This window comes from Aquabacterium commune (genome assembly GCF_004362855.1).
GTDB lineage: Bacteria > Pseudomonadota > Gammaproteobacteria > Burkholderiales > Burkholderiaceae_C > Aquabacterium > Aquabacterium commune.
Window position 1 is genome coordinate 178415 of sequence record NZ_SNXW01000001.1, and the last position, 56649, is coordinate 235063.

Consider the following 56649-nt stretch of genomic DNA (forward strand, 5'->3'; position numbering starts at 1 on the left):
CGCCTGCTTCAGGGCGTGTTCGGCCTCTGGCGGCATGTAGTTCTCATCGTGCTTGGCCAGCACCTCGTCGGCCACGAAACGGCGATCGGCATCCAGGCGGCCTTGCGCAACCACGCCTTTGCCTTCCTGGAACAGGTCGGGCAGCAGGCCTTTGTACTGGACGGTCACGCGCTGGGCCATGTCGGTGACCACGAAGCTGTGCGTCAAACCATCGGACTGGCGCTTCAGGCTGCCCGCCTCGACCATGCCACCGATGCGAAAGCGCTTGGCGGCGGGCGCCTCACCCTGCGTGACCTGGGTGGGCGTGAAGAAAAACACCAGGTTCTGCTGAAAGGCCGACAGCACGAACCAGGCGCTCACGCCCAGGCTGAGCAAACCCAGCAGGACGAGGCCCAGGCGTTGGTGGCGGGGCTTCATGTGGGTATCTCCTGTGAGGGATGTGAGAGGTGTGAGAGATGTGAAGTGCGCGCCAGGCGCACCTCGGCCAGCGCGGCCCGCGTTTGCCGGGCGATGGCCCACCACTCCAGCGCGAGGGCGAGCAGCACGATGCCAAAGGAGCCCCACACGTACAGGCCGTAGCCCCCCATGGCAAGGAAGTTCTGCCAGCTGTGCCAGTTCATGCGCGTGCTCCTTGCCTTGCGTCCGAGACGTTGGCCAGATCGGCCACCCAGTCGGCGTGCTGTTCGCGCACCAACACGATGGCGCGCAGGCGCTGCAGCACAGCCGCCACGGCATAGGCCCACAACCCCACGGTGCACAACAACATGCCGGTCAACATCGACGAGGCCATGGTCGGTGCCGACTGCAGGCTGACCGATGCGCCCTGGTGCAGCGTGTTCCACCACTTCACCGAGAAATAGATGATGGGCACGTTGACCACGCCCACCACGGCCAGCAGCGCCCCCGCCTGGTCACCACGGCGCGGATCATCGATGGCCGATTGCAAGGCCATCACGCCGATGTACAGGAACAGCAAAATCAGCTCCGACGTCAGGCGGGCGTCCCACACCCACCAGGCGCCCCAGGTGGGCTTGCCCCACAGCGCGCCGGTCCACAGGGCCAGGAACGTGAACAAGGCGCCGGTGGGTGCCAGTGCACGGGCCAGCATGGCCGAGGCCCGCGTGTTGAGCACCCAGCCCAGCGCCGCCCAAAAGGCCATGGCCACGTAGATGACCATGGACAGCCAGGCCGCAGGCACGTGCACGAAGATGATGCGGTACGCCTCACCCTGCTGGTGGTCGGTCGGCGCCACGAAGAAGCCCACGTACAGCCCGGCCAAGGTGGTCAGCAAGGCCACCGCCAGCGCCCAGGGCACGATGCGCCCGGCCAGCGCATGGGCTTGGCGTGGTGATGCCAGCGACAGCCAGCGCTGCTGCCAGTTGGGCCTGTGGCTGCCAGCGTGCGGCTGCCGCGGTGAAGGAGAGGAAGGAGGGTAGGCCACGTTCATGGATCTCAAGGAAGGACGGCAGAGGCGGTGCGTTTCAATCGGCCGACAGGCGCAAGGCCATCGCCGCAGCCCAAGGCGCCAAGGCCAGGCTCGCGGCCAGCACGCCAGCCAGCAAGTGCAGGTGGGCCGAGGCGCCCTGCCCGCTGGCCTGCGCGCTCACGGCACCAGCCCCGAAGATCAGCACCGGGATGTAGAGCGGCAGCACCAGCAAGGCCACCAGCACACCGCCTCCGCGCAAGCCCAGCGTCAGCGCAGCGCCAATGGCACCGAGCAGGCTGAGCACCGGTGTGCCGAGCAGCAAGCTGGCAGCCAGCACGCCGATGGCATCCCAGGGCAGGTCGAACTGCAGCGCCAGCACAGGCGCCAGCAGCACCAGCGGCAGGCCGGCGCTCAGCCAGTGCGCCGTCACCTTGCCCAGCACGATGACGCTGAGCGGTTCGGGCGACAGCAGCATCTGCTCCAGCGTGCCGTCGGCGTGGTCGAGGGCAAACAAGCGCCCCAGCGACAGCAAGGTGGCCAGCAAGGCCGCCACCCACAGGATGCCGGGGGCCACCGTGCGCAAGGTCTCTCGCTCCGGGCCCACGCCCAAGGGGAACAGGCTGCTCACCATCAGGAAGAAGCCCAGCGAGGCGGCCACGTCCGACCGGCGCCGAAACGCCAGCAACAGGTCCCTTTGCAGCACGGTCCACCACACACGCCCCATCACGCCACCAACCCCGCGGGGTCTGCCTGCTCGGCGGCACCCAGGTGCCAGGTCTGCGCCTGGCGGGCGGGCACGCTCTGGTCCTGGTGCGTCGTGTAAATCAACATCGCGCCTTGCGCCAGGCGCTGCGCCAGCAAGGCCGTGAGCTGAGCCACAGAGGCGGTGTCCAGGGCATTGAAGGGTTCGTCCAGCACCAGCAGGCCGGGCGCACCGAGGTCCACGGGCAAGGCCAGTCGGGCCAGCACCGCGCGCCGCTTCTGGCCTTGCGACAAGGTGCGTGCCGGTGCCGCGGCGGTGCGCGGCCCCAGGCCCAGTGCCTGCAAGGCCTGCGCGGCTTGCGCATCGCTGCAAGGGCGCCCCGCCAGGGCCTGCGCCACGCGCAGGTTCTCCAGCGCACTGAGGTCGTCTTTGAGGCCCAGGGCATGGCCGATGTAGAGCAACTCGGACCGCAAAGCCGTGCCATCGCGGCGCACCGGCCGACCGCGCCATAGCAACTCGCCGGCCAGGGGCTCGATCAGGCCACAGAGCGTGCGCAACAGGGTGGACTTGCCGCTGCCGTTGCGCCCCGTCACGCGCAGGGATTCGCCTTCGCCCAGAGAGACACTCAGGTCACCGAACAAAGGGTGAGCACGAGCGTGGGGCCCTCGCCCTCCGACGAGGCCGATGGCCTGCAAAGTCATGTTTTCCTAACCGGGGTGTGGGTCTTTCAACAGCTGTGTGCACTGTATCGAGCAGCCCCTCTGGCACCAAGGAAGGATTCGGTAGATGCATATGCGTGCAGGCCGTCAACGCTGTTTCGGGTCACTGCACGCACAGGGTCAGGGCCTCACTTGGCCGCGAAGCAGTAGAAGTAGCCGGCGCCGCCGGTGCTCACCAGCTTGGGCTGGCTGCAGCCACGGCTGACGTGGGCCGAGTTCCACGACAGGGCCGTGTGCACGCCGCCGGTGCGGTCGAAGTGACCGACCTGCACGCCACCGTCTTCCGCGCTGCTCGTGTAGTTCTTGCAGGTGCGGTCGGTGAGCTCGTTGACGAAGGCGCGGCCATCGGGCTGCGAGCCGGTCAGGATGTCGTGCTCGTTGGGCGTGTCGCCCGCGCGCTTGACCGACTGGCCTTGCTCGGTCAGGGCGGTGGTCCAGTTCACGGCGTTGCCGATGCGGGACTCCTCCAGGTCATCACCGTGCAGGTGGCCCACGTTGCGGGCGATCAGGGCGCCCTTGACGTTGAACCACGGGCCGGTGCCGATGCGGTCGCGCGCGTGGATGGCGGGCTTGCCGTCCCAGGACTGGGTGCTCAGGTAAGCGCGCCAGGTCTTGTTGCCAGCGCCCACGGCCGCGGCCAGCTTCTGGCAGTGCGCATCGGCACCGGCCAGGCCGCCCAGGTCGGCACCCTTGCCCGAACCCACGCTGGTCACGAAGAAGCTGAAGGGGCCGACCTCGCGGTTGGCCGGCAGCGGGGCCGTGGCCGGTGCGGTGGCCTGGGCCAGGGCAGCGCCCGACAGGGCCAGCAGCGCCAGGCCGCTCAGGAGTTTGCGGTGTGCTTGCATCGCCTCAGTCCTTCTTGCGGTAGTCGTCATGGCAGGCCTTGCACGTGCCTTGCAGCTTGCCCAGCTGGGCCTTGACCGCGGCCACATCGCCCACGGCGGCGACCTTGGCCAGCTCGTTGGCTTCCTTGTTGAAGGCAGCGGCCACTTCCCCGGCTTTCTTGTCGGTGAACAGCTCGGGCTTGACGGTGGTTTCGTGCCAGCCCTTGCCGGTTTCGGTGCCCGGCGCAAAGAGCGCGCCCAGACCGGAGTTGGCCAGCGCGGCGATGGTGTTGGACGCCTTGATGACGTCTTCCTTGTTGTAGGTGCCGTCCACGTTGGCTTTGACGCGGCCGGTGTTCCAGGCCAGGACCTGGTAGGCCGACTGGCGCCACTTGATGAGTTGCTCGGGCTTGGGCGCCTGTTGTGCCACGGCGGTGCCGGCAGCGGCCACGGTGGCCACGGCCAGCGCAACGGCCAGCAGGGGTTTCAAACGCAGGTTCATGGTGTTTCCTTGGGGCTGGGGGTGGAGAGGGGATTCAGGTGCGCAGGTGCGCGTTGAAGAAGGCCACGGTGCGTTGCCAGGCCAGCGAAGCGGCAGCCGCGTCGTAGCGGGGCGTGGTGTCGTTGTGGAAGCCGTGCTGGGTGCCCGGGTAGGTGTGGGCCTCGTAGCGCACCTTGGCGGCCTTGAGGGCCGCCTCATAGGCTGGCCAGCCGGCGTTGATGCGCTCGTCGTTGGCGGCGTACTGCAGCAACAGCGGTGCGCGGATGCGGGCGGCGTCTTCCGCCGAGGGCTGTCCCCCGTAGAAGGGCACGGCCGCGCCCAGCTTGGGCAGTTGCGTGGCCAGGAAGTTCGACACGCTGCCGCCGTAGCAAAAGCCCACCGCACCCAACTGGCCATTGCCCTGCGGCAGGGCCTGGAGGTAGGCCGCGGCGGCCAGGAAGTCCTGGCGCGTCTTGGCCTGGTCCAGCTTGGGGAAGAGCTCGCGGGCCTTGTCTTCGTCGCCCGGGTAGCCGCCCAGGGGGAACAAGGCGTCGGGCGCGAACGCGATGAAGTTCTCCAGCGCCAGGCGCCGGGCCACGTCCTCGATGTGCGGGTTCAGCCCGCGGTTCTCGTGCACCACCAGCACCGTGGGCAGCTTGGCTTTGGCCTCGCTGGCGCCCACAGGCTGGACCAGGTAGCCGCGCACCGTGCCGTACCCCTGCGGCGAGGGGATCTCGACATGGCGCGCCAGCAGGCGGCTGTCGTCGCCCTTGACCTGCTGGGCGTGGGCGAAGTTGGGACTGAGCTCGGCCAGCAAGGCTTCGGCGGCCACGATGCCCGCCGTGTACTTCGCGGCCGACTGCAGGAAGCCACGCCGCTCCAGCAGGCCGTGGACGTACTGGTCGAACAGGCGCATGACTTCGGGCGGGTAGTCCGCGGCGGTCTTGCGCTTGGCTTGGGACGGCACCTTGCTGCTGGTGTTGCTGCCGGTGCGGGTGTGGCCACTGGACGGTGTGCTCATGTCGCTGTCTCCTCGGGATGGGCTCGGGATGGCTCAGGACTTCCGCGCTGCTGCCTTGGCACGCAGGTTCTGCACGATGTCCAGGGCCTGCTGCACGTTGGCATCGGGCGACACCCCACCGACGGTGGCGGCGATGCGGCCATCCGGCGTGACGATGAAGGTGGTGCGGTCGGTGCGGGCGTGGTCGATCTCGACGCCGCGCGTGTCCTTGCGGCCTGCAGGGATCTCGGTGACGCTCAGGTCAAATGCGCGCGCCACCTGGCCATCGGCGTCGGAGGCCACGGGGATCTTGCCGGCGCAGTACTGCGGGTCGGCCGAGAAATCGTTGAGGCGGGTGATGCTGTCCAGCGAGACGCCCACGATGGTGGCGCCCGCCGCCGCGAATTTCTCGACGTTGCTCGCAAACAGATGCGCCTGGATGTTGCAGCCGGCCGTGAAGGCAGAGGGGTAGAAGTACACCACCACCGGGCCTTTCTTGAGCGCGTCTTTGAGCGCGTAGTTGAAGGCCTTGCCCGCCTGGGAGGCCTGCAGCTTGAAGTCAGGGGCGGCGTCGCCTTCTTTGAGGGCGGCCTGCGCAGGCACGGCGCTCAGCAGGGCCGCAGCGGCCAGGCCAGCGGCAACGGTGTTCAGGAATCGGTTTGTCATCTGGGTGCTTTCAATGTGGGCATCACTGGCTGGCCAGGTGCGTGGCCAGGGCTTCGATTTCGGCGTCGGTCAAAGGTGCCAGGGCCTTGTTCATGACGCCATCGGGGCTGTTCTTGCGGTCGCCAGAGCGCCAGTCGCGCAACTGCTTGTCCAGGTAGCGCCATTCCTGGCCGGCAATGCGCGGGGCCAGTGCGGCCCCCTTGGCCTGATGGCTGTGGCAGCTGGCACAGGCCGGCACGCCGCGCGTGGCATCGCCTTGCTCATACAGACGCTGACCGATGGCCGAGGCGGCAGCCGCTTTCGGGTCGGGTTCGCCCTTCATCACCGGCAAGCTGGCGAAATAGGCCGAGATGTCGCGCACGTCCTCGTCGCTCACGCTGCGCGCCATGATGGCCATCTGGTCGTGCTTGCGCGCGCCGGATCGGAAGTCCTGCATCTGCTTGACGAGGTAAGCCGCGTCCTGGCCTGCCAGCTTGGCGAACTTGCCCTCGGGGCCGTTGGCATGGCCTGCGCCCTGTCCGTCGATGCCATGGCACTCCTGACAGCGCTCGCTGTCGATCTTCTCGCGCCCCAGCAGGGGGTTGCCTTGCTGAGGAGGGGTCGGGGGGGCACTCACTTTCGGCACCGCAGCAGCCTTTGCCGCCCACGCCGCCATGGGCCACACAGCGCCCCACACCGGCACGAACAACAGCACAGACAACACGGCACCCATCGTTTGGTTCACAACTTGGTTCGGCAAAACACACCCTCAGGACTTCTTGTAGAAGGTGTGGCAGGTGCGGCAGGTGCGCGACAAGGTCGTGGCCGAGTCAGACGCCGTGCCGAAATCCTTGGTCGCCACCGACTTGACGATGGCTTCGGACAACTCACGGCTCTTGCGCGACAGGTCCACGGCATCGGGCGCATCGCCCTTGGCCACGAAATGCGCCTCCACCTTGCCGAACAGCGCCTGCAACTCCTTGGCGTCCGAGGTGCTGCCGGGGGCGTTCTGCGTGGCGATGTTCGAGGCCAGGCTCTTGTTGGTGTCCTCGATGGTCTGCATCAGGTCCATGTCCAGCTCGGTGTCGGCGGCGCGAACGCCTCCGAACACCGCAGCCAGCAGGGCCAGCGCGACCCAGGTCTTGCGGGCTCCTTTCAGCATCAGGCCAGGATCTCCTTGATGACCTTGCCGTACACCACGGTCGGGCGCTCGGAACGGCCGTTGTGGATGAAGGTCGTCTTGAGGTGGTCCAGGCCCATCAGGTGCAGCACGGTGGCGTGCAAGTCGTAGGTGTCCACGGCTTTGTCCTTGTCGGCCACCTGCAGGCCCACCTCGTCGGTTTCACCGTAAGTGAAGCCGGCCTTGAGGCCACCACCGGCCATCCACTGCGTGTAGCCCCAGGGGTTGTGGTCGCGGCCGGTGCCGCTTTCGCCCCAGGAGGTGCGGCCGAACTCGGAGGTCCACACCACCAGCGTGCTGTCCAGCAGGCCGCGCTCCTTCAGGTCGTGCAGCAGGCCGGCGATGGGCTTGTCCACCATGCGGGCCATGACGGCGTGGTTGGCGTCCAGCTCGCTGTGGGCGTCCCAGCTCTGGCGGTCGATGTCCACGCCCTCGGGGAAGCCCGACACCACCTGCACGAAGCGCACGCCGCGCTCCACCAGGCGGCGGGCGCGCAGCAGCACCTCGCCATAGCTCTGGCTGGTCTTGTCGTTCAGGCCGTACAGCTCCTTCGTGGCGGCGCTTTCCTTGCCGATGTCCACCGCAGCGGGTGCGGCGGCCTGCATGCGGTCGGCCAGTTCATAGGACTGCAGGCGGGCCTTCAGCTCGGTGTCGTGCGGGTAGTGTTCGGCACCGATCAGGTTCAGGCGCTTGAGCAAATCCAGCGAGGTGCGCTGCTGCACGGCGTTGCGCAACTCGGGGCGCTCCAGGTAGAGGATGGGAGAGTCGCCGGGGCGGAAGGCCGTGCCCTGGTAGACGGCCGGCAGGAAGCCTGCGCTCCAGTTGACCGAACCGGCCGAAGGCTCGCGGTCGCCGTTGTAGAGCACCACGTAGGACGGCAGGTCGGGGTTGGCCGAGCCCAGGGCGTAGTTGATCCAGGCGCCCAGCGAGGGACGGCCCGGGTTCAGGTCACCCGTGTTGAGCTTGAGGATGGAAATGTCGTGGGTGGCGCCCACGGTGGTGCTGGACTTGATGAAGGTCAGCTTGTCGGCCTGGGTGGCCAGGTTGGGCAGCAGGTTGGAGAACCACGCACCGCTTTCGCCATGCTGCTTCCAGGTGCGTTCGTTGGACGCGTACAGCTTGCCCACGCCGCCCTGCGTGCTGGTCTTGATGCCCTTGAGGAAGGAGGCAGGCACCGGCTGGCCGGCCAGCTTCTGCAGGTCGGGCTTGTGGTCGTACAGGTCCAGCGTGGAAGGCGCGCCGTTCTGGTGCAACCAGATCACCGACTTGATCTTGGCGGGAAACTGCGGCGCCTTGGTCGCCAGCGGGTCCAGCAGCTCGGCCGCGGTGGCGGCACTGACGTGGCCGATGCCGGGGATGAAACCGCCCAGGGCGGCGCCACCCAGGCCCAGGCCGGCTTGGCGCAAAAAGGCGCGACGTTGATCGTTGCTCATGTGTGTTCCTTGTCTTCGTTCAATCGATGTGTTGAAAAAATCGGGCTCAGAACCGGTAGGCGAAGCTGTTCGAATTGGCCACCGTGTGCACCAGGTCCACGAAGGCGGCGGAGCGCACCGGGTCGTAGTTCTTGGTGTCCTTCAGGCCCTGGGGCACGGCCACTTCGAACTTGCCGGTGGCGACCTTCTGGCGGATGGCGATCTGCTGCTCGGCGAGGAACTGCTTGAGGGCAGCACGCTCGGTCTTGCTCGGGTCACGGGCGAACAGGATTTCGTACACGCGGCTGAGCTGGGCGTCTTCGCTCGGGCCGGCCTCGTTGATCACGCGGCCTGCCAGCGCCTGGCTCCAGTCAAAGACGACCTCGCTGTTGAAGAGCGTCAGGGCCTGCAGCGGCGTGGTCGTCACGTCCCGCTTGTGGTGCGGGTTGTTCGGGTTGGCCGGGTCGAAGTTCTGCGTGATGGGGTACGGGAAGCTGCGGCGCGTGAACACGTAGATGCTGCGGCGGTGCCAGTCTTCCTTGTTCTCCGACACCGTCCAGGCGCGGTTGCCATTGAAGTCTTGCGACTTCCCCACATCACCGACCTTCAGCACCGGCGGGAACACCGAGGGGCCACCGACCTTGTCCACCAGCAGGCCCGATGCGTAGAGCAGCGAGTCACGGATGACTTCGGCTTCCAGGCGCTTGCGGGGGTAAACCGCCAGCAGCTTGTTCTCCGGGTCGGCCTTGACCACCTCAGCGCGCTCATCGGAAGCCTGGCGGTAGGTCGCCGACAGCAGGATCTCGCGGTGCAACTTCTTGACGCTCCAGCCGTTCGCCACGAAGCGCGAAGCCAGGTGGTCCAGCAACTCGGGGTTCGTGGGCTTCTGGCCAGCCCGACCGAAGTCGGCCACGGTCGGCACGATGCCCTTGTCGAAGTACTGGGCCCACACGCGGTTGGCGTACACGCGGGCGGTCAGTGGGTTGCTGTCGCTGCTCAGCCACTGGGCCAGCGCGCTGCGGCGACCCGAAGACTTGTCCGTCGGCGTGATGGCGACCTCACCCTTGCCCCCCCACAGCGCCGGGATGCCCGGGTTCACCGCTTCCAGCGGACGCTCATGGATGCCACCGAAGCGCACATGGGTGGCCGGCACCTCCTTGTTCGTCAGCTCGAAAGCCGTGGTCAGCCAGGTGCTGCCTTTGGCGGGCTTGAGCTTGTCGAACTTCTTGAGCTCGGCCTGCAGGGCCTGGTACTGCTTCCACTTCTCGACGTTGTCGGGATTGTGGTCGGTGCGGTCCTTCTCCTCGGCGGTGTTGCGCAGGTACTGGACGATTTCGTTGTCGGACGCCACGGCCTGCTTGCGCCAGTTCACCCACTTGTCAAGCGCGGTCCACTCGCCTTCGGGCTTGAAGATGGCGGCGCGGCTGTCGTCAAGGTAGCGCTCGTTGTAGTACTTGCGACCGGCCTCGCGCACGGTGTCCAGGATGGCTTTCTGCTTGGCGCGGATGTCCTTGGTGGCGTCCTGGTAGGCGGCCTGGGCCTTGAGGAACTCCTTGTCGTATTCGGTCTCGGTGCCTTGGGCCAACGGCGTCTTCTCGTTGAAGGCGGTGTTGGCGAAGAAGGCCTGCAGCTGGAAGTACTCCTTCTGGCTGACGCGGTCCGACTTGTGGTTGTGGCAACGGGCGCAACCGATGGTGCTGGACAGGAAGGTCTCACCGACCAGGTCGGTCATGTCGGTTTCGATCTGGTACTTGCGCTGCACCAGGTCGCGTGAGTTGAAGTTGTCGGGGTAGCCGGCCAGGAAGCCAGTGGCGACGCGCGCCTCCTGGCTGTCAGGCCACAGTTCGTCACCCGCAACCTGCTCCTGGATGAAGCGCGAGAAGGGCTTGTCCTGGTTGAAGGCGTTGATGACGTAGTCGCGGTAACGCCAGTTGTTCGGGCGCGTGTTGTCGTTCTGGAAGCCGGTGCTGTCGGCGTAGCGGGCCAGGTCCAGCCAGCGGCGGGCCTGACGCTCGCCGAAGTGGTGCGACGCCAGCAGGCGGTCCACCAGGTTCTCGTAGGCCTTGGGCGACTTGTCGTTGACGAAGGCCTTGATCTCCTCCGGCGTGGGCAGCAGGCCCCAGGCGTCCAGGGTGGCGCGACGGATGAAGGTGGCGCGATCGGCTTCAGCCGACGGCTTCAGCCCAGCGGCTTCCTGTTGGGCCAACACGAAGGCGTCGACGGGCGAGCGCACCCACTTGCCGTTCTTGACCTGGGGAACCACCGGCGCCTTGACTGCCTGGTAGGGGCTCCAGCGCGCAGACGTGGCAGATGTGGATTTGGTCGAAGGCTCGGCCTGCTGGGTTTCGGCGGCATGCAGAGAAACAGCCACGAGACCGGCAGCGGCAGAAACAAGCCACTTCTTATTCATTTTCAAGCCCTCCAGATGCGATACGCGAAAAAATCATTTGCTTGCTTTCTTGGGATATATCCAATAACCAAAACCCGGCCCGACACTTCATGGCAACAGCACGCCAACTGCCTGGATGCATCGGATGCAGGGTCAGGCAAACGCAAATGTTGTGCCAAATCACCCATGGATTTCACACGAAAGCTGTATAGACGTAAGTTATTGATTTAAATACTTATTTTCAAAAGTCATGTGCACATGAGATCCCCTCATGGCGTCATCAGAAGGCACCTGACAGTCGGGAAAGTTGAATCCCCAACACATGAGATGCTGAAAAATCACCGCCACGCTTTGCATAAATCAACACAAGCCTCTCAAAACCCCTGAATTCACCCGCAAACCGGCTGGCACAAACCCTGCAATAGATTGGATTCTCAAAAAATTCCAGACAGCCATCGACACAGGAGTTATCAAGGTGCCTTTCCAGAAAAAAACACAGGTGGCCATCGCGGCGCTGATCGCGCTGAGCAGCGTCACCGCCCAAGCCCAGTCCAGCAACAACGAGGTGCAATCCCTCAAGAACACGGTCGAAGAGCTTCGCCGCCAAGTTGAAGAGTTGCGCGGCCTGGTCAAGCAGGGCCCTGCCAGCACGGCTGCACCTGCCGCACCGGCCGAAGGTGAGAGCCAGGAGAGCATCGATGCACGCACATCGGCCTCCAAGGCCGACATCCAAGGCTTGCGCACCGACCTGGAGAACTACAAGTACGACCAGTCACGACTGCAGGAACGCAACATCCCCAGCGTGCTGCGCAACACCCGCATTGGCGGCAGCGTCACCCTGGGCTATGACAAGCGCAGCCCAGCCTTCCAGGTCGGCGACAGCCAGACCACGGCAGCCACCGCTGGCGCACCCGGTGAGCCCCGCAAGAACGGCTTCAGAGCGCCCAGCGTGGCGTTGAACTTCGCGGGCAACCTCTACCGCGACTATGCCGAAGGCAAGAACCTGACTTACAGAGTCGCCCTGAGCGTGGCCTCGACCGGAACCAACGCCACCAACAACTCACAGGTCAACCTGACAGATGCCTGGGCCCGCTACAGCTTCCAGCCGGCCACCGGCAACTTGGAAGACCCGATTGGCACCATCACCCTCGGCCAGCAGGCCGTTCCCTTCGGCTTGGACGCGCCCGCGCTCGACCCCGAAGTCCGTGCCGTGATCAACAACGCCTTGTTTGTCAGCGGCCTGGGCCTGGCCGACCGCCAGGTCGGCCTGCTGGTGCAAGGCGACTACGACCCCTACGTCGACTTCACCAACAACTACCGCGCGCCGCTGCTGCAGTACTCGCTGGGCTTCTTCAACGGCAACGGCCCCAACAAGAACGACAACAACTCCAACCGCGACTGGATTGCCCGCGTGGCCTACACCTTGCCGGTGGACTACACGAGTTGGCTGCGCCAACTGCAGTTCGGTGTGTCGTACTACAAGCGCAACCCGACGATCGCCACCAGTGCCAGCCCCACGGCTTTGGCCACATCGCTGACAGGCCGCAGCGGCGAGCAAAGCATCCGCGGCTTTGACATCAACTGGACCCACCTGCCCTTCTCAATCGCCTACGAATGGGCCTACGGCAAAACCGAGATCGGCCCGGGCGTCGCGGCAACGGCCACGACACCCGCTGGGCTCACCCTGGCTCAATCGCGCCTGATCAACCCTGACGACTTCAAGCGCGGCGTCGGTCAGTACATCAACCTGGGCTACACCTTTGGTGAGCAGTTCCTGGCCAGCTCGCGCAACCAGGGCAAGTTCGACGACTTCTGGCCCACCTCTTTCCAGGCCTTCGTTCGCGCCGACACCTTCGACCCCAACCGCGCCGACAAGTCACGCAAAGACCGCCAGTTCCGCACCACGCTGGGCCTGAACGTGTTCTTCGCCGAAACCACCCGCTTCCAGATCAATTACTTCAAGGACCGCAACCAGAACGGCGTGGACGCCCTCTTGCCCAACACCACGACCGTGGGCAAGCGGCAAAACGGCGTCCAGGCCCAGCTCGTCGCTGCCTTCTGATCACCTCACATCACCGGAGTCCAACAACATGAAACGCCGTTCATTCAACACCCTCCTGACCTCTGGCCTGGCTGCGCCCGCCCTGATCGGCCTGTCCACTGGCACCGCACGCGCACAAGCGGGCGGCAAGCCCACCACCATCCGCATCGGCTTCCCCGGCGCAGGCACCGGTGGCCGCCCCTTGCCCACCTCCGGCTTCACCGCCAACGTCGTCTTCCGTGGCGACCTGGAGCAAGAGTTCGCCGCCGAAGGCATCAAGATCGAATGGAAGTACTACGTGGGCGCCGGCCCGGCCTTGAACGAGGCGTATGCCAACGGCCTGCTCGACTTCTGCTTCGGCCACGGTGATTTGCCGCTGATCGTGGGCCGCTCCACCGGTCTGAAGCACAAAATCCTGCTGTCCTCGGGTCGCGGCGGCGACGTGTACTTCATCACCCCGGCAGCTTCGAGCGCCAAGAGCCTGTCCGACCTGCAAGGCAAGACCTTGTCGGTGCAGAAGGGAACCGCTGGCCAGCTGACGCTGTACCGCTTCCTGGACAAGTACGGCTTCAAGGAACCCGAAAAGCAGTTCCGCATCATCAGCCAGATCCGCGACGACCGCGTGGCCGCGCTCTCCACGGGCGACGTGCACGGCGCCATCGAAACGCCCTTCGGCCTGGAAGCCCGCGGTGTGGCCAAGCGTCTGGCCGAGATCTACGACGAACCCATCATCAACCGCCCTGGCTCCCTCTGGGTCGGTGAAGCCTTCGAGCAGAAGTACCCCGATCTGGTGCAGCGCATCGTCAACCGCGTGGTCAAGACAGCCCACTGGAGCACGCTGGAAGCCAACCGCGAGACCCAGTACCAGTACTGGACCCGCTCGGGCGTGAACACCTACATCGACAACAAGCGCGTGTGGGACCGCACCAAGGACCTGCGCTCGCGCCACAACCCGCTGCTGGACGACTACTACACCGCGTCCATCCAGCGCTCCATCGACGAGATCAAGGGCTACCGCCTGTCTCGCCGCGAGGTGAGCCTGGAAGGTTGGATCGAGCCCAAGTACCTCAACAACGCATTGCGCGAGCAGAAGCTGGAGACGTACTGGCCCACCCAGGACGCCACCGGCAAGTTCGTCCGCACCTGACCCCAGCCTGACACCCGCGTTCCCAGGAGATTCCCACCATGGCCGTGTCCAGCGATGACATCGCGATCTTTCCGCCAGAGCCCACAGCCGCGTCTGCGCTGCCGCTCCAGCGGAGCTTCCCCCAGCCTCAGGCAGTACCGGCTTCGGCCAAGGCCTGGCGGCAACGCATCGCCGACGGCGCGACCTGGCTGGCAAGTTCCCTCGGGACCGCGGCCCTGGGCCTGATCCTGCCTGCCCTGCTTTACGCCCTGTGGTGGACGGCCGCCGACCGCCACTGGATCGCAGAGCAGATCTTGCCGTCACCCGCGTTCGTCTGGGAGTCTCTCGGCATCGTTTGGGAGAGCGGTGAGCTGCAGGTGCACGTCGGGCACAGCGCCCGGCGTGCGGCCCTGAGCTTGCTGATCGGTGGCAGCTTCGGCCTGTTGCTGGGCTTTGCCATGGGCCTGTCGGAACGCGCGAAGGCCTTTGTCTTCCCGACCTTCAATGCCCTGGCCCAGTTGCCCGTGCTGGGCTGGATCCCGTTGCTGATCATTTTCGTCGGCATCGACGAGGGGTTGAAGCTCTCGGCCATCTCGATCGCCGTGGTGGTGCCCGTGGCACTGAGCACACTCAACGGCATCGCCAACATCCCAGGCGCTCTGCTGGAGGTGGGCCGCGTGTACCAGTTCGGTGCCTGGCAGACGCTCACCCGCATCGTGCTGCCGGCCACCACGCCCGCGCTCTTCACCGGCCTGCGCCAGGGTGTGATGCAGGCCTGGCTGACCACCATCTTCGTGGAGCTGCTGTCTTCCAGCGAGGGTCTGGGCTTCTTCATGTCCTACAGCCGATCGCTCAGCCAGATCGACATGGTCATCGTGTCCATGTTCGCCATCGGCGTGCTCGGCATCGTGATCGAGCTGGCTTTGCGCCTGATCGAGTCCCGCCTGCAAGGCTGGCGCCGCAACGCCTTCTGATCGCTTTCACGACCGCAACGACCATGCCCAACACCACCACGAATAACACACCACGCTTCGCTTGGCGTGGCTGGGTGCTGCCCACCGCCTTCATCGCCCTGTGGTTCACCGCCACCCAACTGCATTGGGTCAACACCCGCTTGATCGTGCCGCCGCAAGGCGTCGTGACCACCGCCATCCACGAACTGCAGCAGGCCTCGTTCTACGCGGGCGTGGCGCAAAGCCTGTGGCGCGACCTGTCGGGCTTTGCCATCGGCGCGCTGGCCGGCGTGGCCGTCGGCACGCTCATCGGTGTGTCCAGGCTGGCCGACAAGCTCATCGGACCGACCTTCCACACCCTGCGTCAGATCTCGCTGTTCGCCTGGCTGCCGTTGCTGTCGGCCATCTTGGGCACCGGTGATGGGGCCAAGGTCATCTTCATCGCGTTCTCGGCGTTTTACCCGGTCGTGCTGGGCACGCTCGAAGGCGTCAAGGGCGTGACGCAGGCACACGCGGAGGTGGCACGGGTTTACCGCTTCACAGCCTGGCAAACGCTGCGCCGGCTGGTGTGGCCGGCTGCGGCTCCGCAGATCCTGGGCGGCTTGCGCCTGGGCCTGATCTACGCCTGGCTGGCCACCATCGGTGCGGAGTTCCTGCTGGTCAACGACGGCCACGGCATCGGCAACATCGTCTTCAAGGGTCGCAGTGCCTTCAACGTCGAACTGATCCTCTTCGGCCTGCTGGCCATCGGCACCGTCGGCGTGGTCTTCAACCGCTTGGCCACCCTGGCAGAAGCCCGCTTGCTGCATTGGCGCGCCCCGCAACGCCGCTGAGCTTCGACGCTGCCCCCCTCTCTTTTGTCACGCACCGCTTTTTTTTCAAAGGAGCCTCTCATGTCCCACGCAGGCACCATCGACATCCAGCAACTTCACAAGCAGTACGAGGTCAAGGGCCAGCCCTTGAAGGTGCTGCAAGACATCAACCTCTCGATCCGGCCGGGCGAGTTCATCAGCATCGTCGGCTCCAGCGGCTGCGGCAAATCCACGCTGCTTCGCTTGCTGATCGGCCTGGAGTCGGGCTACAGCGGCAAGTTGCTGCTGGACGGCAAACCCATCCAGGGCACCAGCCTGGAGCGCGGCATCGTGTTCCAGGAGCACCGCCTGTTCCCCTGGTTGAACGTCGAGCAGAACGTCGCACTGGGCCTGCTGAACGCACCCGGCACCCAGGCCGAGAAAGACCGCAGCGTCAAGGAGCACATCGCGCTCGTGGGCCTCAAAGGCTTCGAGACGGCCTACCCCTACCAGCTCTCTGGCGGGATGTCGCAGCGTGTGGCCATCGCGCGCGCCTTGGTCAACCGCCCCGAGGTGCTGCTGCTCGATGAGCCCTTCGGCGCACTCGACGCCCTGACACGCACCCGCCTGCAACAGGAGTTGCAACGCATCTGGCAGGCCGAGGGCATCACGGCCGTTCTGGTCACCCACGACGTGGAAGAAGCCGTTTACCTGGGCGACCGCATCGTGGTGATGGAGCCCCGGCCAGGCCGCATCAAGCGCATCGTCGATGTGTCGCTGGCACGTCCGCGTGACCGCGCCAGCGCCGAGTTCGTCGCCATCAAGGACGACGTGCTCAGTGAGTTCAACCACGAAATCAACCACGCCACGGTGGCGGAACGGCTGGCGCGATCCAGCGACCCGTTGGCCGCTTGAGGCGCATCTCCCCACACGCTGTCATCACTTTCGCTGTCATCACTTCACATTTTTCTTTCCATCTTCCAACGCCATGCACCGCTTCCAACACACCGCCATCGCCCTGCTGTCCACCGCCGCCATGAGCCTGCCCGCCATGGCGCAGAACGCGCCTGCGGCTCCCGCTGCAGCCACATCGACGACAACGACCAGCACCTATGTGGCCCCGCCCTGGACCTACAAGACCCAGCAGCTCAGCCGCAACGACGTGGACAAGCTGCTGGGCAACCCCAAGAAGCTGCTGATCATCGACGTGCGCCGCCCGGACGAGCTCACCAAGAACGGCAGCTTCCCCGTCTACCTCAGCGTGCAGATCAAGGACCTGCCCGAGGCGCTGGAGTACATCCCCAAGGACCGCGTGATCCTGACCGTTTCGAACCGTGCTCACCGCGCTGGCGCAGCCGGTGATCTGCTGAGCAGCAAGGGCTACAAGGTGGCCGGTGCCGTCGGCTCGCTGGACTACGCCGAAGCCGGTGGCAGCATCGCCAAGATCACGCCGCCGCCCGCACCGGCTGCCTCGGCCGCCACTGCCTCGGCGTCCAGCCCCGTCGCTTCGCGATGAGCCGCAGCACCCTGTCCGGTGACGCGCTCACCCACCGGGTGCGCGTCTGGGATGCCCCTTTGCGGGCCTTCCACTGGTTGCTGTTGGCCGCCGTGGCCGCGGCCATCGCCACCGGCCTGCTGGGCGGTGAATGGATGGTCTGGCATGGCCGCGCTGGCATCGCCATCGTGGGCCTGATCGCCTTTCGCCTGGCCTGGGGGTTGCTGGGATCGGAGACAGCGCGCTTCGCGCAGTTCCTGCCGGGTCCCGGCGCCTTGCTGGCCCACCTGCGAGGTCGCTGGCAAGGCATCGGGCACAACCCGCTGGGGGCCTTGTCCGTGGTGGCCCTGCTGGGCCTGCTGGCTGCACAGGTCGGCACGGGCTTGTTCAGCAACGATGACATCGCTTTCGCCGGCCCGCTCTCTGCCCGGGTGGACGAGGAACTCGTTCAGAGCCTGACCGGGTGGCACCATCGCCTGGTCAACGGTCTGTACGCACTGATCGCCCTGCACGTGGGCGCCATCGGCTTCTACGCCGCGGTCAAGCGCGTGCGACTGGTGCCGGCGATGGTGACGGGTTGGCAAGAGGTGCCGCGCAGCCAGCTGGGCCCTCGCCCAGCCCATGCCGGAGCCTTTGCCGTCGCGCTGTGCCTCGGTCTGTTGGCAGCCTATGCCGCCAGTGGCGAATGGCAGACCCTTTGGCAAGGCCCCGCCCCATCGACGTCGAACGCGACATCGACATCCGATGCAAGCTCTCAGGCTGCGCAGCCCGCCAGCGATGGGGCATCGGCTGCCTCGGGCACCGCCACAGCGGCGCCTGCCTGGTGAGTGAACATCGTCAAGCAGCGTGACCCAAGGGCAAAGCGGCTTTGCCTTTCCAGGTGAAGCCGCTTTGGTGCGCGCGACGGTGACCAATGCGAGGCAGCCGTCAAGCGATCGATGCCGACGAAGCACCCGCTTCTGCCACATCCGGCTGCAAATCATCCCCTTGCAGCAAGCCGTGGCGCTTGAGCTGGGTGCGCATCATGTTGCGGGTGATGCCCAACAAGCGCGCGGCGCGCACCTGGTTGCTGCCCGCATGGGCAAAGGCTGCATGGACCAGGGTCGATTCGACTGTGTCGAACAAATCTGGCCAACCCGAATCCAGCAACGCCTGGCAAGCCGAATGCAGCAAGGCCAGACCCGCAGACGCAGCGGACGCGCCGGCAACCTCGGCAACGCCAGAGACCGGCATCGGTGCGCTCGCCGGGGAGCGGTCGTTCGCATCTGCCGTTCCGCCAGAACCCAGCCCGCCCACACGCAACACCGAGGCATCGGCGGCTTGTGCGGGCCGGTTGGTCAAGGGCAGCAGCCGGATGTCCTGAGGCTCGATGGTGTGATCGCGGCAGACGATGAGGGCGTAGTGGATGACGTTTTCCAGCTCGCGGATGTTGCCCGGCCAGCTGTACTGCGTGAGCGCGTCTTGCGCCGCCTCGCTGACGGCCACATCTCCCAAGTGGAGCCGGCTGCGATAAACCGAAATGAAATGCCGCACCAAGGGCAGGATGTCGGCGGGGCGCTCGCGCAGCGGCGGCAGGCGCACGCTGGCCACGCTCAAGCGGTAGTACAGGTCAGCGCGGAAGTGCTGGGCCTCGACGGCCCGCGCCAGGTCGATGTTGGTCGCGGCCACCAGGCGCACGTCCAGCGGGATGCCGCGGCGCGAGCCCAGGCGCACCACCTGGCGCTCCTGCAAAACACGCAACAGCTTGACCTGCAAACCCAGCGGCAAGTCCCCGATTTCATCGAGGAACAAGGTGCCACCGTTGGCGGCTTCGAACCAGCCCGCGCGGGCATGCGAAGCGCCCGTGAAGGCGCCGGACTCGTGCCCGAACAGCTCGGCGTCGATCAGCGTCTCGCTGAAAGCACCGCAGTTCACCGCGACGAACGGCCCGGTGCGGCCACTGACGGCGTGGATGTGCCGCGCGATCAACTCCTTGCCCGTGCCGGTTTCCCCGGTGACCAGCACGGTAGCTTCACTGCGGGCGATGCGCTCGACATCGCGCAGCAGCTGAAGCGATGCGGGGTCATGGAAGACCAGCGCCTTGGCGCGGATCGACAGCGAGGAGGCCGACGATTCGGGCAGGGTCAGCAAACGTTCTGGCATCCTGGGCTCACCCTTGGCTGTCTTGGGCACCCGGGGTGCGGATCAACACAAAGGCCTGCACCTGGACATGGCAGCTGTTGTGCCACTCCAGCGCGTCGGTGGCCTCGTACTGCAAGGATTCCCGCGGGCGCACCAGGTGGCGCTGCCCGTGCAGGACGACATCGAGCACGCCGGTGGACACCGCCACATTGACGCGGCGCGCGGCCACCGTGGCCGGCAGGGTCAGGCGTCCACCGGGGGCCAGGCGCAGTTCGTAGAAAGCTTCGCGGTGCCCGTCACGGGCACGCTGCAGAGGCCGCAATTCGGCCCCTTCCGATGGCAACTGCGCGGGGCTGTCCGGCGAAGGCTGCAGCAGCAGCACGGCGTCGTCGTGGGTGGGCTCCAGGAACCACGACACCGACACGCCCAAGGCCTGCGCCACCTGCCACAAGGTCTTGATGCTGGGCACGCTGCGGCCCTGCTCGACTTGGCTGAGCATGGCACGCGACACCCCGCTGTGACCCGAGAGCTGCTCGAGCGACAGGCGGTGCTGCTGGCGCAGGCGTCGCAGGTTGCCGCCCACCGTGTGGCAGACCATGGCCTCGCTGGCCGAGGCGCGCGATGCCAGCACCGTCGCGCTGCGCTCGGTGCGGGCCGCGATCGGCAAGGTGCCCGTGCGCTCGGCCCCGCTCCAGGGGCTGGCTGCGGCTTGGCGGTCACGGACCCAGACGGTGGCAGGCGAAGTCATGTGGTGTTTCTCGGGCAGCTTGGGGCAGGGACAAGGTCGTCCACCTTAACCAAGCAGCCGCCCGCGGGCAAAGACGCGATTCGCATGGCCATCTGCCGGGAGCGCATGTGCAAGCACCTCATGCACATTCCTCGCTTGTCTGCGGCTGGCTTGCAGGCCCACAGTCGGTTTCCATGAACCGCCCTGCCCGCTTTCACGAACACCACAGCGCCACCCAGCCCCATGCTGCTGCGGCCTGCCTGTCGTGGCCCCAGGCCAGCGCGGCGCCGCGCCTGACGCGTCCTCAGCATCCACAACGTCCGTCGGTGCGGGTGCTGGTCATCCCCGGCCTGCGCGACAGCGGCGATGCCCATTGGCAGACCTGGCTGCAAAGCCAGTACGTGGACGCCGCCCGCGTGACGCAGCGCGACTGGCATCAACCTGAGCTGAGCAGCTGGTCAGAGCGCATCGGCGACACCCTGGCGCGCAGCAGCCGCCACACGCTTTGGGTCGCCGTGGCCCACAGCTTCGGCTGCCTGGCCCTGGCCCAGCACTTGGCCCATCGGCTGGCACGCCAGGCCACAAGCCCATCGGCAGACGGCATCGAAGCCCCAACCCAAGCCCGCATCGTGGCCGCCCTGATGGTGGCGCCCGCCGACCCGGTGAAGTTCGGCCTCAACGCTGAGCTGCCCCGCGCCTCGCTGGGCTTGCCGCTGACCGTGATCGGCAGCGAAGACGACCCCTGGATGCCGCTGGAGCGCGCCCGCGATTGGGCCCACACCTGGGGCGGCGGCTTCGTCAACCTGGGTCGCGTGGGCCACATCAACACCGAGTCCGGCTTCGGCCCCTGGCCCCTGGCGCGGCAGAAGGTGGACCACCTCGTGCGCCAGCAGCAACGCCTGCACACCCACCTGTGCGGCCTGGCCTGCGACACGCCCTGACGCCCTTCCCCCTCACCCACCCGTCACCGACAACCCGTCACCGACACCTCGAAAGGAAACCCCACATGGCCAGCCTGCGCCTGGGCGACACCGCCCCCGACTTTGAACAAGCCTCGTCCGAGGGCACCATCCGGTTCCACGAGTGGTTGGGCGACAGCTGGGGCATCCTGTTCTCGCATCCCGCCGACTTCACCCCCGTGTGCACCACCGAACTCGGCCTCACGGCCAAGCTCAAGGGCGAGTTCGCCAAGCGCAACGTGAAGGTGATCGCGTTGTCGGTGGACACCGTCGAGTCCCATGACAAGTGGATCCCCGACATCAACACCACCCAGGGCACGGTGGTGAACTTCCCGATCATTGCCGATGCCGACCGCAAGGTGTCCGAGCTCTACGACCTCATCCACCCCAACGCCAGCAGCACCCTCACGGTGCGCTCGCTGTTCGTGATCGACCCGGCCAAAAAGGTCCGCCTGACCATCACCTACCCGGCCAGCACGGGCCGCAACTTCGATGAGATCCTGCGCGTGGTGGACTCGCTGCAGTTGACCGACCACCACAGCGTGGCCACGCCGGGCAACTGGAAGGATGGCGACGACGTGGTCATCGTGCCCTCGCTGCAGGACCCGGCCCTGATCGCCCAGAAGTTCCCCAAGGGCTTCGTGGCCGTCACGCCCTACCTGCGCCTGACGCCTCAGCCCAAGCGCTGAAACGCGCCATGGCGCTGCCGCCCATGCAGCTCAAGCTGCAGGGCGGTGCTTGCGCAGCATGAAGCCGACACCGGCCAGGCCCATCAGCGTCAGGGCCAGGTCGGCGGGTTCGGGCGCCGGCGACGCCACAGACGCGTTGGTCCGGATGACGCCGCTGTACGACGCCGACGTGCGGCCGGACTCGCTGCCCGTCACGTAGCCCGTCACGGCCAGCTTGTACGTGCCAGCCGCCAGTGAAGCGAAACTGAAGGTGTTGAGCGAGCCGTCTTTGGGAATGCTCAGGTCCACGCCGTAGTACTGGCTGAAACCGGCATTGCCCAGGATGATCGAGGTCAGCACCACGTCCTTGCCCGACACCGAGTAAGAACCGGAGGACGAGCCCGATGGCGCTCCGTCGCTGCTCGTGCCGGACACGCTGCCTGCATCGCCGATGCGGAAGGTGTAATAGTCCGTGAAGCCCGAGGTGGTGGCATAGAAGGTGTTGCCAAACTGGGTGCCTTCAGCACCGAGCAGGCCCAGGTTGTCCTGACCGGCCGACGCACTGCAGCAGGCCAATGCCAGCAACCAACCCAGGCAAGCGGACGGAACGACGTGTTTCATGGAAAACCTCTGTGTGAGTGAGGCTCCAAAGGTAACCGTGTGCCCTTGGATCCGTCACCCCAGGGGTGAGGGGGCGACACGCGCGAGGCGTGCAGTGCATCACGCAAAGGCAAAATGAATCTCGTGCTCGATGCGCGGGCCCGACAAACGAAAGAGCCGCAGCGGACAAACCGGTGCGGCTCTCGATGTGACATGGTCGGGGCGGTGGGATTCGAACTCACGACCCTCTGCTCCCAAAGCAGATGCGCTACCAGGCTGCGCTACGCCCCGACGAAGTCCGCATTGTAGCCGCCAAAGTGACCTGTCAGCGTCACTCTGAACAACACCCGCGCTCAAACGAGCTAGGGATGGCCTGGGCGGCGTGCAAAGACCAGCATGTGCGCATCACAACGAGGCATCCAGGGAGGGCGCATGGCGCACCGCATGAAGGTCCAGCACACAGGTCTGCGCATCGCACTGGCGGTCTGGCTGGGGCTGGCAGTCACCGCGGGCAGCACGTCGGCATGGGCTGCCCGCAGCCTGCCGGCCATCGGCGATCCTGGCAACGTCACCGTCTCCGGCATCTCGTCGGGCGCGGCCATGGCGGTGCAGTACGCGGTGGCGCACTCCCAAGGTGTCTCGGGTGTGGGCGCCATCGCAGGGCCCGGATGGGGCTGCGCCCAGGGACGGGTCTCTCAGGCCATCAACACGTGCATGTGCGTGCGCGAGGCGCCAAGCACCACCCTGCCCCTGGCCAGGCAGTTCGCGTCGTCCGGTGCCATCGACCGGCTGATGTCGGGCAAGCCGCAAAGCCTCTCCCGCGCCTTCGTCTTCCACAGCCCCGACGACGCCACGGTCCGTGCCGCCTCGGGTGACGCGGGCATCGCTTTCCTGCGCGACTTCATCGGTCAGGCGCCCACGGTGGACCGCGGCAATGCCTCCGACGGCAGCGACCACGCCGGGCACGGCATCCTCTCGCCCGATGGCGGCGACAGCTGCACCACCAGCCCGAACGACAGCAGCTATGTGCGCCGCTGTGGCCAGGAGGACAACGCCCGGGATCTGCTGCACGCCCTCTTCCCGCAGCGGCCCCTCGACACCCGCCAGCGCATCGACCAGATCCCCGACAGCGACCTCCAGCCCTTCGACCAGACGCCTTTCATCGACGAGGTGACATCGGCCAGCCCCTACATCGCACCCGACATGCTGTGGCTGTCCTTCTGGCCTTACCGCAGCGACCGCCGTGATCGGCTGGACATGGCTGCCACCGGCTACCTCTATGTGCCGCCCAGCTGCCGTGCCGCTGGTGCCCGCTGCGGCGTGCACGTGGCGCTGCACGGCTGCAAGCAGGATGTCAGAACCTTCGCGCGCACCACCGGCTACATCCACTGGGCTGAGCACTTCCGCGTGATCGTGGTGTTTCCGGCCGTGCAGCAGGGCAGCAGCCCTGTGTCGGAAAGCTGCTCGGCCGGCGCGGTGCCCAGCCTGGCCGATGCGGCATGGATCCAGCCCAACCCCAATGGCTGCTGGGACTGGTGGGGCTACCTGGATGGCACCGACCGCACCCGCTACCTGACCCGGTCTGCGCCACAGGTGCAGGTGATCGAGCGCATCGTGCGGGCCTTGACGCGATCGAACTGAGCGCTCGCCCCGAACAGATCAAGCGCCGATCTGTGCCCAGGTTTTTTCCAGGCGCTTGACGCTGACGGGCTGCGGCGTGCGCAGCTCCTGCGCGAACAAGCTGATGCGGAGCTCTTCGAGCAGCCAGCGGAACTCGTCCAAACGCGCGTCGTGCGTGCCCTTGAGCTCGGCCAGGCGGCGGGTGTGGCGCTGGTCCAGCGGGCGCAGCTCGGCCAGGCGCTGGGCGTCGCGCGCCGGATCGACCTTGAGCTTGTCCAGCCTCAAGGTGATGCCCTTGAGGTAGCGCGGAAAGTGCTGCAGCTGCGGATAGGGCGTGCTGGCCACGAAGCGCTTGGGCATCAGGCGCTGCAACTGCGCGGCGATGTCTTCGGCCACGTCCTTCGGGGGTTTGGCGTCCTTGAGCTTGCGCGCGGCGGCAGCGTACTCGGTCAGCACGGTGCCGGCCAGGCGGGCCACTTCCTGGGCGATCAGGTTCAGGCGGGTGCGGCCTTCCTCGACCCGGGCCTTGAAGCTGGCCGCATCGGTGGGCAAGGGGTCGGCCAAGTAGGCCCGGTCCAGGGCCACGTCGATGACCTGCTCGCGCAGCTCGTCGGCCGTGCCCAGGGGCATGAAAGCCATCGCCATCTTCTGCAGGTCGGGGATGTTCTTTTCCAGGTACTTCAGCGGCTCGCGGATCTGCAGCGCCACCAGGCGTCGCAGGCCCGCGCGGTGTTTGAGCGCGGCGACATCCGGCTCGTCGAAGATGTCGATCTCGACGTGCGTGCCCTTGTCCAGCAAGGCCGGGAAGCCGATGAGGGTGTGGCCGCCGCGCTGGATCTCCATCAGCTCGGGCAGCTCGCCGAAGGTCCAGTCGGTCAGCGGGGTGCTGGCGGCCTGGCTTGGCTTGGCCGAGGGCTTGCCTGAAGGCTGAGCCGCAGGTTGGCCACCCTGTGCCGCCGGCTGGCCAGCCACGCGTGCCACTCGCTGCGCACCCCGGTCCGTCTGGGCTGACGCTGCCCCAGGTGCTGCGCCAGGCTGCGCCGACACCTCCCCGCCGCCGACCACCTCCTGCGCCTTGAGCGCCGCCAGCGCCTGGAAAGCCCCCCGTGCCAGCGCGCCCAGCTCGGCCTTGAGCGCGGGCAGGTTGCGGCCCAGCCCCAGCTGCCGGCCGTGCTCATCGACCACGCGGTAGTTCATGAACAGGTGCGGCGAGAGCGTGTCGAGCTTGAAGTCGGCACGCTTCACATCGAGCTGGGTCTTGTCGCGCACGGCCTTGAGCAAGGCGTCCATCAGTCCGCCCTGGCCGAACTCGGCGGTGCTCACAAAAGCCTCGGCGTAGTCGGGCAGCGGCACCAGGCGCGCGCGCGGCTTTTGGTGCAGGCTCTTGACCAGGGCCAGCACCTTGTCTTTCAGCATGCCGGGCACCAGCCACTCGCCGCGCTCTTCGCTGACCTGGTTGAGCGCGAAGATGGGCACGGTCACGGTCACGCCGTCGCGGGCGTCGCCGGGCTCGTGCAGGTAGGTGGTGCTGCAGTCCACGCCCCCTAAGCGGATGACCTTGGGGAAGGCCGCGCTCGTGATGCCGGCGGCCTCGTGGCGCATCAGCTCTTCGCGGCTGAGGTAGAGCAGCTTCGGGTTCTCGCGGCTGGCGTGCTTGTACCAGCGCTCGAAGCTGGGGCCGCTCATCACCTCGGGCGGGATCTGTGCATCGTAGAAGGCGTAGATCAGGTGCTCATCGACCAGCACGTCCTGGCGGCGCGACTTGTGCTCCAGCTGCTCGACCTGGGCAATGAGCTTGCGGTTGTGCGCCAGGAAGGGCAGGCGCGTGTCCCACTCGTCGTTGACCAGGGCCTCGCGGATGAAGATCTCGCGGGCCTCGCGCGGGTTGACCAGGCCGAAGTTGATGCGCTTGTTGTTATAGACAACCAGGCCGTACAGCGTCGCACGCTCCAGCGCCACGACCTCGGCGGCCTTTTTCTCCCAGTGCGGCTCCAGCATCTGCTTTTTCAGCAGGTGACCACCCATCTGCACCAGCCAGGGCTGCTCGATGCTCGCAATGCCACGGCCGTACAGTCGCGTGGTCTCGACCAGCTCGGCCGCCAAAATCCAGCGCCCCGGCTTCTTGCTGAGGTTGGCGCCCGGGTGCTTGTGGAACTTGATGCCGCGCGCGCCCAGGTACCAGTCCTCGTCCTCGCTCTTGCAGCCCACATTGCCCAGCAGGCCCGACAGCAGCGACAGATGCACCTGCTCGTAGGTGGCCGGTGAGCCGTTCATGCGCCAGTTGTGCTCGGCCACGACCGTGTGCAGTTGCGCATAGACGTCCTTCCACTCGCGCACGCGGCGCGGGTTGATGAAGTTTTCGCGCAGCAGGGCCTCGTACTTGCGGTGGCTGAGTTTGTGTTTTTCAGGCGCACCCGGCTCGTGGTGCCCGTGCCCACCGCGGCTCTCGTCCAGCCAGTGCCAGAGCTTGACCGTGCCCATGAACTCGGACTTTTCGTCGTCGAACTGCTTGTGCTTGAGGTCGGCCTGCTGCTGCTGGTCGATGGGCCGGTCACGCACGTCCTGCACGCTCAAGGAGGCGGCGATCACCAGCACCTCGGCCAGGGCCTGGCGGTCTTTGGCCTCCAGGATCATGCGGCCCACGCGCGGGTCCAGCGGCAGCTTGGCCAGGGTCATGCCCAGCGGCGTGATCTCGTTGTTGTCGTCCACCGCGCCCAGCTCGTTGAGCAGCTGGTAGCCGTCGGCAATCGCCTTGCGCAGCGGTGGCTCGATGAAGGGAAAGTCATCGACCAGGCCCAGGTGCAGGGACTTCATCCGCAGGATCACACCGGCCAGCGACGAGCGCAGGATTTCCGGGTCGGTGAAGCGCGGGCGCGCGTTGAAATCCTTCTCGTCGTACAGGCGGATGCAGATGCCGTTGGCCACCCGACCGCAACGGCCCGCGCGCTGGTTGGCCGCGGCCTGGCTGATGGGCTCGATCTGCAACTGCTCGACCTTGTTGCGGAAGGAGTAGCGCTTGACCCGCGCGCTGCCGCTGTCGATCACGTAGCGGATGCCCGGCACCGTCAGCGAGGTTTCCGCCACGTTGGTGGCCAGCACGATGCGCCGCCCGCCACCGGTCCGGAAAACCTCGTCCTGCTCCTGCTGGCTCAGGCGCGCGAACAGTGGCAGCACGGTGGCCACGGTTCGGTGCTGGGCCAGGTGCTTGCGCAGGTGGTCGGCGGCCTCGCGGATCTCGCGCTCACCGGGCAGGAAGACGAGGATGTCGCCCGAGCCGCCCATGCCGCCTTCACGCCAAAGCTCGTCCACGCCATCGGCAATGGCTTCGTTGAGGCCGTACTCGCGGCTTTCCTCGAAGGGCCGGTAGCGCTGCTCCACCGGGAACAGCCGCCCCGAGACCATGATGACCGGCGCCGGCCCTTGGCTGGATGCGAAGTGCTGCGCGAAGCGGTCGGCGTCGATGGTCGCCGAGGTGACGATGACCTTCAGGTCCGGCCGGCGCGGCAGCAACTGGCGCAAATAACCCAGCAGGAAGTCGATGTTCAGGCTGCGCTCATGGGCCTCGTCGATGATGATCGTGTCGTAGGCACGCAGGTCCGGGTCGCCCTGGGTCTCGGCCAGCAAGATGCCATCGGTCATCAGCTTGACGCTGGCGCCGGGCATCAGGCGGTCCTGGAAGCGCACCTTGTAGCCCACCACCTCGCCCAGCGGCGAGTTCAGCTCCTCGGCGATGCGCTTGGCCACGCTGGACGCCGCGATCCGACGCGGCTGCGTGTGGCCGATCAGCTTGGGGCGCTCGTGGCGCCTGGCGTTCGGGTCACGCACCTGGCCCCAGCCACCGCGCCCCATCGACAGCGCGATCTTGGGCAGCTGCGTGGTCTTGCCCGAACCGGTTTCACCGCAAACGATGATGACCTGGTGCGCGCGCAAGGCGGCCTCGATCTCGTCGCGCTTGCCGCTGACGGGCAGGGATTCCGGAAAACTGATGGTGGGCAGCACGGGTAAGACTGGGGGCACAGGCAGGGGCGAAGTGCCGCATTATCCCGTGGTGTCCGACTTCCCGCGCAGAGCCGTCCCATGCGTTTCGACGAGTACGTTCAACACGACGCCACCACCCTGGCCGAGCTCGTGCGCCGCGGCGAGGTCTCGCCCACCGAGTTGCTCGACGCGGCCCTGGCGCGCGCTGACGACACCCGCGAGCTCAACGCCATCGTCTGCCGCCTGGACGACGCCGCCCGGGCACAGGCCCGCCAGCCCGTCGATGCCCGTGCGCCGTTCTGCGGCGTGCCCTTCCTCGTCAAAGACCTGTTCCAGGACATCGCCGGCGTGCCCACCTCCAGCGGCAGCAAGTCGATGGCGCGCCGCCCTGCCGCGGAAGACAGCGACGTGGTGCGCCGCTGGCGCGCAGCCGGCCTGCTCATTTTCGGCAAGACCAACACCCCGGAGTTCGGCGCGCGCAACGTGACCGAGCCCGCGCTGTGGGGCCCGGCCCGCAACCCCTGGGACCGCAACCGCTCGCCAGGCGGCTCCTCGGGCGGTTCGGCCGCGGCGGTGGCGGCCGGCGTGGTGCCTGTGGCCGGCGCCAACGACGGCGGCGGCTCCATCCGCATCCCCGCGGCGGCCTGCGGCCTGTTCGGCCTCAAGGCCGGGCGCGGGCGCATCTCCATGGGCCCGCTGATGGCCGAAGGCATGAACGGTGCGGCCGTGCAAGGCGTGGTCTCGCGCAGCGTGCGTGACAGCGCCGCCATGCTCGACGTGCTGCAAGGCCCCGAGGCCCACGCGCCCTACCACATGGCCGCTCCGCCCATCCCCTACGTGGAGGCCATGCGCGCCGACACTGGCCGCCTGCGCATTGGCTTCACCACCGAGTCCCCCGTGGGCACGCCGGTCGATCCGCAGGCCGTGGCCGCCGTGCAGGACGCTGCCGCCCTGCTGAGCTCGCTGGGCCACCACGTCGAGCCCGTGCCGCAGCCCGTCAACGGCCTGCACCTGGCCGAGGATTTCCTGCTGGCCTGGTTCTGCGCCCAGGCCTTCATTGTCCAGACCCTGCGCGACACCACCGGCGCCACGCCCGCCGACTTCGAAAGCGACACTCGCTTGATGGCCGCCGTGGGCCGCAGCGTCTCGGCCCTGGAACTGCTGAAGTGCGAGGCGCGCTGGCACGAGCACAACCGCGCCCTGGCACGCTTCCACGCCGAACACGACCTGTGGCTCTCGCCCACCCTGAGCGCACCGCCCCCCACCATCGGCAGCATGGACACCCCCTGGGCGCTGGACCTGCTCAGCGACGTGGTCAGCCGCGTCGGCCTGGCCGGCCGCCTGCGCCACAGCCAGGCCTTCCAGACCACGGTGCTGCACAACCTGGCCTGGACGCCCTTCACCCAGCTGGCCAACCTCACCGGGCGCCCGGCCATGTCCGTGCCGCTGCACTGGACGCCCGCGGGCCTGCCCCTGGGCGTGCAGTTCGTGGCGCCGCTCAACGGCGAGGCCCTGCTGCTGCAACTGGCAGCCCAGCTGGAGCAGGCCCGGCCCTGGGCGCAGCTGCGCCCGCCCCCGTGATGCGCCGCTGAGGCCAGGCTTGTGCGTTTCCCGGGGACGCACCACCGCGCATTGGTCGTAACATCGGGGGATGCGGGGCCCCACCGTCGGCCGGCACCGCGTCTGCCTGAATCCGGCCTGAATCTGCATGGACCTCGTCTTCCCCCACCTCTTCGTGCCCTGGTTCCGCTCGGTGGCGCCGCACATCCACGCCCACCGCGGCAAGACCTTCGTGGTCGGCCTCTCGGGCGAACTGATCGCCGCCGGCAAGCTCGAGAACTTCGTGCAGGACCTCGCGCTCATGCACGCCATGGGCATCAAGGTGGTGCTGGCCCACGGCTTTCGCCCGCAGCTCGAAGAGCAATTGCGCGCCAAGGGCCAGGTCTCGCACTTCAGCCACGGCATGCGCATCACCGACCCGATCGCGCTGGACTGTGCCCAGGAAGCCGCCGGCCAGCTGCGCTATGAAATCGAGGCGGCCTTCTCCCTGGGCCTGCCCAACACGCCCATGGCGGGTGCCTCCATCAGCCTGATGTCGGGCAACTTCGTCACGGCGCGCCCCGTGGGCATCGTCGATGGCGTGGACTTCATGCACACCGGCCTGGTCCGCAAGATCGACGCCGTGGCCATCCGCCGCGCCATCGACACCGGCGCCCTGGTCATGATCTCGCCCTTTGGCTTCTCGCACACCGGCGAGGCCTTCAACCTGAGCATGGAAGACGTGGCCACCAGCGCCGCCATCGCGCTGCAGGCCGACAAGCTCATCTTCGTGACCGAGGTGCGCGGCATCCTGCAGGGCATCGTGCAGGAACCCCAACGCGCCGCCGAGCTCGAAGCCGGCCAGCACGACCCCGACGTCGAGATCGACCAGGAGCTCGCCCTGGCCGATGCCAAGCGCCTGCTGGCCGCCCTGCCCAACCCGCTGCAACCCACCGACACGGCTTACTACCTGCAGCACGCCGTCAAGGCCAGCGAAGGCGGCGTCGAGCGCGTGCACATCCTGCCCTTCAAGGTCGATGGCGCCCTGCTGATGGAAGTCTTCACGCACGATGGCGTGGGCACCATGATCGTGGACGAGAAGCTGGAAAGCCTGCGCGAGGCCACGCCCGACGACGTTGGCGGCATCCTGCAACTCATCGAGCCCTTCGAGCAGGACGGCACCCTGGTCAAGCGCAGCCGCACGGAAATCGAGCGCGACGTCGGCCTCTACACCGTCATCGAGCACGACGGCGTGATCTTCGGCTGTGCGGCGCTCTACCCCTTCCCCGAGGCCCACACCGCCGAGATGGCCGCACTGACCATCTCGCCCAGCGTGCAAGGCCAGGGGGACGGCGAACGCATCCTCAAGCGCATCGAGCAGCGCGCGCGGGCAATGGGCCTGCAAACCCTGTTTGTATTGACGACCCGTACCATGCACTGGTTCATCAAGCGCGGCTTCGCGCTGGTGGACCCGGACTGGCTGCCTGAGGCACGCAAGCGTTCCTACAAATGGGACCGCCGCTCTCAGGTGCTGGTCAAGCACCTCAAGTGATTTTTCTGAACCGCAATACCACCATGGCACGCACCATCCACTGCACCCACCTCGACAAGGAAGGCGAAGGCCTGGACTTCGCACCCTACCCCGGCGAGCTGGGCAAGCGCATTTACAACGAAATCAGCAAGGAAGCCTGGCAGCTCTGGATGAAGCACCAGACCATGCTGGTCAATGAAAACCGCCTGAACCTGGCCGACGCCCGCGCCCGCCAGTACCTCGCCCGCCAGATGGAGCAGTTCTTCTTTGGCGGCGGTGCCGAGCAGGTGCAGGGCTACGTGCCGCCATCTGCCTGACCACAGCGTCCCTTGGTGGCCGTTGCGTAAAGATATGTCGTCAGACTCGTGTACGCTACGTCTGAAAGGGGAGTCACGGTGTTGAAAGGCAGGCATCCGATACACATGGCAGGTGCGCAGGCGCGCAAGCCCGCGGCACACGAGGGCTGAATGGGACGTCCCATCTTCTCCTTGACCAGGCTCTCAGGCGGCGCGCAAGCAGCACTCCCCGTGCTGATGTACCACCGGGTCTTGCCTGAGCGCGACCCCTTGCAGGCTGAGACCCACACAGCCCGCACGATGGACACGCAGTTCAGGACGCTGGCACGTTGCTTCAAGGCCTTGCCCCTGGACGAGGCCGCATCCCTCCTGGCCGAGGGACGCTTGCCGCCCCGCGCCATCAGCATCACCTTCGACGATGGCTACCGCGACAACCACGACATCGCCTTGCCGCTGTTGCAGCGCCACGGTCTGACCGCCACTTTCTACGTCTCCAGTGGCTTCCTCAACGGTGGCACGATGTTCCACGACGTCATGGTGGAGACCGTCCGCCATGCGCCCACAGGGCAACTCGACCTGGGCCTGAAAGATGCGTCCCCGGTGATCTTGGGCGATGTGGCCTCGCGGGTTGCGGCCCTGGACGCCCTCGTCCGCCAGGTCAAGTACCTTGACCCGGTCCAGCGCGAAAGGCTGTCTGAGCGCCTGCTGGCGACCTTGGGCCACAAGGCCCCGCATCAACTCATGATGGACGATGAGCAGGTGCGTGCTTTGACGCGCGCCGGCATGTCGGTGGGCGGACACACGACCCAGCACCTGATCCTGGCCCGCCTGGACGAGGCCGCAGCCTGGGAAGAAATCCGCAGCAATGCCGACGTCTTGTCCAACCTGACGGGACAGCGCATCACCTCGTTTGCCTACCCGAACGGCAAACCCGGGACCGACTATGGCCCTCAGCACGTGGAGATGGTCCGCCGCGCAGGGTTTCTCAACGCGGTCAGCACGCGCAGCGGCGTGGGCACGCGCAGCGCACCGCGCTTCGAGCTGCCACGTTTCGTGCTCAACGAGACCACGACCGCCGGCATCCTGATGCGCATGCTGCGCATGACGGCCTACCCGGTGGGCGAGGCCGCCTGAGCAGCCAGGTTCGGCAGGCTCAGGCCTTCGCAGGCATCAGGAAATCCCGGCTGATGCCCCAGCCCAAATCGCCCACGCGGTCAAGGAACTGCGTCAGGTAGGCGTGCAGGCCGGTGGCCGTGATCTCATCGATGCGGCTGAACTGCAGGTCGGCGCGCAGGCGGCCGGCGCGGCGCAGGGTTTCCTGGCTGTGGTCATTGGCCACGGCGCGCAGGTTGCTCACCACCTCGTCCATGCAGTGCACCAGCGAACGCGGCATCTCGGCGCGCAGGATCAGCAACTCGGCCACCTTCTCCGGGCGGATGACGTTGCGATAGACCTTGCGATAGACCTCGAAGGCCGAGACCGAGCGCAGCACGGCCGACCAGTGGTAGAAGTCCACCTCCTTGCCCTCGTTGCCGGCGCCCGAGCCAAAAAACTCGGTGTTGCGCGCGTGGAACTTCACGTCCAGCAGGCGGGCGGTGTTGTCGGCGCGCTCCAGGAAGGTGCCGATGCGCTGGAAGTGGAAGGACTCGTCTTGCAGCATGGTGCCGAGCGTCACGCCGCGCGAGAGGTGCGAGCGGAACTTGACCCACTCGAACAGGTCGGCCGGGTCGCGCCCCATGGCGCCTTCCTTGACCAGGCGGTTGAACTCCAGCCAGGTCTGGTTCATGGTCTCCCAGACCTCGGTGGTGAGCGCCCCGCGCACGGCCCGGGCGTTCTCACGGGCGGCGCGCAGGCAGCTCAGGATGCTCGACGGGTTGTTGGCGTCGGTCACCATGAAGGACATCACGTCGCGCGCGTTGACCTCGTCGAACTTGTGGAGGTATTCCTCGGTCAGCTCGCTGATGCCCAGCAGGCCCTCCCAGCCTTGCAGCGCGGCTTCGCTGGATTGCGGCAGCAGCGACGTCTGGTAGTTGACGTCCAGCAGGCGCGCGGTGTTTTCGGCCCGCTCCATGTAGCGGGCCATCCAGAAGAGGTGATCGGCGGTGCGCGACAGCATGGGCTTGGTCTCCATATGCGACATGCCGGCAGCGTGGCGTGCCCGCCAGGCGCCGGATTCGGTCTCGATGAGTTGCGTGGGCAGGTGGTCTTCGATGCGTTCGTTGAGCATGGTGGCCCTCCCTTGTGAAACAGTCAGCTGAGCCGGTCAGCTCTCCAGCACCCAGGTGTCCTTGGTGCCGCCGCCCTGCGAGCTGTTGACCACGAGCGAGCCTTCTTTCAAGGCCACGCGGGTCAGGCCGCCGGGCACCATCTGCACCGTCTTGCCAGACAGCACGAAGGGGCGCAGGTCGATGTGGCGCGGCGCGATGCCGCTGTCCACGAAGGTCGGGCAGGTGGACAGCGACAGCGTGGGCTGGGCGATGTAGTTGCTCGGGTTGGCGATGAGCACCTGGCGGAAATCTTCGATCTCGGCCTTCGTGGCCGCCGGCCCCACCAGCATGCCGTAGCCACCGGCCCCGTGAACTTCCTTGACGACGAGGTCGGCCAGGTTGTCCAGCGTGTACTTCAGCGCATCGGTTTCACGGCAGATGTGCGTGGGCACGTTCTGCAGGATGGGCTTCTCACCGAGGTAGAACTCGATCATCTTGGGCACGTAGGGGTAGATCGACTTGTCATCGGCGATGCCCGTGCCGAAGGCATTGGCCAGGGTGACGTTGCCAGCGCGGTAGGCGCGCAGCAGGCCGGCCACGCCCAGGGTCGAGTCCTTGCGGAAGACTTCCGGGTCCATGAAGTCGTCGTCCAGGCGGCGGTAGATGACGTCCACGCGCTGCGGCCCGCGGGTGGTGCGCATGTAAACGAAGTCGTCCTTGACGAAGAGGTCCTGACCCTGCACCAGCTCGATGCCCATTTGCTGCGCCAGGAAGGCGTGCTCGAAGTAGGCCGAGTTGTACTGGCCGGGCGTGAGCACGACGGCCGTGGGCTCGTTGACGTTGGCCGGCGCCATGGCGCGCAGGGTGTCGAGCAGCAGGTCGGGGTAGTGCGCCACCGGGGCGACGCGGTGCTCGGCGAACAGCTCGGGGAAGAGCCGCATCGACATCTTGCGGTTCTCCAGCATGTAGCTGACGCCCGAGGGCACGCGCAGGTTGTCTTCGAGCACGTAGTAGGTGCCGCTGCCATCGGGGTTGCAGGCACGCACGATGTCGATGCCCGCGATGATGGAGTAGATGTCGCCAGGCACCTTCAGGCCCACCATTTCCTGGCGGAACTGGGCGTTGTTGAGCACCGGCTCGGACGGGATCACGCCCGCCTTGAGGATGGCCTGCTCGTGATAGACGTCCTTGAGGAACATGTTGAGCGCGGTGACGCGCTGCTTGAGGCCCTTCTCCATCTCCTTCCACTCGTGGCTGGGGATGATGCGCGGGATCAGGTCGAAAGGAATGAGGCGCTCGGTGCCCGAGCCGTCCTCGTCCTTGTCGCCATAGACCGCGAAGGTGATCCCGACGCGGCGGAAGATCATCTCGGCTTCCGCACGGCGCGAGGCCATGAGTTCGCCCGGCTGACGCTGCAGCCATCGGCCGTAGGTCTGGTAGTGGTCGCGCACCTGCGGGTCGGCGTCGGCGCTGCCTGCGTGCATCTCGTCGAAGAATCTCATCGATGGGCCCTGGTGGGGGGATGGAAAACAGCGTTGTCCATGTCAATGCACTAAGCGTGCCAAGTGCTGGCCTGCCAGGGTCGAGCGCCAAACTGCAGGCGCCGCGCGTCGCCCTTTTGGCGAGGGGCTTGACCTGGCACAAATGGCGCTTGCCGCTGAAAGTGCCGACCGCGCCCCGAAAAGGGGCATGTGCTGGGTCGCGCCAGGCCAGCGTCCGCGCTTTTCGCGACAAGCGCGCCGCTTTCTGGGGCGTGCATGTCGCGAAAAGCGCGTCGCACGCCCCGCAAAGAGGCATGCATGGCCCACAGCGACCCAGCACGTGGCTCACGGAGTGCGGCGCGCGGCACTTTCAGTGGCAGTGTCGCCCCTTTTTGGGGCGCAGGTGGCGCTTTTTGTGCGGTGGGTGGCGCTGGGAGTGCCGCGGGCGACGCTGGGCGCACGGCGCGCCGCTCAGAGCAGCCGCGTGGTGACCCGCACGGCCAGCCGGTGGTCCCCGCCACCGCGGATGACGCCGCGCAAGGGGGTGACGTCGCCGAAGTCCCGGCCGTGGGCGACGCGCACATGGTGGACCTCGGGCACGGCGTCGTTGGTGGGGTCGAGGTCGAGCCAGTCGTCGGCCAGGGGCAGGCCCAGGCCGGGCACCCAGACGCTGACCCAGGCGTGCGAGGCGTCGGCGCCGACCAAGGGGGCCTGGCCCGGTGGCGGGCGGGTCAGCAGGTAGCCGCTGACGTAGCGCCCGGCCAGGCCGCAGGCGCGCAGGCAACCCAGCATGAGGTGGGCGAAGTCCTGGCAGACGCCGCGGCGCTCGGCCAGCACGGTGAGGATGGGCGTGGAGATGTCGGTGGAGGCCGGCGCGTAGCTGAAGTCGGCGTGGATGCGCTGCATCAGCGCGATGGCGGCTTCGGCCAGGGGTCGGTCGTCCTGCAGGGACTCGGCCCCGTAGGCGCGCAGTTCCGGGTGCAGGGGCACGTAGGGCGAGGCGTAGAGGAATTCGGCGGCGGGCTCGAACGGGGCTTTGGCGCGGTAGCTCAGGCGCTCGCGCACCTGACCACAGGTGGGGCCTGGGTGCGCGGTGAGGTGTTCGGCCAGGCCTTCGTAGCGGGCCGTGACCTGCACCTCGCTGCGGGCCACCACGCGCAGCGCCTGGTGGGCGGCGTGCAGGGCGAAGTAGGCGCGGCTGTTGCCGTGGCTGTCGCGGCGGGTGCTGTGCTGCTGCGGGGTCGGCTGCACGGCCATCTCGAAAGACAGCAGCCGCTGGCCGGCATCGCTCAAAGGGCGCAGGCAGGCGATGTGCTGGGCCTGTTCGACCGGGTGGTCGTAGTCGTAGCGGGTTTCGTGTTCGACGCTGAGGCGGGCGGCGGCTGGAGAGGTCATGCGCTCACCATGGCATCGTGGGTCTCGGCGTGGACGAAGAAGAGGCGCGCGACCTCGTCGGACAGGCGCCAGCTGGCGTCGATCAGGCGGGCGCACAGGGCCAGCAAGCGCTCGGGGCCCAGGGCCGGGTCACAGAGTTCGTCGAGGGTGCTGCCCACGCCCTGGTGGGGCAGGAGGGCCAGCAGGTCGGCCTGGGAGCTGCCGCGCTCGGGCAGCTTGCCCAGCTCGGTGCGCAGGCGGCGCAGCACGCAGGCCAGGGCGCGGGGGTTGTTCTCGTCCATGACCAGCATGGCCAGCAGGGCCGGCCGTTCCAGGCGGCGTTGGAAGCGGGCACGGAAGGTGATGGCGCTGTCGAAGAGGTCAAGCAACTGGTCGTAGCCCTGGGCCTGGCCCAGTGCCTCGTGCGTGCAGAACGCCTGCAGGAAGCCGGCATAGCCCGCCAGACGCTCGATGAGGCGGCCCACGGTGAGCAAGCGCCAGCCGGCGTCGCGGGTCATGCGGTCGGTCTGCGCGCCGGTCACGGCCGACAACTGCATGGCCAGGTGCTCCAGGGCCTCGTCGGCCTGTTGCAAACCTGGGCGGCCCTGAGGAGCGTCGGGGGTGAGGGCCTGCTGGAAGTCGGGCCCCAGGGTGCGCAGCAGGCGGACGTGGGCGGGCGAGAGGCGCTCGCGCAGGGTCTGGGCCGAGCGCGCCAGGGCGTCGAGGTTGTGGGCCAGGCTGAGGGCGCCTTGGCGGGCCTGCGGGTCGATGAGGGCGTCCAGCGCGGCGCGCTCGAACACGCGGGGTGCCTGGGCCAGGCTGGGCGTGCCCTGGGGCACGAGGCCGCAGCGCAGCGACAAGGCCGACAGCGCTTGCAGCACAGCGTCGTCGGGCTCGTCTTCGGTGCTGGCCAGGCCGATGAGGTTCTGCACCAGGCGCAACTGCTGCTCAGCGCGCTCGGTGTAGCGGCCCATCCAGAACAGGTTCTCGCCGATGCGGCTGGCCACCGGGCGCTGGCGCTGGGCAAGCTCGTCCAGGCGCACCGAGGTGGGCAGCATCGAGAAGGTGTCCACCGGCTCGTCGGTCAGCACCCAGGTGTCCAGTGAGCTGCCGCCCAGCTGCATGGAGACCGGCCCGGCGTCGCGCGTGGCGATGCGGGTCATGCCGCCGGGCAGCACCTGCCAGCCGCCACGGCCATCGGACAGGGCATAAACGCGCAGCGAGGCGCCGCGCGGGTTGACGTGGCCTGCGCCACCCGCACCAGCACCGCCTCCTTGCCACACCGGCGCCTGGGCGTAGGGCACGAAGTCCTGAACGGTGTAGGCCCCGGGATCGTGGTCGATGCGCTCGCGCCAGGCCTGCAGGGCCGGCGCGGTCAGGGTCTGGCCGAGCACGGCCTCGAAGCTCTGGCGCAGGCGGGGCGAGCCGAAGCCCGGCGTGCCCGCGTGGGGGTGGCTGGGGCGGATGACCTGGTGGGCCAGCTCGGGGCGGATGTCGGCCCAGGCGCTGGCCTCGCCGCACCACCAGGTGGGCAGCGAGGGCAAGGCGAGCTCTTCGCCCAGCAGCTTGCGCGACAGCGCCGGCAGGAAGCCGTGCACCGCGGGCGACTCCAGGAAGCCCGTGCCCAAGGCGTTGGCCAGCACGACGTGGCCGGCGCGCACCACCTGCATCAGGCCGGGCACGCCCAGGTGGGAGTCGGAGCGCAGCTCCAGCGGGTCGCAGAAGTCGTCGTCCAGGCGGCGCAGCAGGCCGTGCAGCGGCGCCAGGCCTTGCACCGTTTTCATGAAGAGGCGCTCGTCGCGCACCACCAAGTCACCTCCTTCGACCAGGGGCAGACCGAGGTAGCGCGCCAGGTAGGCCTGCTCGAAATAGGTTTCGTTGAACGGGCCTGGGGTCAGCAGGGCCAGGCTGGGGGCCGCGCCCTGGGCACCCTCGGCGCCGCCGACACAGCCCGCGGCCAACTCGCTGAGGGTGTCGATCAGGCGCCGGTAGCCCGAGGCCAGGTGCTGCACGTTCATCGCCCGGTAGGCCTCGGGGAACTGCCGCGAGACGATGAGCCGGTTCTGCATCACATAGCCCAGCCCCGAGGGCGCCTGGGTGCGGTGCGAGACCACCCACCAGGCGCCATCGGGCCCGCGCACCAGGTCGAAGGCCAGCACGTGCAGGTGGATGCCGCCCGGCGGTGTCACGCCCTGCAGGCCGCGCAGGTAGCCGGGGTGACCCAGCACCAGGGCCGAGGGCAGCAGGGCTTCCTTGAGCAGGCGCTGCTCGCCGTAGGTGTCGGCCAGGACGGTGTTGAGCAGGCGGGCGCGCTGGGCCACGCCTTGCTCCAGGCTGCGCCATTCGTCGGCCTCGACGATGAGGGGCAGCACCTCCAGCGACCAGGGCCGGCTGGGCCCGCCCTGGGCGTTGTAAACGTTGTAGGTGATGCCGTCTTCGCGGATCTGCCGCGCCATCAGCGCCTGGCGGCGCTGCAGGTCGTCGAGCGGCGCGCCGAGGTGATCGACGAAGCCCCGCCAGGCCGGACGCAAGGCGCCCTCGGCATCGCGCAGCTCGTCGTAGTGGCCCGCTTCGGCCGGCCGCGCGCGCTGAAGGAGCTCGTGGGCCAGGGCCTCGCCCGGGCTGGCGCCGGCCGGGGTGGCGTCGTCGAACAGCGGCAGGGAGGTGGTCAAGGATGTCGTCACGGAGGGAGGCACAGTGGCGTCATCCTACCAACCCGGCCTTCATGCACCACCCTTGGCCCGACGCAAGTCCAGCGTCAAGGGGTGTTCGATGCCGGCCGGCTGGGGGCGCACGTCCATCGCACCGGGCGTGTGGCCCATGCGGAAGAAGCGCGCCAGGCGGCGGCTTTCGGCCTCGAAGGCGTTGACGGGGAAGGTGTCGTGGTTGCGTCCGCCCGGGTGGGCGACGTGGTACTGGCAGCCCCCCAGGGAGCGCTTGAGCCAGGTGTCCACCACGTCGAAGGTCAAGGGCGCGTCGGCACCGATGGTCGGGTGCAGGCAAGACGGCGGTTGCCAGGCGCGGTAACGCACGCCCGCCACGAACTCGCCACTGCGGCCCGTGGGGTGCAAGGGCAGCAGCTGGCCATTGACCGTGACCACGTGGCGGTTGCCATTGAGCCCGGTGGCGCGCACCTCCAGGCGCTCCAGCGAGGAGTCCACATAGCGCACCGTGCCACCGGGCGAGCCTTCCTCGCCCATGACGTGCCAGGGCTCCAGCGCACCGCGCAGGCTCAGGCGCACGCCGGCCGACTGCACCTCGCCGATGTAGGGGAAGCGGAACTCGAAGTGCGGCGCGAACCAGGCGGGGTCGAAGGCGTGGCCGGCCATTTCCAGCTCGGCCAGCACGTCGGCGAAATCCTGCTCGACGAAGCTGGGCAGCAAGAAGCGGTCGTGCAGGCCGGTGCCCCAGCGCGTCAGCCGGGTGGCGCCATGGCCCTTGTACGGCTCTTTCCAGAACCAGGCGACCAGGGCGCGCAGCAGGAGCTGCTGCACCAGGCTCATCTGAGCGTGGGGCGGCATCTCGAAGGCGCGCAACTCCAGCAGGCCGAGGCGGCCGGTGGGGCCGTCGGGCGAGTAGAGCTTGTCGATGCAGAACTCGCTGCGGTGGGTGTTGCCGGTGGCGTCCACCAGCAGGTTGCGCAGCGAGCGGTCGATCAGCCAAGGCGGGCACTGGCCCCAGATGCCCATCTGGCGCTCGATCTCCTTCATGGCGATCTCGGTCTCATAGACCTGGTCCATGCGCGCCTCGTCGATGCGCGGCGCCTGGCTGGTCGGCCCGATGAACAGGCCCGAGAACAGGTAGGACAGCGAGGGGTGGTTGTGCCAGAAGGTCAGCAGGCTGGGGATGAGGTCGGGGCGGCGCAGGAAGGGGCTGTCGGCCGGCGTGGCGCCGCCCAGCACGAAGTGGTTGCCGCCGCCGGTGCCGGTGTGGCGGCCGTCCACCATGAACTTCTCGGTGGACAGGCGGGTTTCGTGCGCGGCCTGGTAGAGGAACTCGGTGTGGTCCACCAGTTGCTCCCAGCTGGACGCTGGGTGGATGTTGACCTCGATGACGCCGGGGTCGGGCGTGACCTGCAGCACCTTGAGGCGGGCGTCGCGCGGCGGTGGGTAGCCCTCCAGCACGACCTTCAGGCCGGTCTCGGCGGCCGTGGCCTCCACCGCGGCCACGAGGTCGAGGTAGTCGTCCAGGCTGGTCAGGGGCGGCATGAACACGTACAACACGCCGCCGCCCTCTCCTTCGGTTTCCACCTTGGGGCCGCTGGCGCGGTCGGGGTTGCGCACCTCCACGCACAGGGCCGTGCGGGTGATCCAGTGCGCCGACTCGAAGCGGCTGGGCAGCTTGGCCGGGTCCACCGCGCTGGCCGTGGCCGGGCCGGCGGCGCCCAGCACCGGGTTGGCCGCGAGCTCACCCCACTCGCCGTTCGCGCCACCGCGTTGCCCGCGGGGGTCCAGGCCGTCCACCGCCTGGCCCTGGACGGACACCGCCCCGCCCTGCGCGAAGCCGCCGCCCATGGCGTGGGGGCCATATTGGGCACGCAGCGCGGCCGCATCCCGCAAGGCCGGCTTGGGCGCGAAGGGGTCGTGCGCCAGCGGGTAGGGGTAGTCGCCGCTGCTGACCCAGGGCAGCGAGTCCAGCGGCAGGCGCAGGCCCATGGGTGAGTCGCCAGGGATGAGGTACATGCGCTCGTCGCGGAAGAACCAGGGGCCGGTCACCCAGGTCGGGCCACTCAGCCCCGGGGCGGCATGCCGCCACTCGCGCTTGAGCGGCAGGGCGTAGCCCACGGTGTGGTCCAGCCCCTGGTCGAAGATGCGGCGCAGGCGCACGCGCTCCAGCTCGTCGTCCAGGCGGGCGTCCAGCGGGTCCACGTTGACGGGCAGGCGGCGCTCGCGCCACAGGTAGTACCAGGTGTCCTCGTAACCCGTCTGGACATGGGCCGAGCCCACGCCCAGCTTGTCCGACAGCGTGTCGATGAAGCGCTTGGCGTCGGCACTGGTGTAGCGCACGGCCTGCCGCTCGTCGGCGAACAGGCTGGGGTCGTGCCAGCAGGGCTGGCCGTCGGTGCGCCAGAAGATGGACAGCGCCCAGCGCGGCAGCTGCTCGCCCGGGTACCACTTGCCCTGGCCGAAGTGCAGGAAGCCGCCCTCGCCGTAGCGGGCGCGCAGCTTGTGCACCAAGGTGGTGGCCAGGCCGCGCTTGGTGGGGCCGAGCGCGTCGGTGTTCCACTCGGCGCCATCGCGGTCATCGACCGAAACGAAGGTCGGCTCGCCGCCCATGGTCAGGCGCACGTCGGTGTCGTTCAGCTGGGCATCGACGGCCTGGCCGAGCGCATCGATGGCCTCCCACTGCGCGGGCGTGTAGGGCTTGGTCACGCGCGGCGACTCGTAGATGCGCGTGATGCCCATGTGGTGCCCGAAGCTGACCTCGCACTCGTCCACCGCACCGGAAACGGGCGCTGCGCCGGTGGGCTCGGGCGTGCAGGCCACGGGGATGTGCCCTTCGCCGGCCATCAGGCCCGAGGTCGGGTCCAGGCCGACCCAGCCGGCACCGGGCAGGAAGACCTCGCACCAGGCGTGCAGGTCGGTGAAATCCACCTCCGTGCCCGAGGGGCCGTCCAGCGCGGCCACATCGGCCTTGAGCTGGACGAGGTAGCCCGACACGAAGCGCGCGGCCAGGCCCATGTGGCGCAGCGCCTGCACCAGCAGCCAGCCGGTGTCGCGGCAGGAGCCGGACTTCAGCGTCAGCGTTTCCTCGGGCGTCTGCACGCCGGGCTCCATGCGGATCGTGTAGGCGATGTCGCCCTGCAAACGCTGGTTGAGGCCGACCAGGAAGTCGATGGTGCGCACCTCCTTGCGGTCGATGCTGTCCACGAAGGCCTTGAACTTCGGTGTCAGCGGCGCCTTGGCCAGGTAGGGCTGCAGGTCGTGCAGCGAGGCCTCGTCGTAGGTGAAGGGGTAGTTCTCGGCGTGGGGCTCAAGGAAAAAGTCGAAGGGGTTGTAAACCGCCATCTCGGCGACGATGTCCACGGTGACCTTGAATTCGCGCGTGCGCTCGGGGAACACCAGCCGCGCCAGGTGGTTGGCGAACGGGTCCTGCTGCCAGTTGATGAAGTGCACCGCCGGCTCGACCTTGAGCGAGTACGACAGGATGCGGGTGCGGCAGTGCGGCGCCGGCCTCAGCCGGACGATCTGCGGCGACAGGTTGACCAGGCGGTCGTAGGTGTAATGGGTGGTGTGGTTGAGCGCAACGTGGATGGACACACGGATCTCCAGCGGGAAGCAGCAAAAGGGACGACAGCTCAGATTGGCTGCGAGTTGTGTGACACGAGCAAGTTATGGGCCAAGTTGGTGCGCGCGGGCAGGCGCACGGAAAACAGCCACACCGTGACGCACTTCACGGCTTGCGGGATCATGCGCCCGCGCGGCGGTCGATAACAAGAAACCCGTGTCCTCAGGAGCTTGCCGTGTTGCGTCTGTCATCGTCCCTGAAGCACCAGCTGGTCTGGATCGTCAGTGCCTGCGCGCTGGGCGGCCTGGCGGCCATGTCGCTGACCAACATCTTCACGGCCCGCAGCCACCTGCTGGACAACCTCGACGCCCAGACACACCAGCTCACCCGGGCCCGGGTGGCCGTGCTGAGCGACTGGGCGCAGGACAAAGAACGCATCGTGCAGGCCGCCCTGCCCGCCATCGACGAGGCCGACCCGCTCAAGGCGCTGCAAACCTTGAAAGCAGCCGGCGGGCTGGACAACACCTACTTCGGCTACGCCGACAAGCGCTACGTCTTCGCCAACCCGGCCGGCCTGGCCCCCGACTACGACCCCACCGCCCGGCCCTGGTACAAGGCCGCCGCCCAAGCCGGCAAGCCCGTGCTGACCGCCCCTTACGTGGACGCCGGCAGCAAGAAGCTCGTGGTGACCTCGGCCATCCCGGTGGTGGCTGGCGGGCAGCTCAAGGCCGTGGCCGCCGCCGACATCTTCCTGGACCGCGTGGTGGACACCGTCTCGGCCATCGCGCCCACACCGTCCAGCTACGCCTTCCTGGTGCACAGCAGCGGCCAGGTCATCGCCCACAAAGACACCCAACTGGCCATGAAAGCCAGCACCGAGGTGGACGCGCAGCTGACCATGGCGCGCATCGAGGCCCTGACCCAGGCCACCCACCTGACGCCGATGACACTGCGCGATCAGTCCGTGCTGGTGTCGGCCGCCGCGGTCAAGGGCACCGACTGGACGCTGGTCGTCGCGCTGGACCGCCAGGAGGCCATGGCCGGCGTCTGGGCCCTGGTGCAGACCTCGGTGCTGGCCTCGGTCGTGGTGCTGGCGCTGACCATCCTGGTGACGGGCACCCTGATCGCCAAGCGCCTGCGCAAGCTCGAACAGCTGCGCGACACCATGCGCGAAATTTCCTCGGGCGATGGCGACCTGTCGCGCCGCCTGGAGACCTCGGGCCGCGACGAGCTCGCCGAGATCGCCCGCAGCTTCAACGCCTTCGTCGAGAAGCTCAACACGGTGCTCATCGAGCTGCGCAACAGCAGTGGCTCGGTGCACGTGGCCGCCCAGGAGATCGCCACCGGCAACCAGGACCTGAGCCAGCGCACCGAGAACACGGCCTCGAACCTGCAGCACACGGCCTCTTCGATGTCGCAGCTGCTGGTCACCGTCAACCACTCGACCGAATCGGCCCGCCAGGCCAACCAGATGGCCTCGTCGGCGGCCGCCGTGGCCGAGCGCGGCACCCAGGTCGTCTCACAGGCGGTCAGCACCATGGGCGAGATCCACGCGGCCTCGCGCAAGATCACCGACATCATCTCGGTCATCGACGGCATCGCTTTCCAAACCAACATCCTGGCCCTGAACGCCGCGGTGGAAGCCGCCCGCGCGGGTGAGCAAGGCCGCGGCTTCGCGGTGGTGGCGGCGGAAGTGCGCTCGCTGGCGCAACGCTCGGCCACGGCCGCGCGCGAGATCAAATCGCTCATCGAGGCCTCGGTCGAGCGCGTCGAAGACGGCACCCGCTACGTCAACGATGCGGGCTCGACCATGAGCGAGATCATGAGCTCGGTGCAGCGCGTGTCGGACGTGATCAGCGAGATCACGGCATCGGCCAACGAGCAGTCACAGGGCATCGAGCAAGTGACCAGCGCCGTGAACCAGCTCGACCAGATGACGCAGCAAAACGCCGCCCTGGTGGAAGAAAGCGCCGCTGCGGCCGAAAGCCTCAAGGACCAGGCGACCCGCCTGTCCACCATGGTGCAGACCTTCCGCCTGAGCGAGTCGCAGGCACAGCGCTCGCACTGACACGGCTCCGGGCTGGCGCCTCAGCGCACCGCCACCTGGGCGTCCTCGCGCGACTGGGCGGCCAGGGTCTGCGTGCCCGCCACGATCATGCGCACCATCTGGATGAGCTGTTCGGTCAGTTGCGCTTGCTGATCGGCCGGCTGGTCCATGGCGGTGGCCGCGATCGCGAACACCAAGCGCGTGATGGCCCGCGCCGTCAGTGCCGGCTCATAGAGCCCTGTGCGTTCGGCCCGGGCCAGGCGCACCAGGTCCAGGGTGAGCTCTTCTTCAAAGAAGGTCAGCTGGCGCTCCACCGCCTGCTTGAAGGCGTCGGAGCCCACATTGCCCTCGCGCAGCAGGATGTGCAGCAGGCGATCGTCGCTGCGCAGCTGCGCCACGAACACCTCGATGGAGCTGCGCACCACGCTGGCGTCGGTGCGGGCGCGGCTGCGGGCCGAGCCGATGATGTCGCGCAGCGAGCGCCCGGCCAGCTCGATCAAGGCCACCGCCAGCTCGTCCATGTCATGGAAGTGCCGGTAAAAGCTGTTGGGCGCGATGCCCGCCTCGCGCGCGACCTCGCGCAGGCTCAGCGAGGAGACGCTGCGCTGCGGGCCGACGAGCTTGAGCGCGGCGGCCACGATGTCGTCACGCGTGATGACCGGTTTGCGGCCGGGCGCGGGCACCTGAACAGGGGACGGGATTGGACTCATTGATGCGGATCATACGACCGCCGATGATAACGAAGGACATTAATGCACAACTGTCTGCACAGATGTATAGTCGCGCTCATGCGCTTCACGAGGCCCGATCCGTGTCACTGACTGCCACCGCACCCGCCGCTCCCGGCCTGGTTCACCGCCTGCTCGGCCCCATGGTGGACCCAGCCACCTTCGACTTCTGGGCGCAAAAGCTCAACGCGACCTGGTCGTGGTCGCGCGCCCTGGCCCGCGTGGTCGAGCGCCGCGTCGAGGCGCAGGACGCCGTCACCCTGGTGCTGCAGCCCAATGGCCACTGGGCCGGTTTCCAGCCCGGACAGCACCTCAACGTCAGCGCCGAGGTGGGTGGCCGCCGCGTCACGCGCAGCTACAGCCTGACCGACATCCCCCGCCGCGATGGCCGCATCGCCATCACCGTCAAGCGCGTCGATGGCGGCCGCCTGAGCACCCAGCTGTGCGAGCACACCCGCGTGGGCGACGTGTTGGAGCTGGGCGAGGCCTTCGGTGACATGACCCTGCCGGCCAGCGCTCAAGGCGTTCAAAGCCCCGAAGGCCGCTGGCTGTTCCTGGCCGCCGGCAGCGGCATCACCCCGCTGATGGCCCTGACCCGCCAACTGGCCGCCCAGGGCATGCCGGTGGATGTCAGCCTGATCTACTGGGCCAAGACCCGCGCCGAATTCTGCTTTGCCGGCGAGCTGCGCGCCCTGGCCCGCCAACACCCGCGCTTCCAGGTGCATTTCGTGGTGACCCACGAAGCGGCCCAAGGCACCGATGAACACCAGGGCTTCATCGACCACGCTCTGTTGACCCGCCTGTGCGGCAACGCCGGTGTCAGCACCGAGGGCAGCGCCGCCTGGGCCGACCGCCAGGTGCTGGCCTGCGGCCCCGGCGGTTTCGTCGATGCCGCCCGCGCCCTGACGGCCGCCACCGCGCGCAGCTTCCAGGCCGAGGGCTTCACGCCCACCGTCCCTGCCGATCTGCCCGGCGCGGGCGAAGCCACCACAGTGGCCGTGTCGCTCACGCGCAGCGGCCGCACCTTGAGCGTGTCCTCGGGCAGCTCGCTGCTGGAGGCCCTGGAAGCCCAAGGGCTGAACCCGCCCTCCGGATGCCGCATGGGCGTCTGCCACACCTGCGTGTGCCAGCGCCACAGCGGCACCACCCTGGACACCCTGACTGGCGAACGCAGCGCCGAGCCCGACATGGCCGTGCGCCTGTGCGTGAGCCGCGCCTGCTCCGACCTGTCTCTGGACCTTTGATTTTCAAGAAGGCACCGCCCCCATGAGCCAAGCTCCCGCCTCCGCCGCCCTCCCGACGCTCCACCCCGGCATCCACCGCGGCCTGCAGCGCCCCTTGAGCCCGCAAGAGCTCAGCGACTTCGGCACCGAGATCGAAGCCCTGCGCGCCCGCACCGTGGCCGACCTCGGCGAGCGCGACGCCCGCTACATCCGCCGCATCTTCGCCGCCGTGCGCTGGACGGAAATCATCGGCCGCATCCTGCTGGTGGTCGGCTTTTTCCTGCCCTCGCCGTGGGACTGGAGCGTCTGGCTGCTGGGCGCCTTCACGCTGGGCCTGTCCAAGATCCTGGACAACATGGAGCTGGGCCACAACGTCATCCACGGCCAGTTCGACTGGATGGGCGACCCGCGCTTCAGCGGCAAGACCTTCGAGTGGGACATCGTCGGCACCGCCGACAACTGGCGCAAAACCCACAACTTCAAGCACCACACCTACACCAATGTGCACGGCATGGACGATGACATCGGCTACGACGTGCTGCGCATCTTCCCCGAACAGAAGTGGCACCCTGCCGCGCTGTTCCAGCCGCTGTACGCCGTGATCTTCGCGCTGCTGTTCCAGTGGGGCGTGGCCATCCAGAACCTGCGCGTGGGCCGCGTCTTCATCGGCCGCATCACCTGGGCTCGCCTGTTCAAGGAATCCGCCCCCACGCTGCACAAGTGGCGCCGCCAGCTCGTCAAGGACTACGTCGTCTTCCCGCTGCTGGCCGGCCCCGCCTGGGCCTCGGTGTTCACCGGCAACCTCGTGGCCAATGGCCTGCGCAACCTCTGGACCTACACCGTCATCTTCTGCGGTCACTTCACCACCAATGTGCAGACCTTCCCCAAGGCCGTGCTGAAAGACGAATCGCGTCCGCAGTGGTATGTGCGCCAGATCCTGGGCTCGTCCAACCTGTCGGGCAGCAAGGCCCTGCACATCCTGACGGGCAACCTGAGCCACCAGATCGAGCACCACCTCTTCCCCGACGTGCCGGCCAACCGTTACGCCGAGATGGCACCGGTCGTGCGCGACATCTGCCGCCGCTACGGCATCCACTACAACACCGGCTCGATGGCCGGCCAGTTCGGCCAGGTGATCTGGCGCATCCTGCGCCACAGCTTCCCCAGCTCGCCCAGCACCGCCATGCCCGACGGCGTGCCGGCACGCTGAGTTCGGCACACTCCCCCATGGCCCGCATCCAGTTCGAACTGCCCGAGCAGTTCCTGTTCAGCACCGACATCCCCATCTACATCAGCCACGTCAACCAAGGCGGGCACCTGGACAACGCCCAGTTGCTCAGCCTGGTGTCTGAGGCGCGCCTGCGCTTCTTCCGCTGGCTGGGCTACCGCGGCGAGCTGGACATCGAGGGCCTGTCCATCGTGGTGGGCGACATGATGGCGCAGTACAAGTCGGAAGCCTTTTACGGCGAGACCCTGCAGATCGACATGGTCCCCGACGACTTCAACAGGTACGGCTTCGACCTGGTGTTCCGCCTGCGCGACAAGGCCAGCGGACGTGAAGTCGCCCGGGGCAAGACCGGTGTGGTCTTCGTTGGCGACGCGCCCGGGGGCGGCAAAAAAGTCGCGCCGCTGCCAGCAGCGTTCCGCGCCAGGCTGCAAGCCCACGGGCACGCCACACCCGCCTGAACGGACTGCATCACAATACAAGGTTGATGCACCAGCCTCACCCCTGTTTCACCCCTCTGGAAGGATCACACCATGACTCGTGAAGTCGTCTTCTTGGGCGCCGCCCGCACCGCCATCGGCTCTTTCGGTGGCTCGCTCAAGGACACCCCTCCGGCCGAGCTCGGCGCCCTGGTCATCAAGACCGCCCTGGAGCGCGCTGGCGTGAAGCCGCAAGACGTCGGCCACGTGGTGCTCGGCCATGTGATCCCGACCGTGCCGCAAGACGCCTACATCAGCCGCGTGGCCGCCCTGAACGCCGGCGTGCCGCAAGAGGCCCCCGCCTTCAACGTCAACCGCCTGTGCGGTTCGGGCCTGCAAGCCGTGGTGTCGGCCGCCCAGTCCATCCTGCTGGGTGATTGCGACGTGGCCATCGGCGCCGGTGCCGAGTCCATGAGCCGCGGCGCCTACATCGTCACCTCCAACCGCTGGGGTGCGCGCATGGGCGACGTGAAGATGCTGGACTACATGCTGGGCGCCCTGCACGACCCGCGCTTGCACATCCACATGGGCATCACCGCCGAGAACGTGGCCAACCGCCACGAGATCACCCGCGAGCAGCAAGACGCCTACGCCGTGCAATCGCAACAGCGCGCGGCCAAGGCCATCGAAGCCGGCCTGTTCAAGGAACAGATCGTCCCGGTCGAGCTCAAGACCCGCAAGGGCGTGGTGCTGTTCGACACCGACGAAGGCGTCAAGAGCGACACCACGGTCGATGCCCTGGGCAAGATGAAGCCCGCCTTCAAGAAGGAAGAAGGCACCGTCACCGCCGGCAACGCCTCCACCCTGAACGATGGCGCCGCTGCCGTGGTGATGGCTTCTGCCGACAAGGCCAAGGCCCTGGGCCTCAAGCCACTGGCACGCCTGGTGTCTTACGCCCACGCTGGCGTGGACCCCGAGTTCATGGGCATCGGCCCCGTGCCAGCGTCCAAGCTGGCCCTGGAAAAGGCCGGCCTGAAGGTCTCTGACCTCGACCTGATCGAGGCCAACGAAGCCTTCGCCGCGCAAGCCTGTGCCGTGTCCAAGGAAATGGGCTTCCCCAACGAGAAGACCAACCCCAACGGCTCGGGCATCTCGCTGGGCCACCCCGTGGGTGCCACGGGTGCCATCCTGGTGACCAAGGCCATCTACGAACTGCAACGCACCGGCGGCCGCTACGCCCTGATCACGATGTGCATTGGCGGCGGCCAGGGCATCGCCATGGTCATCGAGCGCGTCTGACCTGCGCCTGCGCACACCGGGCACGCGTCCCCCACAGCCCCTTCGGGGGCTTTTTCATGGCCAAATCACTCCCATGGATTTGATCTCCTGGCAGCACCCCACCCGCCACGGCTTCACGCTGCGCGGCTGGCACACCCCGCCCAGCGGCAAACCCCTGCTGCACTTCCTGCATGGCAACGGCTTTTGCGGGCGCGTCTATGAGCCCATGCTGCGCCACCTGAGCGCGCACTTCGACCTGTGGCTCAGCGACGCGCAAGGCCACGGCGACAGCGACCACGGTGAACGCTTCGTCGGCTGGAACCGCAGCGCCGACCTCGCCGTGGAGGCCCTGAAAAGCCAAGGCCAGGCCTTCGCAGGCGTGCGCCATGTGGCCGCCGGGCACAGCTTTGGCGGCGTGCTGACGGCCCTGATCGCAGGCGAGCACCGCGGTCTGTTCGAGCGGGTGGTGCTGCTCGACCCGGTGCTGTTCAGCCCGGCCATGCTGATGGGGATGTCGCTGGGTGAGCTCACGGGCGTCCTGCGCCACACCCCGCTGGCCCGCCAGGCCCGCGCCCGCCGCGACCACTGGCCCAGCCGCGCAGAAGCCCAAGCCGCCCTCACCGGCCGCGGCACCTACAAGGGCTGGACCGACGACGCCATGCAGGCCTTCGTGACCCACGCCCTGGCCGATGCCGACGACGGTGTGCGCCTGAAATGCCAGCCCAGCCGCGAAGCCGAAATCTTCAGCTCCGGGCCCGACCGGCTGTGGTCCGTGCTGGGCCGCGTGCGCACCCCCGTGTTGATGCTGCACGCCCAGCACACCTTCCCCTTCGTGGGCGAAGCCGCCCAGCGCTGGCGCCAGCTCAACGACGCGGTGGAAACGCGCGAAGTGCCTGGCGGCCACTGCTTCATGCAGGAAGACCCGGCCCATGCGGCGCAGCAGGTGCATGCGTTTTTGAGCCAGGCTTGAGCCAGGTCTGGCGAACTGGCCCGCATCTTCGCCCCACATCGGGCCATGGCCGCGCCCGCCTTGCCTCAGCATGCAAGGCATGAACCTGCCCCGCTTGCGCCCCGCCCTGATCGCGTCTGTCGGCACCATGCTCGTCCTGAGCCTGCTGGGCAGCGCCTGCACCCTGCCCCCGATCCAGCAGAAAGACGAGTTGCGGGTGGACAGCGTGACGCTGGCACCGAAATTCGTTGGCGCAGCGGAAAGCCCGCCCTTTTGCCTGCACCTGCGCCTGGTTGGCGGCTTCTATGTCGCGTACAGCGAGCGCCAAGTGGAAAGCTGGGTCACCGAAGGCCGCTGTGACAGCGACGGTGCCCCCCGGGCGGTGGACCAGCTCCGCATGAACTGGCGCTTCCAGGGCTACGACACCCAGCGCAGCCGCCAGTGCGCGAATGCCACCGGCTGCCGCTCGCAGGAGCGCGACATCGTCGAAGGCCATGCGCTGCGTTGCGCCTCGGCCGTGGCCCAGCAAGGCAACCAGACCGCCTTCCTCACCACAGACGTTGTGGGCTGCCCCTGAAACAACAAAGCCAACCCTTGCGAGGTTGGCTTTGTGTGGGATGTCATTGGTGCCGGAGAAAGGAATCGAACCCTCGACCTTCTCATTACGAATGAGCGATATCAGGTGTTCGCGGCCATTCACAATCGTTGATAAACTGCCATCTCCCTCTAGAAATAGCTGAGGGAGGCGGCGATACTCGTTGAAAGAGATTCGCCTGTTTTCAGGTTTTGGTCTTACATCCGCCCTTACATCCGGCCGATGTAAGACCGGGAGCAGACATGGCGAAGATGCCTTTCACCGCCGCGCGGGTCGCGGCTTTCAAGTGCCCCGAGGGCAAGCAGCAGGCCTTCCTCTGGGACGAGGTAACCCCCGGCCTTGGCCTTCGAGCCACCCCACACGGCAAGCCCGCCTATGTCTTTCAGGGCCTGTACTGCGGGCGCGATGTCCGCATCACCATCGGCAGCCCTGCCGCCTGGAGCATCAAGGACGCCCAAGCCAAAGCGCGAGAGCTGCAGCGGCTGATTGACGAGGGCAAAGACCCGCGCAGCCTCAAGCGGCAAGCCGTAGCGGCACAAAAGGAACAGGAGGCCGAGAAGGTCGCGCAGGCAGTGACCGTGGGTGATGTCTGGCCCGAGTACCTGGAGGAAGGCAAGCCCAAGCGCCGCGACGCCTGGAAGCCCCGCTACCTCGAAGACCTCAGACGGATGGCAGCACCAGGCGGCGAACCCAAGAAGCGAGGAACCGGCAAGACCCGGCCCGGCCCACTCTGGCCCCTGCTGTCGCTCCGACTGGTGGACATCACCGAGGACACACTGAAAGCCTGGCAAGACAGCGAGGCACGCAACAGCAAGCACCAGGCCGCCCGAGCCTTGATGATGTTCCGGGGCTTCCTGCGCTGGTGCGCCACCCGGCCCAAGTACCGCGCACTGGTGGACGTTGACGCAGGCCGTGCCCCGGCCCTGCTGCAAGACCTACCGAGCATGAAGCGCCGCACCGACTGCCTGGAGGCCGCACAGGTCGCCGGCTGGTGGACCGGGGTGGAGCAGTTGAGCAACCGCACCGCATCGGTGTACCTGCGCGCCCTGCTGCTGACTGGCGCCCGCCGAGAAGAAATGGCCGGGCTCAAGTGGCAGGACGTGGACTTCCAATGGCGCAAGCTGACCATAGCCGACAAGGTGGAAGCCACCCGCACCATTCCCCTGACGCCCTACCTTGCCCAACTGCTGGGCACCCTGCCTCGCCACAGCGAATGGGTGTTCGCCAGCACCCGCACACTCAAGACAGACACCGCCAACATCAAGCGCCGGGAGCGCGACAACACCAAGGCGGGCAAGGCCGCACCAGTGGGCGCCGTGGCCACAGTGGGCGCCTCCGGCCGCATGTCCGACCCGCGCAACAGCCACACCAAGGCCCTGCAAGGCACCGGGATTGATGGATTGACCATTCACGGCCTGCGCCGTTCGTTCTCTTTGCTGGGTGAAGCAGCCGGGGCACCTGCTGGCGCCATTGCCCAAGTGATGGGCCACAAGCCAAGCGCCACGGCCGAGGGCTACCGCCCCCGCAGCGTGGATGCCCTGCGCCCCTTCCTGGCACAGATTGAGGCCCACATCCTGGCGCTTGCCGGCGTGCAGTTTGACGAGAAGACCGAGCCAGGGAGGCTGCGCGTCATTTCCGCCCCTTGACTATTTACACACCATACACATCATGTGTACCATACACAAATGAGCAGCGCCGACCTCATCAAGGAACTACGCAAGACCGGGTGGCAGTTGGCACGCGTGAACGGTTCACACCATGTTTTCACGCACCCGCAGCGCCCCGGCATCGTCGTGGTTCCACACCCCAAGAAGGACTTGGGTAAGGGGCTGGTCAAGGCAATCCGGCAGCAAGCAGGCATCTGAGAGGCATCCACCATGTATTACCCCGTCGCCATCGAACCCGGCACCGACACCGAAGCCTTCGGCGTGGTCGTCCCTGACCTGCCTGGCTGCTTCTCTGCTGGTGACACCCTGGAAGAAGCCATGGCCATGGCCGAGGAAGCCATCGTGGCCTGGATTGAAACCGCCATCGATGCCGGGCAAGACATCCCCGCGCCCAGCAGCATCGAAGCCCTGCGCAAGGCGCACAAAGAGTGGAAAAGCTGGGCATGGGCAGTGGTGAGGGTTGACCCAGCCGCGCTGGATGACACGCTCGAACGCGTGAACATCAGTCTGCCCCGCCGCGTGCTGCGCCGCCTGGATGCCCTGGCTGGCGCTCAAGGCGAAACCCGCTCCGGGTTCATCGCTCGCATGGCCCTGGAAGGTCACAGACCCGCCGCCTGACGGACTCAGGCAAACAAGCGGGGCCGGGCAGTGGTGGAACACTGGCCAGCCCCTGACCACAACCCACCTACAGCAGAGGTGAAGCATGGCTAAGGCCGATTCTCGTTCAATTACGCCGCCGCCCGGATGGCGCTATATCGTTCTTCCGGCGCTGCCGCCCGTTGAACCGCCGCCACCCAAACCACCCCGGCCCCGACTGGCTGACAACGTCGTGGCCATGTTCACAGACGAGCGTGCGCCCGTGCTGAACCCGAAAAGGCGGGGGCGCTTGCCCCGTGTGGTGACTGCCCTGCGCCGATGGGACCGCCTCCACATCGGCGACTATTGCCTGATATGGGCTAGCGCCACATCGCCGCGCATGAATCACGGGCGCATGGTGAAGGTCATGGGGAGGGCTGACGCTGTGCGGAACACATGGCGCGTTCAGGCTGTGGGCGGTTTTCTGACGACATTTGACCCTGACGCTCCGGACGACGTCGCCAGTCATTCGCAGCAAAGCACCGCAACGCTAGGTGCCGACCGCCTGCGCCGATGCGCTGGGCCAGCGCGGTCATAATGATTTGAGCCCCAGCTAGGCAGGCCGCAAGCCTGACCGAAAGACACGGCCCCCGACGTGTCCCGCTGGGGTTTCTTTCATTGGGGATGCACGGGGGTGCATGTGAAGAGACCGACGCTCAAGGGGCGCCAGTACACCAGGCGCCGGGTGACCACGCACGAGACAGAACACGGTCCGGTGGAGCTGTGGGAGGTCAAGCCCAACCGCGTGAGCCTGCGCGCCCTGCCGGGCCTGAAAGTAGAGGCGTTGGCAGTCATCGAGGGCGAGGGCATCACGACAGGCCCCCTGCTGAATGAGGCGCCACACGGCACCCTGCTGAGGGCTGAGGTCATCGACCAGCGCCAGCATCCGGGCGACTCCATCACGGGCCTGGCTGCGCGCATCTATGAGCACGCGGCACATGCCGAGGGATACCGGCTTCTTGGGGCCATCGACCAGGCCATGAACATGATGGCCGAGCTGGGCGCGTTGGTAGCGGTCTTCGATATCTACAGGCAGGCGTCGGCAGAAAAGGCCAAGGCTGGCGCCGAGAGCGCGAGAAGCCGAGGCGGGAAGAGGCAGGCTGTCGAGGCTATTAACGCCAAGTTGAAGTGTGTGGACACCCGCAACCGGGTAAACATCATCGTCCAGCGCGCGGCCGCACAAGGGGTGACGGTGACGCAACGATACGTCCGAGAGGTCATCTCAACGAGGCGGAACTGAGCTTTGTTCGCTTCCGCCTGAAATCGGAGCCTGCGGTCATGTTCAACGAACCTAGAGGTTCAAAGCATGACAGCGAAAGTTGTTCAACTGACGCCCCTTGAATTCGAGCCGAGGGCGGCACTCCCAACGCCGGAAGCGGCGGCCCATCTCAACCGTGCCCAGCAGACATTGCGCCTGTGGGCCTGCCTTGAAAATGGCCCCATCCGCCCCATCCGCGTCAATGGCCGCCTGGCCTGGCGCGTCGCTGACATCAAGGCACTACTGGGGGTGCAATGAAAGAGCGCCCGAGTCCCAGAAAGGGAAGCCCGAGCGCCGAGAGCAAGCGCCATTTTGCGGGAACCGACAACCCGCGTCACCTCCGCATCATCAACGCCCTGCAAGTCAGGCCCCGACCGCGTGAGGACGTGGACCGCATCTCTGGTGCATCGAATGGCCCGGAGCTGATAGCCGAGCTGCGCCGCCGTGGCCTTGATGTTCCGTGCAGCCGCACCCCTTGCATCGACAAGGACGGCTTTGAGGTGCTGCGGGGAATCTACCACCTGACCGACTCAGACAAGGCCCGCTTGTGTGCCTGGCTGGCGCGCCGTGCGAAAGGTGGCCGCCCATGATGTGGATTCATCACCGCGCCTGGGCCTGGTCCTACCGGCTGGAAGAGCTGCGCGAACGTGCCCAGGCCGAGCGCCATTTGTGGACACAGGCAGCCGCCTGCGTGGGTCTGGCCATCCTTCGCCGCTGGGGGTGCTGACGCATGACATACCCACCAGAGCAAGCCCGCGACGCCCTGCAATTCATCGACCCAGGCTGCGACCGTCAGACCTGGGTGAAGGTAATGGCCGGGGCCAAAGCCGCCGGCCTGGATGTTGATGACGTGACAGCGTGGAGCTCCACCGCGTCGAACTTCAAAGGCGAGCGCGATGTGATGAACGCATGGCGCAGCATCGACGAACGCGGAGCCGTTCAGGCTGGCACCTTGTTTCACATGGCCCGCGCCAATGGCTGGAAGCCCCAGCAAGACGCGAACAGGCCCACCCCTGCACGTGCGCCGGCCCCGACCCGCAAAGAGCCTCCACGGGCCGCTATACGCCCCGGCATGAGTGCTGCTGAGGTCTGGCAAGCCGCCGCACCTGCAACGGCCGAGCATGGCTACATCACCCGCAAGGGCGGCCGCCCCGATGGCCTGCGCGTGTGCGCTGGTGGCCTGCGCATCGGTGGCCGCGACATGGCCGGCGCTTTGCTGGTGCCAGTCCAAACGCCGGCCGGCGAGCTGGTCAGCCTGCAATGCATTCCCGCCGATGGCCCAAAGATGAACCTACCCGGACACCCCATGCGGGGCGTATTCGTGGTGGGTGACCTTGAGCCGCAAGGCCGAGCCTATGTGGTCGAGGGCATCGGGCAGGCCTGGGCCTGTTGGAAGGCAACAGGCTGCGCCGCCGTGGTGGCTTTCGGCTGGGGCCGGGTTTCGACCGTCACCAAGGAGCTGCGTGCAGCACATCCTGGCTTGTCGCTGGTGGTGGTGCCTGACGCTGGCAAGGAAGACGACGCCGAACGCATCGCCAAGGACACGGGCGCGCGGTGGGTGGCCATGCCCGAGGGCAGCCCGCGCAACCATGACGTCAACGACCACATGCAAGAGCATGGCGCCGAAGCCCTGGAGGCGCTGCTTGAGCAGGCCCAAGCCCCGGCCCACCGCTTCAGGCTGATGTCAGCCGATGAACTGATGATGCTGCCACCGCTGCAATGGCTGGTGCGTGGCGTGCTGCCTGCTGCTGGCGTGGCCTGCCTGTATGGCCCCAGCGGAAGCGGCAAGTCTTTCCTGGCCATCGATGCCGCCGCGCACATTGCCGCCGGCCGCTGGTGGTTCGGCCATCGCGTTACGCAAGCCCCGGTGGTGTATTGCGCCCTGGAGGGCGAGCACGGCATTGCCCAGCGTGTGCACGCCTGGAAGATGCGCCGGGGCGCTTTGCCGCAGTCCCTGCACTTCATGGCGCAGCCCTTCGCCCTGCTGGAGGATGCCCAAGCCCTGGCCGAGGCCATCAAGGCAACGGGGGCCGGGGGCGGCGTGGTGGTGATAGACACCCTCAACCGCGCCGCCTCTGGCATCGATGAAAACAGCGGCGCCGAGATGGGC

At 67.3% G+C, this 56649-nt stretch carries 52 protein-coding genes and 1 tRNA gene (2 of these 53 only partly in view); 29 read left to right on the forward strand and 24 right to left on the reverse strand.

Features of this window, described 5'->3' with window-relative positions:
• From ccmE to EV672_RS00890, 13 genes are all read right to left on the reverse strand, one after another.
• Positions 1 to 417 carry the 5' portion of a cytochrome c maturation protein CcmE gene (ccmE, locus tag EV672_RS00830; RefSeq protein ID WP_133605696.1) on the reverse strand. Its footprint begins 39 nt before the window's first position, so the window shows 417 of its 456 coding nt (coding positions 1–417); it begins with the start codon at positions 415 to 417; the stop codon falls past the left edge of the window.
• Complete coding sequence (gene ccmD, locus EV672_RS00835) at positions 414 to 620, reverse strand: heme exporter protein CcmD (protein ID WP_133605697.1); 207 nt, start codon at positions 618 to 620, stop codon at positions 414 to 416. Before ccmD ends, ccmE begins: the two co-directional genes overlap by 4 nt.
• The gene (gene ccmC, locus EV672_RS00840; RefSeq protein WP_133605698.1) at positions 617 to 1447 is read right to left on the reverse strand and encodes a heme ABC transporter permease CcmC; all 831 of its coding nucleotides are present in this window, start codon (positions 1445 to 1447) and stop codon (positions 617 to 619) included. Before ccmC ends, ccmD begins: the two co-directional genes overlap by 4 nt.
• Before the next feature lie 34 nt (positions 1448 to 1481).
• Positions 1482 to 2150, reverse strand: coding sequence for a heme exporter protein CcmB (gene ccmB, locus EV672_RS00845; protein WP_133605699.1), 669 nt, complete (start codon positions 2148 to 2150; stop codon positions 1482 to 1484).
• The gene (ccmA, locus tag EV672_RS00850) at positions 2150 to 2830 is read right to left on the reverse strand and encodes a heme ABC exporter ATP-binding protein CcmA (protein ID WP_133605700.1); all 681 of its coding nucleotides are present in this window, start codon (positions 2828 to 2830) and stop codon (positions 2150 to 2152) included. Before ccmA ends, ccmB begins: the two co-directional genes overlap by 1 nt.
• A 146-nt stretch (positions 2831 to 2976) precedes the next feature.
• Positions 2977 to 3693 (reverse strand): lectin, encoded by a 717-nt coding sequence (locus tag EV672_RS00855; RefSeq protein WP_133605701.1) that lies wholly within the window; start codon positions 3691 to 3693, stop codon positions 2977 to 2979.
• A 4-nt stretch (positions 3694 to 3697) separates the two neighbouring features.
• Positions 3698 to 4174: a c-type cytochrome gene (locus EV672_RS00860; protein WP_133605702.1), complete on the reverse strand. Its 477-nt coding sequence runs from the start codon at positions 4172 to 4174 to the stop codon at positions 3698 to 3700.
• Positions 4175 to 4208: 34 nt separating this feature from the next.
• Positions 4209 to 5174, reverse strand: coding sequence for a dienelactone hydrolase family protein (locus EV672_RS00865; RefSeq protein ID WP_133605703.1), 966 nt, complete (start codon positions 5172 to 5174; stop codon positions 4209 to 4211).
• Positions 5175 to 5207: 33 nt separating this feature from the next.
• A complete protein-coding gene (locus EV672_RS00870) occupies positions 5208 to 5819 on the reverse strand; it encodes a peroxiredoxin (RefSeq protein WP_133605704.1) in 612 nt (203 codons plus the stop codon).
• Positions 5820 to 5841: 22 nt separating this feature from the next.
• Positions 5842 to 6435, reverse strand: a complete 594-nt coding sequence (locus tag EV672_RS00875) for a c-type cytochrome (RefSeq protein WP_243738445.1) — start codon at positions 6433 to 6435, stop codon at positions 5842 to 5844.
• A gap of 132 nt (positions 6436 to 6567) precedes the next feature.
• The gene (locus tag EV672_RS00880; RefSeq protein WP_133605705.1) at positions 6568 to 6960 is read right to left on the reverse strand and encodes a hypothetical protein; all 393 of its coding nucleotides are present in this window, start codon (positions 6958 to 6960) and stop codon (positions 6568 to 6570) included.
• Complete coding sequence (locus tag EV672_RS00885) at positions 6960 to 8411, reverse strand: DUF1501 domain-containing protein (RefSeq protein WP_133605706.1); 1452 nt, start codon at positions 8409 to 8411, stop codon at positions 6960 to 6962. Before EV672_RS00885 ends, EV672_RS00880 begins: the two co-directional genes overlap by 1 nt.
• Before the next feature lie 46 nt (positions 8412 to 8457).
• Complete coding sequence (locus EV672_RS00890; RefSeq protein WP_133605707.1) at positions 8458 to 10800, reverse strand: DUF1549 and DUF1553 domain-containing protein; 2343 nt, start codon at positions 10798 to 10800, stop codon at positions 8458 to 8460.
• Between the two features lie 454 nt (positions 10801 to 11254).
• Between EV672_RS00890 and EV672_RS00895 the strand changes: the two genes are divergently transcribed.
• The 7 genes from EV672_RS00895 to EV672_RS00925 all read left to right on the forward strand — a co-directional run bounded on the left by EV672_RS00895 (position 11255) and on the right by EV672_RS00925 (position 18012).
• A complete protein-coding gene (locus EV672_RS00895; protein ID WP_133605708.1) occupies positions 11255 to 12841 on the forward strand; it encodes a porin in 1587 nt (528 codons plus the stop codon).
• Positions 12842 to 12869: 28 nt separating this feature from the next.
• Positions 12870 to 13967 (forward strand): ABC transporter substrate-binding protein, encoded by a 1098-nt coding sequence (locus EV672_RS00900; RefSeq protein ID WP_133605709.1) that lies wholly within the window; start codon positions 12870 to 12872, stop codon positions 13965 to 13967.
• 38 nt (positions 13968 to 14005) lie between these two features.
• Positions 14006 to 14920 carry an ABC transporter permease gene (locus tag EV672_RS00905; protein WP_133605710.1) on the forward strand — a complete coding sequence of 305 codons (915 nt, stop codon included), beginning with the start codon at positions 14006 to 14008 and terminating at the stop codon, positions 14918 to 14920.
• A 23-nt stretch (positions 14921 to 14943) separates the two neighbouring features.
• A complete protein-coding gene (locus EV672_RS00910; RefSeq protein WP_133605711.1) occupies positions 14944 to 15732 on the forward strand; it encodes an ABC transporter permease in 789 nt (262 codons plus the stop codon).
• Positions 15733 to 15792: 60 nt separating this feature from the next.
• On the forward strand, positions 15793 to 16605 hold the full coding sequence (locus EV672_RS00915) for an ABC transporter ATP-binding protein (RefSeq protein WP_133605712.1): 813 nt from the start codon (positions 15793 to 15795) through the stop codon (positions 16603 to 16605).
• Positions 16606 to 16678: 73 nt separating this feature from the next.
• A complete protein-coding gene (locus tag EV672_RS00920; protein WP_133605713.1) occupies positions 16679 to 17206 on the forward strand; it encodes a rhodanese-like domain-containing protein in 528 nt (175 codons plus the stop codon).
• Positions 17203 to 18012 carry a cytochrome b/b6 domain-containing protein gene (locus EV672_RS00925; RefSeq protein WP_133605714.1) on the forward strand — a complete coding sequence of 270 codons (810 nt, stop codon included), beginning with the start codon at positions 17203 to 17205 and terminating at the stop codon, positions 18010 to 18012. Before EV672_RS00920 ends, EV672_RS00925 begins: the two co-directional genes overlap by 4 nt.
• Positions 18013 to 18112: 100 nt before the next feature.
• On the opposite strand, the gene EV672_RS00930 is transcribed toward EV672_RS00925, so the two are convergent.
• Both EV672_RS00930 and EV672_RS00935 read right to left on the reverse strand, forming a co-directional pair.
• The gene (locus EV672_RS00930) at positions 18113 to 19327 is read right to left on the reverse strand and encodes a sigma-54 interaction domain-containing protein (protein ID WP_133605715.1); all 1215 of its coding nucleotides are present in this window, start codon (positions 19325 to 19327) and stop codon (positions 18113 to 18115) included.
• Positions 19328 to 19334: 7 nt separating this feature from the next.
• Positions 19335 to 20054, reverse strand: coding sequence for a helix-turn-helix domain-containing protein (locus EV672_RS00935; protein WP_243738446.1), 720 nt, complete (start codon positions 20052 to 20054; stop codon positions 19335 to 19337).
• A 173-nt stretch (positions 20055 to 20227) separates the two neighbouring features.
• Here EV672_RS00935 and EV672_RS00940 point away from each other — a divergent pair, with 173 nt between their 5' ends.
• Both EV672_RS00940 and EV672_RS00945 read left to right on the forward strand, forming a co-directional pair.
• The gene (locus tag EV672_RS00940) at positions 20228 to 20974 is read left to right on the forward strand and encodes an RBBP9/YdeN family alpha/beta hydrolase (RefSeq protein ID WP_133605716.1); all 747 of its coding nucleotides are present in this window, start codon (positions 20228 to 20230) and stop codon (positions 20972 to 20974) included.
• Between the two features lie 65 nt (positions 20975 to 21039).
• Entirely contained in the window at positions 21040 to 21681 is a 642-nt protein-coding gene (locus EV672_RS00945) for a peroxiredoxin (RefSeq protein WP_133605717.1), read from the forward strand.
• Positions 21682 to 21711: 30 nt separating this feature from the next.
• Here the strand turns inward: EV672_RS00945 and EV672_RS00950 are convergent, their stop codons facing one another.
• On the reverse strand, positions 21712 to 22281 hold the full coding sequence (locus EV672_RS00950; RefSeq protein ID WP_133605718.1) for an FxDxF family PEP-CTERM protein: 570 nt from the start codon (positions 22279 to 22281) through the stop codon (positions 21712 to 21714).
• Between the two features lie 193 nt (positions 22282 to 22474).
• Positions 22475 to 22551: transfer RNA gene (locus EV672_RS00955), tRNA-Pro, on the reverse strand.
• Positions 22552 to 22692: 141 nt separating this feature from the next.
• Between EV672_RS00955 and EV672_RS00960 the strand changes: the two genes are divergently transcribed.
• Positions 22693 to 23901, forward strand: a complete 1209-nt coding sequence (locus EV672_RS00960) for an alpha/beta hydrolase family protein (protein ID WP_166643400.1) — start codon at positions 22693 to 22695, stop codon at positions 23899 to 23901.
• Between the two features lie 18 nt (positions 23902 to 23919).
• On the opposite strand, the gene hrpA is transcribed toward EV672_RS00960, so the two are convergent.
• Positions 23920 to 27876, reverse strand: a complete 3957-nt coding sequence (hrpA, locus tag EV672_RS00965; RefSeq protein WP_424923108.1) for an ATP-dependent RNA helicase HrpA — start codon at positions 27874 to 27876, stop codon at positions 23920 to 23922.
• Between the two features lie 81 nt (positions 27877 to 27957).
• Between hrpA and EV672_RS00970 the strand changes: the two genes are divergently transcribed.
• The 4 genes from EV672_RS00970 (at position 27958) to EV672_RS00985 (ending at position 32358) form a co-directional block, all read left to right on the forward strand.
• Positions 27958 to 29439, forward strand: coding sequence for an amidase (locus tag EV672_RS00970; RefSeq protein WP_133605721.1), 1482 nt, complete (start codon positions 27958 to 27960; stop codon positions 29437 to 29439).
• A gap of 127 nt (positions 29440 to 29566) precedes the next feature.
• Positions 29567 to 30949: an amino-acid N-acetyltransferase gene (gene argA / locus EV672_RS00975; protein ID WP_133605722.1), complete on the forward strand. Its 1383-nt coding sequence runs from the start codon at positions 29567 to 29569 to the stop codon at positions 30947 to 30949.
• A 23-nt stretch (positions 30950 to 30972) separates the two neighbouring features.
• On the forward strand, positions 30973 to 31245 hold the full coding sequence (locus tag EV672_RS00980) for an oxidative damage protection protein (RefSeq protein WP_133605723.1): 273 nt from the start codon (positions 30973 to 30975) through the stop codon (positions 31243 to 31245).
• A gap of 150 nt (positions 31246 to 31395) precedes the next feature.
• Entirely contained in the window at positions 31396 to 32358 is a 963-nt protein-coding gene (locus EV672_RS00985) for a polysaccharide deacetylase family protein (protein WP_133605724.1), read from the forward strand.
• Between the two features lie 19 nt (positions 32359 to 32377).
• On the opposite strand, the gene EV672_RS00990 is transcribed toward EV672_RS00985, so the two are convergent.
• The 5 genes from EV672_RS00990 to EV672_RS01010 all read right to left on the reverse strand — a co-directional run bounded on the left by EV672_RS00990 (position 32378) and on the right by EV672_RS01010 (position 42546).
• Positions 32378 to 33340 (reverse strand): alpha-E domain-containing protein, encoded by a 963-nt coding sequence (locus EV672_RS00990; RefSeq protein WP_133606405.1) that lies wholly within the window; start codon positions 33338 to 33340, stop codon positions 32378 to 32380.
• Positions 33341 to 33487: 147 nt separating this feature from the next.
• Complete coding sequence (locus EV672_RS00995; RefSeq protein ID WP_133605725.1) at positions 33488 to 34933, reverse strand: circularly permuted type 2 ATP-grasp protein; 1446 nt, start codon at positions 34931 to 34933, stop codon at positions 33488 to 33490.
• Positions 34934 to 35383: 450 nt separating this feature from the next.
• On the reverse strand, positions 35384 to 36307 hold the full coding sequence (locus tag EV672_RS01000) for a transglutaminase family protein (RefSeq protein WP_133605726.1): 924 nt from the start codon (positions 36305 to 36307) through the stop codon (positions 35384 to 35386).
• Positions 36304 to 38958: a circularly permuted type 2 ATP-grasp protein gene (locus EV672_RS01005; RefSeq protein WP_243738447.1), complete on the reverse strand. Its 2655-nt coding sequence runs from the start codon at positions 38956 to 38958 to the stop codon at positions 36304 to 36306. Before EV672_RS01005 ends, EV672_RS01000 begins: the two co-directional genes overlap by 4 nt.
• A 51-nt stretch (positions 38959 to 39009) precedes the next feature.
• The gene (locus EV672_RS01010; RefSeq protein WP_133605727.1) at positions 39010 to 42546 is read right to left on the reverse strand and encodes a transglutaminase family protein; all 3537 of its coding nucleotides are present in this window, start codon (positions 42544 to 42546) and stop codon (positions 39010 to 39012) included.
• A gap of 212 nt (positions 42547 to 42758) precedes the next feature.
• Here EV672_RS01010 and EV672_RS01015 point away from each other — a divergent pair, with 212 nt between their 5' ends.
• Positions 42759 to 44582: a methyl-accepting chemotaxis protein gene (locus EV672_RS01015; RefSeq protein ID WP_424923109.1), complete on the forward strand. Its 1824-nt coding sequence runs from the start codon at positions 42759 to 42761 to the stop codon at positions 44580 to 44582.
• A gap of 20 nt (positions 44583 to 44602) precedes the next feature.
• Here the strand turns inward: EV672_RS01015 and fabR are convergent, their stop codons facing one another.
• A complete protein-coding gene (fabR, locus tag EV672_RS01020; protein WP_133605728.1) occupies positions 44603 to 45271 on the reverse strand; it encodes an HTH-type transcriptional repressor FabR in 669 nt (222 codons plus the stop codon).
• 101 nt (positions 45272 to 45372) lie between these two features.
• Between fabR and EV672_RS01025 the strand changes: the two genes are divergently transcribed.
• The 14 genes from EV672_RS01025 to EV672_RS01085 all read left to right on the forward strand — a co-directional run.
• Entirely contained in the window at positions 45373 to 46533 is a 1161-nt protein-coding gene (locus EV672_RS01025) for a ferredoxin reductase (RefSeq protein ID WP_208110680.1), read from the forward strand.
• Between the two features lie 22 nt (positions 46534 to 46555).
• Positions 46556 to 47722 (forward strand): fatty acid desaturase family protein, encoded by a 1167-nt coding sequence (locus EV672_RS01030; RefSeq protein ID WP_133605729.1) that lies wholly within the window; start codon positions 46556 to 46558, stop codon positions 47720 to 47722.
• 17 nt (positions 47723 to 47739) lie between these two features.
• A complete protein-coding gene (locus EV672_RS01035) occupies positions 47740 to 48198 on the forward strand; it encodes an acyl-CoA thioesterase (RefSeq protein WP_133605730.1) in 459 nt (152 codons plus the stop codon).
• A 72-nt stretch (positions 48199 to 48270) separates the two neighbouring features.
• The gene (locus EV672_RS01040) at positions 48271 to 49455 is read left to right on the forward strand and encodes an acetyl-CoA C-acyltransferase family protein (protein ID WP_133605731.1); all 1185 of its coding nucleotides are present in this window, start codon (positions 48271 to 48273) and stop codon (positions 49453 to 49455) included.
• 73 nt (positions 49456 to 49528) lie between these two features.
• The gene (locus EV672_RS01045; RefSeq protein WP_133605732.1) at positions 49529 to 50404 is read left to right on the forward strand and encodes an alpha/beta fold hydrolase; all 876 of its coding nucleotides are present in this window, start codon (positions 49529 to 49531) and stop codon (positions 50402 to 50404) included.
• Positions 50405 to 50483: 79 nt separating this feature from the next.
• Positions 50484 to 50960: a hypothetical protein gene (locus EV672_RS01050; RefSeq protein WP_133605733.1), complete on the forward strand. Its 477-nt coding sequence runs from the start codon at positions 50484 to 50486 to the stop codon at positions 50958 to 50960.
• A 260-nt stretch (positions 50961 to 51220) separates the two neighbouring features.
• A complete protein-coding gene (locus EV672_RS01055) occupies positions 51221 to 52624 on the forward strand; it encodes a tyrosine-type recombinase/integrase (protein WP_133605734.1) in 1404 nt (467 codons plus the stop codon).
• 39 nt (positions 52625 to 52663) lie between these two features.
• Positions 52664 to 52843 carry a type II toxin-antitoxin system HicA family toxin gene (locus EV672_RS01060; RefSeq protein WP_133605735.1) on the forward strand — a complete coding sequence of 60 codons (180 nt, stop codon included), beginning with the start codon at positions 52664 to 52666 and terminating at the stop codon, positions 52841 to 52843.
• A 12-nt stretch (positions 52844 to 52855) separates the two neighbouring features.
• Positions 52856 to 53263, forward strand: a complete 408-nt coding sequence (locus EV672_RS01065) for a type II toxin-antitoxin system HicB family antitoxin (protein WP_133605736.1) — start codon at positions 52856 to 52858, stop codon at positions 53261 to 53263.
• A gap of 703 nt (positions 53264 to 53966) precedes the next feature.
• On the forward strand, positions 53967 to 54521 hold the full coding sequence (locus EV672_RS01070) for a hypothetical protein (RefSeq protein WP_133605737.1): 555 nt from the start codon (positions 53967 to 53969) through the stop codon (positions 54519 to 54521).
• Between the two features lie 66 nt (positions 54522 to 54587).
• A complete protein-coding gene (locus EV672_RS01075) occupies positions 54588 to 54797 on the forward strand; it encodes a DNA-binding protein (RefSeq protein ID WP_133605738.1) in 210 nt (69 codons plus the stop codon).
• A gap of 128 nt (positions 54798 to 54925) precedes the next feature.
• Positions 54926 to 55129, forward strand: coding sequence for a hypothetical protein (locus tag EV672_RS18915; RefSeq protein WP_243738448.1), 204 nt, complete (start codon positions 54926 to 54928; stop codon positions 55127 to 55129).
• Positions 55126 to 55266: a hypothetical protein gene (locus tag EV672_RS18645; protein ID WP_166643401.1), complete on the forward strand. Its 141-nt coding sequence runs from the start codon at positions 55126 to 55128 to the stop codon at positions 55264 to 55266. Before EV672_RS18915 ends, EV672_RS18645 begins: the two co-directional genes overlap by 4 nt.
• A gap of 3 nt (positions 55267 to 55269) precedes the next feature.
• Positions 55270 to 56649, forward strand: partial view of an AAA family ATPase gene (locus EV672_RS01085; RefSeq protein WP_133605740.1) — the 5' portion only. The gene runs 570 nt beyond the window's last position; 1380 of the gene's 1950 nt are visible here — the first part of the coding sequence; it begins with the start codon at positions 55270 to 55272; its stop codon lies beyond the right edge, outside the window.

Excerpts from the sequence above, each read along its gene's own strand:
- EV672_RS00915 (WP_133605712.1), top strand. The coding sequence starts at position 15,793 with ATGTCCCACGCAGGCACCATCGACATCCAGCAACTTCACAAGCAGTAC.
- EV672_RS01050 (WP_133605733.1), top strand. The coding sequence starts at position 50,484 with ATGAACCTGCCCCGCTTGCGCCCCGCCCTGATCGCGTCTGTCGGCACC.
- EV672_RS00865 (WP_133605703.1), bottom strand. The coding sequence starts at position 5,174 with ATGAGCACACCGTCCAGTGGCCACACCCGCACCGGCAGCAACACCAGC.
- EV672_RS00960 (WP_166643400.1), top strand. The coding sequence starts at position 22,693 with ATGGCGCACCGCATGAAGGTCCAGCACACAGGTCTGCGCATCGCACTG.
- ccmC (WP_133605698.1), bottom strand. The coding sequence starts at position 1,447 with ATGAACGTGGCCTACCCTCCTTCCTCTCCTTCACCGCGGCAGCCGCAC.
- EV672_RS00980 (WP_133605723.1), top strand. The coding sequence starts at position 30,973 with ATGGCACGCACCATCCACTGCACCCACCTCGACAAGGAAGGCGAAGGC.
- EV672_RS00860 (WP_133605702.1), bottom strand. The coding sequence starts at position 4,174 with ATGAACCTGCGTTTGAAACCCCTGCTGGCCGTTGCGCTGGCCGTGGCC.
- EV672_RS00935 (WP_243738446.1), bottom strand. The coding sequence starts at position 20,054 with ATGACTTCGCCTGCCACCGTCTGGGTCCGTGACCGCCAAGCCGCAGCC.
- EV672_RS01040 (WP_133605731.1), top strand. The coding sequence starts at position 48,271 with ATGACTCGTGAAGTCGTCTTCTTGGGCGCCGCCCGCACCGCCATCGGC.
- EV672_RS00900 (WP_133605709.1), top strand. The coding sequence starts at position 12,870 with ATGAAACGCCGTTCATTCAACACCCTCCTGACCTCTGGCCTGGCTGCG.
- EV672_RS00940 (WP_133605716.1), top strand. The coding sequence starts at position 20,228 with ATGAACCGCCCTGCCCGCTTTCACGAACACCACAGCGCCACCCAGCCC.
- ccmD (WP_133605697.1), bottom strand. The coding sequence starts at position 620 with ATGAACTGGCACAGCTGGCAGAACTTCCTTGCCATGGGGGGCTACGGC.
- EV672_RS00970 (WP_133605721.1), top strand. The coding sequence starts at position 27,958 with ATGCGTTTCGACGAGTACGTTCAACACGACGCCACCACCCTGGCCGAG.
- EV672_RS00890 (WP_133605707.1), bottom strand. The coding sequence starts at position 10,800 with ATGAATAAGAAGTGGCTTGTTTCTGCCGCTGCCGGTCTCGTGGCTGTT.
- fabR (WP_133605728.1), bottom strand. The coding sequence starts at position 45,271 with ATGAGTCCAATCCCGTCCCCTGTTCAGGTGCCCGCGCCCGGCCGCAAA.
- EV672_RS00910 (WP_133605711.1), top strand. The coding sequence starts at position 14,944 with ATGCCCAACACCACCACGAATAACACACCACGCTTCGCTTGGCGTGGC.
- EV672_RS00880 (WP_133605705.1), bottom strand. The coding sequence starts at position 6,960 with ATGCTGAAAGGAGCCCGCAAGACCTGGGTCGCGCTGGCCCTGCTGGCT.
- ccmB (WP_133605699.1), bottom strand. The coding sequence starts at position 2,150 with ATGGGGCGTGTGTGGTGGACCGTGCTGCAAAGGGACCTGTTGCTGGCG.
- EV672_RS00985 (WP_133605724.1), top strand. The coding sequence starts at position 31,396 with ATGGGACGTCCCATCTTCTCCTTGACCAGGCTCTCAGGCGGCGCGCAA.
- EV672_RS00905 (WP_133605710.1), top strand. The coding sequence starts at position 14,006 with ATGGCCGTGTCCAGCGATGACATCGCGATCTTTCCGCCAGAGCCCACA.
- EV672_RS00870 (WP_133605704.1), bottom strand. The coding sequence starts at position 5,819 with ATGACAAACCGATTCCTGAACACCGTTGCCGCTGGCCTGGCCGCTGCG.
- EV672_RS00990 (WP_133606405.1), bottom strand. The coding sequence starts at position 33,340 with ATGCTGTCGCGCACCGCCGATCACCTCTTCTGGATGGCCCGCTACATG.
- EV672_RS01055 (WP_133605734.1), top strand. The coding sequence starts at position 51,221 with ATGGCGAAGATGCCTTTCACCGCCGCGCGGGTCGCGGCTTTCAAGTGC.
- EV672_RS00950 (WP_133605718.1), bottom strand. The coding sequence starts at position 22,281 with ATGAAACACGTCGTTCCGTCCGCTTGCCTGGGTTGGTTGCTGGCATTG.
- EV672_RS01035 (WP_133605730.1), top strand. The coding sequence starts at position 47,740 with ATGGCCCGCATCCAGTTCGAACTGCCCGAGCAGTTCCTGTTCAGCACC.
- EV672_RS00995 (WP_133605725.1), bottom strand. The coding sequence starts at position 34,933 with ATGAGATTCTTCGACGAGATGCACGCAGGCAGCGCCGACGCCGACCCG.
- EV672_RS00925 (WP_133605714.1), top strand. The coding sequence starts at position 17,203 with ATGAGCCGCAGCACCCTGTCCGGTGACGCGCTCACCCACCGGGTGCGC.
- EV672_RS00920 (WP_133605713.1), top strand. The coding sequence starts at position 16,679 with ATGCACCGCTTCCAACACACCGCCATCGCCCTGCTGTCCACCGCCGCC.
- ccmA (WP_133605700.1), bottom strand. The coding sequence starts at position 2,830 with ATGACTTTGCAGGCCATCGGCCTCGTCGGAGGGCGAGGGCCCCACGCT.
- EV672_RS18645 (WP_166643401.1), top strand. The coding sequence starts at position 55,126 with ATGATGTGGATTCATCACCGCGCCTGGGCCTGGTCCTACCGGCTGGAA.
- EV672_RS01045 (WP_133605732.1), top strand. The coding sequence starts at position 49,529 with ATGGATTTGATCTCCTGGCAGCACCCCACCCGCCACGGCTTCACGCTG.
- argA (WP_133605722.1), top strand. The coding sequence starts at position 29,567 with ATGGACCTCGTCTTCCCCCACCTCTTCGTGCCCTGGTTCCGCTCGGTG.
- EV672_RS01060 (WP_133605735.1), top strand. The coding sequence starts at position 52,664 with ATGAGCAGCGCCGACCTCATCAAGGAACTACGCAAGACCGGGTGGCAG.
- EV672_RS00930 (WP_133605715.1), bottom strand. The coding sequence starts at position 19,327 with ATGCCAGAACGTTTGCTGACCCTGCCCGAATCGTCGGCCTCCTCGCTG.
- EV672_RS01030 (WP_133605729.1), top strand. The coding sequence starts at position 46,556 with ATGAGCCAAGCTCCCGCCTCCGCCGCCCTCCCGACGCTCCACCCCGGC.
- EV672_RS01000 (WP_133605726.1), bottom strand. The coding sequence starts at position 36,307 with ATGACCTCTCCAGCCGCCGCCCGCCTCAGCGTCGAACACGAAACCCGC.
- EV672_RS00885 (WP_133605706.1), bottom strand. The coding sequence starts at position 8,411 with ATGAGCAACGATCAACGTCGCGCCTTTTTGCGCCAAGCCGGCCTGGGC.
- EV672_RS00855 (WP_133605701.1), bottom strand. The coding sequence starts at position 3,693 with ATGCAAGCACACCGCAAACTCCTGAGCGGCCTGGCGCTGCTGGCCCTG.
- EV672_RS01065 (WP_133605736.1), top strand. The coding sequence starts at position 52,856 with ATGTATTACCCCGTCGCCATCGAACCCGGCACCGACACCGAAGCCTTC.
- EV672_RS00945 (WP_133605717.1), top strand. The coding sequence starts at position 21,040 with ATGGCCAGCCTGCGCCTGGGCGACACCGCCCCCGACTTTGAACAAGCC.
- EV672_RS01075 (WP_133605738.1), top strand. The coding sequence starts at position 54,588 with ATGACAGCGAAAGTTGTTCAACTGACGCCCCTTGAATTCGAGCCGAGG.